46 protein-coding genes, 1 tRNA gene, 1 rRNA gene and 1 pseudogene (1 of these 49 running past the window's edge) are annotated in these 57,671 nt (G+C 64.9%); 37 read left to right on the forward strand and 12 right to left on the reverse strand.

Annotated features, from left to right (window positions below):
- Positions 1-2: 2 nt before the first annotated feature.
- Positions 3-121, forward strand: a 5S ribosomal RNA gene (gene rrf, locus ACSBQT_RS12235).
- A gap of 184 nt (positions 122-305) precedes the next feature.
- Positions 306-701, forward strand: coding sequence for a hypothetical protein (locus ACSBQT_RS12240; protein ID WP_410711604.1), 396 nt, complete (start codon positions 306-308; stop codon positions 699-701).
- Between the two features lie 207 nt (positions 702-908).
- On the opposite strand, the gene ACSBQT_RS12245 is transcribed toward ACSBQT_RS12240, so the two are convergent.
- The gene (locus ACSBQT_RS12245; protein ID WP_410711603.1) at positions 909-1,445 is read right to left on the reverse strand and encodes a hypothetical protein; all 537 of its coding nucleotides are present in this window, start codon (positions 1,443-1,445) and stop codon (positions 909-911) included.
- A gap of 123 nt (positions 1,446-1,568) precedes the next feature.
- Between ACSBQT_RS12245 and ACSBQT_RS12250 the strand changes: the two genes are divergently transcribed.
- Positions 1,569-1,775 carry a hypothetical protein gene (locus tag ACSBQT_RS12250; protein ID WP_410711602.1) on the forward strand — a complete coding sequence of 69 codons (207 nt, stop codon included), beginning with the start codon at positions 1,569-1,571 and terminating at the stop codon, positions 1,773-1,775.
- Between the two features lie 232 nt (positions 1,776-2,007).
- Positions 2,008-3,828: a BCCT family transporter gene (locus ACSBQT_RS12255; protein WP_410711601.1), complete on the forward strand. Its 1,821-nt coding sequence runs from the start codon at positions 2,008-2,010 to the stop codon at positions 3,826-3,828.
- Between the two features lie 138 nt (positions 3,829-3,966).
- On the opposite strand, the gene ACSBQT_RS12260 is transcribed toward ACSBQT_RS12255, so the two are convergent.
- Both ACSBQT_RS12260 and ACSBQT_RS12265 read right to left on the reverse strand, forming a co-directional pair.
- On the reverse strand, positions 3,967-5,529 hold the full coding sequence (locus tag ACSBQT_RS12260) for a GMC family oxidoreductase (protein ID WP_410711600.1): 1,563 nt from the start codon (positions 5,527-5,529) through the stop codon (positions 3,967-3,969).
- A 48-nt stretch (positions 5,530-5,577) separates the two neighbouring features.
- On the reverse strand, positions 5,578-7,056 hold the full coding sequence (locus tag ACSBQT_RS12265) for an aldehyde dehydrogenase family protein (protein WP_410711599.1): 1,479 nt from the start codon (positions 7,054-7,056) through the stop codon (positions 5,578-5,580).
- Between the two features lie 639 nt (positions 7,057-7,695).
- Here ACSBQT_RS12265 and ACSBQT_RS12270 point away from each other — a divergent pair.
- The 24 genes from ACSBQT_RS12270 (at position 7,696) to ACSBQT_RS12385 (ending at position 33,630) form a co-directional block, all read left to right on the forward strand.
- Positions 7,696-9,399 carry a hypothetical protein gene (locus ACSBQT_RS12270; protein WP_410711598.1) on the forward strand — a complete coding sequence of 568 codons (1,704 nt, stop codon included), beginning with the start codon at positions 7,696-7,698 and terminating at the stop codon, positions 9,397-9,399.
- On the forward strand, positions 9,396-10,373 hold the full coding sequence (locus ACSBQT_RS12275) for an HAD-IIA family hydrolase (RefSeq protein ID WP_410711597.1): 978 nt from the start codon (positions 9,396-9,398) through the stop codon (positions 10,371-10,373). Before ACSBQT_RS12270 ends, ACSBQT_RS12275 begins: the two co-directional genes overlap by 4 nt.
- The gene (locus ACSBQT_RS12280) at positions 10,370-10,600 is read left to right on the forward strand and encodes a hypothetical protein (RefSeq protein WP_410711596.1); all 231 of its coding nucleotides are present in this window, start codon (positions 10,370-10,372) and stop codon (positions 10,598-10,600) included. The genes ACSBQT_RS12275 and ACSBQT_RS12280 overlap by 4 nt, the downstream gene beginning before the upstream one ends.
- On the forward strand, positions 10,597-11,403 hold the full coding sequence (locus ACSBQT_RS12285) for a TlyA family RNA methyltransferase (RefSeq protein ID WP_410711595.1): 807 nt from the start codon (positions 10,597-10,599) through the stop codon (positions 11,401-11,403). Before ACSBQT_RS12280 ends, ACSBQT_RS12285 begins: the two co-directional genes overlap by 4 nt.
- Complete coding sequence (locus ACSBQT_RS12290) at positions 11,400-12,341, forward strand: NAD kinase (RefSeq protein WP_180345671.1); 942 nt, start codon at positions 11,400-11,402, stop codon at positions 12,339-12,341. The genes ACSBQT_RS12285 and ACSBQT_RS12290 overlap by 4 nt, the downstream gene beginning before the upstream one ends.
- Positions 12,342-14,045 (forward strand): DNA repair protein RecN, encoded by a 1,704-nt coding sequence (gene recN, locus ACSBQT_RS12295; protein WP_410711594.1) that lies wholly within the window; start codon positions 12,342-12,344, stop codon positions 14,043-14,045. It begins immediately after the preceding gene.
- Between the two features lie 15 nt (positions 14,046-14,060).
- Positions 14,061-15,299, forward strand: a complete 1,239-nt coding sequence (gene steA, locus ACSBQT_RS12300; RefSeq protein WP_410711593.1) for a putative cytokinetic ring protein SteA — start codon at positions 14,061-14,063, stop codon at positions 15,297-15,299.
- Positions 15,292-16,284 (forward strand): copper transporter, encoded by a 993-nt coding sequence (locus ACSBQT_RS12305; RefSeq protein ID WP_410711592.1) that lies wholly within the window; start codon positions 15,292-15,294, stop codon positions 16,282-16,284. Before steA ends, ACSBQT_RS12305 begins: the two co-directional genes overlap by 8 nt.
- Positions 16,281-17,150 (forward strand): hypothetical protein, encoded by an 870-nt coding sequence (locus ACSBQT_RS12310; protein WP_410711591.1) that lies wholly within the window; start codon positions 16,281-16,283, stop codon positions 17,148-17,150. The genes ACSBQT_RS12305 and ACSBQT_RS12310 overlap by 4 nt, the downstream gene beginning before the upstream one ends.
- Positions 17,147-18,961, forward strand: coding sequence for a murein biosynthesis integral membrane protein MurJ (gene murJ, locus ACSBQT_RS12315; protein ID WP_410711590.1), 1,815 nt, complete (start codon positions 17,147-17,149; stop codon positions 18,959-18,961). Before ACSBQT_RS12310 ends, murJ begins: the two co-directional genes overlap by 4 nt.
- Positions 18,958-20,106, forward strand: coding sequence for a glycosyltransferase family 4 protein (locus ACSBQT_RS12320; RefSeq protein ID WP_410711589.1), 1,149 nt, complete (start codon positions 18,958-18,960; stop codon positions 20,104-20,106). The genes murJ and ACSBQT_RS12320 overlap by 4 nt, the downstream gene beginning before the upstream one ends.
- A 33-nt stretch (positions 20,107-20,139) precedes the next feature.
- Entirely contained in the window at positions 20,140-21,276 is a 1,137-nt protein-coding gene (locus ACSBQT_RS12325; protein ID WP_410711588.1) for a group 1 glycosyl transferase, read from the forward strand.
- Between the two features lie 8 nt (positions 21,277-21,284).
- On the forward strand, positions 21,285-22,964 hold the full coding sequence (locus ACSBQT_RS12330; protein WP_410711587.1) for a CTP synthase: 1,680 nt from the start codon (positions 21,285-21,287) through the stop codon (positions 22,962-22,964).
- An 88-nt stretch (positions 22,965-23,052) separates the two neighbouring features.
- Positions 23,053-23,817, forward strand: coding sequence for an NUDIX domain-containing protein (locus tag ACSBQT_RS12335; RefSeq protein ID WP_410711586.1), 765 nt, complete (start codon positions 23,053-23,055; stop codon positions 23,815-23,817).
- 6 nt (positions 23,818-23,823) lie between these two features.
- Positions 23,824-24,774 carry a site-specific tyrosine recombinase XerD gene (gene xerD / locus ACSBQT_RS12340; RefSeq protein WP_410711585.1) on the forward strand — a complete coding sequence of 317 codons (951 nt, stop codon included), beginning with the start codon at positions 23,824-23,826 and terminating at the stop codon, positions 24,772-24,774.
- A gap of 38 nt (positions 24,775-24,812) precedes the next feature.
- Complete coding sequence (locus ACSBQT_RS12345) at positions 24,813-25,679, forward strand: ParA family protein (protein ID WP_139908278.1); 867 nt, start codon at positions 24,813-24,815, stop codon at positions 25,677-25,679.
- Positions 25,680-25,696: 17 nt separating this feature from the next.
- A complete protein-coding gene (locus tag ACSBQT_RS12350; RefSeq protein ID WP_410711584.1) occupies positions 25,697-26,746 on the forward strand; it encodes a segregation and condensation protein A in 1,050 nt (349 codons plus the stop codon).
- Positions 26,736-27,389: an SMC-Scp complex subunit ScpB gene (gene scpB / locus ACSBQT_RS12355; RefSeq protein ID WP_410711583.1), complete on the forward strand. Its 654-nt coding sequence runs from the start codon at positions 26,736-26,738 to the stop codon at positions 27,387-27,389. The genes ACSBQT_RS12350 and scpB overlap by 11 nt, the downstream gene beginning before the upstream one ends.
- 17 nt (positions 27,390-27,406) lie before the next feature.
- Positions 27,407-28,267, forward strand: a complete 861-nt coding sequence (locus ACSBQT_RS12360) for a pseudouridine synthase (protein WP_410711582.1) — start codon at positions 27,407-27,409, stop codon at positions 28,265-28,267.
- Positions 28,264-29,352, forward strand: coding sequence for a prephenate dehydrogenase (locus ACSBQT_RS12365; RefSeq protein ID WP_410711581.1), 1,089 nt, complete (start codon positions 28,264-28,266; stop codon positions 29,350-29,352). Before ACSBQT_RS12360 ends, ACSBQT_RS12365 begins: the two co-directional genes overlap by 4 nt.
- Positions 29,349-30,008, forward strand: a complete 660-nt coding sequence (gene cmk, locus ACSBQT_RS12370) for a (d)CMP kinase (RefSeq protein WP_410711580.1) — start codon at positions 29,349-29,351, stop codon at positions 30,006-30,008. Before ACSBQT_RS12365 ends, cmk begins: the two co-directional genes overlap by 4 nt.
- The gene (gene der / locus ACSBQT_RS12375; RefSeq protein WP_376906538.1) at positions 30,005-31,516 is read left to right on the forward strand and encodes a ribosome biogenesis GTPase Der; all 1,512 of its coding nucleotides are present in this window, start codon (positions 30,005-30,007) and stop codon (positions 31,514-31,516) included. Before cmk ends, der begins: the two co-directional genes overlap by 4 nt.
- Positions 31,517-32,857, forward strand: a complete 1,341-nt coding sequence (locus ACSBQT_RS12380; RefSeq protein ID WP_410711579.1) for an AI-2E family transporter — start codon at positions 31,517-31,519, stop codon at positions 32,855-32,857.
- Positions 32,858-33,003: 146 nt separating this feature from the next.
- Positions 33,004-33,630: an L-threonylcarbamoyladenylate synthase gene (locus tag ACSBQT_RS12385; RefSeq protein WP_101546252.1), complete on the forward strand. Its 627-nt coding sequence runs from the start codon at positions 33,004-33,006 to the stop codon at positions 33,628-33,630.
- Between the two features lie 196 nt (positions 33,631-33,826).
- Here the strand turns inward: ACSBQT_RS12385 and ACSBQT_RS12390 are convergent, their stop codons facing one another.
- The 5 genes from ACSBQT_RS12390 to ACSBQT_RS12410 form a co-directional block, all read right to left on the reverse strand.
- A complete protein-coding gene (locus ACSBQT_RS12390; RefSeq protein WP_410711578.1) occupies positions 33,827-34,531 on the reverse strand; it encodes an ABC transporter ATP-binding protein in 705 nt (234 codons plus the stop codon).
- On the reverse strand, positions 34,531-35,304 hold the full coding sequence (locus tag ACSBQT_RS12395) for an ABC transporter ATP-binding protein (protein ID WP_410711577.1): 774 nt from the start codon (positions 35,302-35,304) through the stop codon (positions 34,531-34,533). The genes ACSBQT_RS12390 and ACSBQT_RS12395 overlap by 1 nt, the downstream gene beginning before the upstream one ends.
- Positions 35,301-36,350: a branched-chain amino acid ABC transporter permease gene (locus tag ACSBQT_RS12400; RefSeq protein WP_410711576.1), complete on the reverse strand. Its 1,050-nt coding sequence runs from the start codon at positions 36,348-36,350 to the stop codon at positions 35,301-35,303. The genes ACSBQT_RS12395 and ACSBQT_RS12400 overlap by 4 nt, the downstream gene beginning before the upstream one ends.
- The gene (locus ACSBQT_RS12405; RefSeq protein ID WP_410711575.1) at positions 36,347-37,213 is read right to left on the reverse strand and encodes a branched-chain amino acid ABC transporter permease; all 867 of its coding nucleotides are present in this window, start codon (positions 37,211-37,213) and stop codon (positions 36,347-36,349) included. The genes ACSBQT_RS12400 and ACSBQT_RS12405 overlap by 4 nt, the downstream gene beginning before the upstream one ends.
- A gap of 84 nt (positions 37,214-37,297) precedes the next feature.
- Entirely contained in the window at positions 37,298-38,446 is a 1,149-nt protein-coding gene (locus tag ACSBQT_RS12410; RefSeq protein ID WP_410711574.1) for an ABC transporter substrate-binding protein, read from the reverse strand.
- Between the two features lie 512 nt (positions 38,447-38,958).
- On the opposite strand from ACSBQT_RS12410, the gene ACSBQT_RS12415 reads away from it, so the two are divergent.
- Both ACSBQT_RS12415 and ACSBQT_RS12420 read left to right on the forward strand, forming a co-directional pair.
- On the forward strand, positions 38,959-39,702 hold the full coding sequence (locus tag ACSBQT_RS12415; RefSeq protein ID WP_262774934.1) for an SDR family oxidoreductase: 744 nt from the start codon (positions 38,959-38,961) through the stop codon (positions 39,700-39,702).
- Positions 39,703-39,753: 51 nt separating this feature from the next.
- Positions 39,754-40,953, forward strand: a complete 1,200-nt coding sequence (locus ACSBQT_RS12420) for an acetyl-CoA C-acyltransferase (RefSeq protein ID WP_410711573.1) — start codon at positions 39,754-39,756, stop codon at positions 40,951-40,953.
- A gap of 191 nt (positions 40,954-41,144) precedes the next feature.
- Here ACSBQT_RS12420 and ACSBQT_RS12425 read toward each other — a convergent pair whose 3' ends face one another.
- Positions 41,145-44,123, reverse strand: coding sequence for an HNH endonuclease signature motif containing protein (locus tag ACSBQT_RS12425; protein ID WP_435001867.1), 2,979 nt, complete (start codon positions 44,121-44,123; stop codon positions 41,145-41,147).
- A gap of 350 nt (positions 44,124-44,473) precedes the next feature.
- On the opposite strand from ACSBQT_RS12425, the gene ACSBQT_RS12430 reads away from it, so the two are divergent.
- On the forward strand, positions 44,474-45,790 hold the full coding sequence (locus ACSBQT_RS12430) for an MATE family efflux transporter (RefSeq protein ID WP_410711571.1): 1,317 nt from the start codon (positions 44,474-44,476) through the stop codon (positions 45,788-45,790).
- Entirely contained in the window at positions 45,787-46,671 is an 885-nt protein-coding gene (locus ACSBQT_RS12435; protein ID WP_410711570.1) for a GNAT family N-acetyltransferase, read from the forward strand. Before ACSBQT_RS12430 ends, ACSBQT_RS12435 begins: the two co-directional genes overlap by 4 nt.
- 42 nt (positions 46,672-46,713) lie before the next feature.
- Here the strand turns inward: ACSBQT_RS12435 and ACSBQT_RS12440 are convergent, their stop codons facing one another.
- The gene (locus ACSBQT_RS12440; RefSeq protein WP_435001873.1) at positions 46,714-48,177 is read right to left on the reverse strand and encodes a M1 family metallopeptidase; all 1,464 of its coding nucleotides are present in this window, start codon (positions 48,175-48,177) and stop codon (positions 46,714-46,716) included.
- A pseudogene (locus ACSBQT_RS12445) lies at positions 48,170-52,128 on the reverse strand (Pls/PosA family non-ribosomal peptide synthetase). The gene ACSBQT_RS12440 and the pseudogene ACSBQT_RS12445 overlap by 8 nt, the downstream one beginning before the upstream one ends.
- A gap of 256 nt (positions 52,129-52,384) precedes the next feature.
- Between ACSBQT_RS12445 and ACSBQT_RS12450 the strand changes: the two are divergent.
- The 4 genes from ACSBQT_RS12450 (at position 52,385) to ACSBQT_RS12465 (ending at position 57,084) form a co-directional block, all read left to right on the forward strand.
- Positions 52,385-53,599 carry a metal-dependent hydrolase family protein gene (locus tag ACSBQT_RS12450; RefSeq protein ID WP_410711567.1) on the forward strand — a complete coding sequence of 405 codons (1,215 nt, stop codon included), beginning with the start codon at positions 52,385-52,387 and terminating at the stop codon, positions 53,597-53,599.
- Between the two features lie 152 nt (positions 53,600-53,751).
- Entirely contained in the window at positions 53,752-54,255 is a 504-nt protein-coding gene (locus ACSBQT_RS12455; protein WP_410711566.1) for a DedA family protein, read from the forward strand.
- A gap of 268 nt (positions 54,256-54,523) precedes the next feature.
- Positions 54,524-55,915 carry a sodium:proton antiporter gene (locus ACSBQT_RS12460; RefSeq protein WP_410711565.1) on the forward strand — a complete coding sequence of 464 codons (1,392 nt, stop codon included), beginning with the start codon at positions 54,524-54,526 and terminating at the stop codon, positions 55,913-55,915.
- Positions 55,912-57,084 carry an MFS transporter gene (locus tag ACSBQT_RS12465; protein ID WP_435001868.1) on the forward strand — a complete coding sequence of 391 codons (1,173 nt, stop codon included), beginning with the start codon at positions 55,912-55,914 and terminating at the stop codon, positions 57,082-57,084. The genes ACSBQT_RS12460 and ACSBQT_RS12465 overlap by 4 nt, the downstream gene beginning before the upstream one ends.
- A 188-nt stretch (positions 57,085-57,272) precedes the next feature.
- Here ACSBQT_RS12465 and ACSBQT_RS12470 read toward each other — a convergent pair.
- Positions 57,273-57,349 (reverse strand) — tRNA-Pro (locus ACSBQT_RS12470).
- A 230-nt stretch (positions 57,350-57,579) separates the two neighbouring features.
- Here ACSBQT_RS12470 and gcvH point away from each other — a divergent pair.
- Positions 57,580-57,671 carry the 5' end (the start) of a glycine cleavage system protein GcvH gene (gcvH, locus tag ACSBQT_RS12475; protein ID WP_101546267.1) on the forward strand. The gene runs 313 nt beyond the window's last position, so only the first 92 of its 405 coding nucleotides appear in the window; it begins with the start codon at positions 57,580-57,582; its stop codon lies beyond the right edge, outside the window.

Raw genomic sequence — 57,671 nt, forward strand, 5'->3', positions numbered from 1 at the left:
TTTGCGGTGGTGATAGTGGTGGGGAAACGCCCGGTTAACCGTTCCGATCCCGGTAGCTAAGCCCATTCGCGCTGATGGTACTGCAACTTGGTGGTTGTGGGAGAGTAAGTGACTGCCGCAATATTTTGTTGAGAGGCTCTGCTTCTGATCTTCGGGTCAGGGGCAGGGCCTCTTCTTTTATTCACATGTGGGTTGTTTGTTTTCGTGGGTGGGTGTGATGGGTGTGCTTGGTGCTACCTGACGGGGGCGCAGCAACCTGGCGCCAGGTAGCTGGGCCCCCGTCAGGTAGTAAATGGGAGGAAGGTATGGAGACGAAGACAATTGACGCTCTCAGAGCCGAGCTTGCTCGCGACGGCGAGGTTGCGATCGGGTTCAATCGGACGAAGCAGTTTCTGCGTAATCCTGCCGGTTTTCTCGGGCTGCGCCGTTCCTCCCCGCCCTCACCACAGGTGATCGTCAACAACTTCGGTCTGTGGGCCGCCGTGGACGGATTCCCCGAAGGCGGCGTGCCATGGGCCCGTATTCTCGAAGTCCACATCACCAAGGTGAACGTCAGCTCGTATATCGATGTGAGCATCAGAACTCCCGATACGCCTGACCGCCGGCGGACGCTGCGTCTGCCGCATATGCTCACGGTCGATCCGGAGGTTCTGGCCAAGTGGATCGTCATGGAACTGATGGAACGCGGCAACCCGATCTGACTTTCGTCCAGACAGTCCAATGACGTCTTTCAACCCGGTGTCGTCCTGAGGAGATCCCTTCCGGATGGTAGGCGACGCGTTCTCCCACCGAAGCTCAAATGCTTGTCCATATTTGTGTTGCATGTCACGATGAAGTTGTCCGCTGCGCCGGATGCAAGTGAATAGCGACATCCGAATAGACAGCAAGGGAGAGACCGCATGAACGCATCAACCATCATCTGGATCGTCGTCGCCATTGTCGTGGTTCTGATCATCGTCGGCATCATCATCGCAGTCAGCCGAAAGGCGACGGCGAAGAAGCGCGAACACCAGCGGCAAGAGGCCGCCCAGATTCGACAGGAAGCTGCCGAATCCGAACATGATGTTCGTGCTCGAGAGGCCGAAGTCGAGAAACAGAGGGCAGAGGCAAAGCGCGCAAAAGCCGAAGCCGATGCTCGAGCTGCTGAAGCTGATCGTCAGGCGGCACAGGCCGAGCAGCTGGATTCTCAGGCTGCGAAACGCGAAGAAGCTGTGAAAGCCGAACGGCTCGAGCACGACCGCAGGTTGAAACATGCCGACGAACTGGACCCGGATACACCTCGTGGTGCCGATGACGCTCGTCGTGCAGACAACTCGGGTCCGGCTGGGGCGGCTGGGGCTCATGGGATGTCGGCGAACCACCAGACTGAGCACCGTCCCGACGAAACCGCACCGCAGACCGGGCGGCGGCCTGACGAACCGGTACAGCGAACCGATGTACGCCATGAACCGCATGTACGGCCGGACGCACCTCGTCAGGACCATCATGGTTATCGTGATGACGCCTATGCCGAACAGCCTGCTCGGCAGGACGCGCCGCGTCCGGACCAGCCTGGCCCTCAGGAACCCGTGCGCCGCGATCCGTACGCGGAGCAGGACATCCGCGCGGACCAACAGCCGCCGGAAAACGGAGTCCGGCCCCACGCCGAGGAACCGCTGGCCGAGGAGTACGATCCTCGAGTCGGCCAACGCGGCACTCAAGACCCATACGCTCGCGGCGATCGGAGGGTGGATCCGCTCGATGACGGAGGGGACCCCGAAGCTCCGAGGCACTGACACATCGTCGGCTAGAGTCAGATGAGACGGTGCCCGAACCACCCACGGTTCGGGCACCGTCTCGTTGGTCTCGGACCTCCGGGCACTGCAAGCGATCGTGATTCGCATGGGAAGGCCGCCTCCGCGCGGGTTCTCGCTCGCGCGCAGCGAGACGTATTCGTGACAAGCGGTTGCGTTGAAATCGATTGATGCTTCTGTAGTGTGTACGGCAAGATCCTAAGGAAGGCACCCCATGCTCGATAAGCTGCACGACGCACTTCGACTCCGCACCAACCCGGCCATCTTCTTCTCCTCAGCGGCCGTGATCATCATCTTCGTCCTCGGGACGATCTTCTTCACCGATCAGCTCGACGCAGGCGTCTCGGTCGCCTCGGATTGGCTGCTGACGAACCTCGGCTGGTTCTACATCCTCGGCGTCACCGTCTTCGTCGCGTTCCTCATCTACATCGCCGCCTCCCGCTACGGGCGAGCGAAACTCGGCCCTGACGACGAACCGCCGGAGCATTCCAACGGCGCCTGGTTCGCCATGCTCTTCGCCGCCGGCATCGGCTCGATCCTCATGTTCTGGGGCGTTGCCGAACCCGTCAGCCACTTCGGCGATCCACCGCGGGCTTCCCTCGGCATCGAACCGGGCACGCCTGCTGCCGCGGTCGATGCCATGAACTTCACGTACTATCACTTCACCCTGCACACCTGGGCGATCTTCACCCTGCCCGCGCTGTGCTTCGCCTACTTCATCCACAAGAGGAACCTGCCGCCGCGCGTGAGCTCGATCTTCCAGCCCATCCTCGGTGAGAAGATCCACGGTCCCATCGGCAAGACAATCGATGTCGTCGCCATCATCGGCACCGTCTTCGGCATCGCCGTTTCGATCGGTCTGGGCACGCTGCAGATCAACGGCGGTCTCGCCCAGGTCATCGGCATCCCCGAGAACGCTCTGTGGCAGCTGATCATCATCGGCGTCGTCTGCGGACTCGCCACGATCTCGGTCTCGCTGGGCCTCGACAAAGGCATCAAGGTCCTGTCGAACCTCAACATCGTCGTGGCTGTGCTGCTGCTCGTCTTCATCGTCGTCTTCGGCCCGACGCTGTTCATGGCCAAGGGCGTTTTCGAATCTCTCGGCACCTACATCCAACAGCTGCCCGAACTCGCGCTGTGGAACGACACATTCGCCAACACCGGCTGGCAGAACACCTGGACGGTCTTCTACTGGGCGTGGACGATCACCTGGTCGCCGTTCGTCGGCATCTTCATCGCCCGCATCTCCCGCGGACGCACCATCCGCCAGTTCGTCATCGGCGTGCTCGCCATCCCCTCCGCCTTCTCGATCCTGTGGTTCGGCATCTTCGGCTACGCCTCATTCGACATCGAGCTCAACCAAGGCGGAGGACTGGTCGACCGAGTCGTCGATCAGGGAGACATCCCGGGAGCGCTGTTCGCGTTCCTCGACCACTACCCGCTGGCAGGGCCCGTGTCGGTGATCGCAATCGTCCTCGTGGTGATCTTCTTCGTCACCTCGGTGGACTCCGCGGCGCTCGTCGTCGACACGATGAACAACGGTCACGAAGACTTCAACCCGCTGCCGCAGCGCATCTTCTGGGCCCTTGCCGTCGCCGTCGTCACTGCGGCACTGCTCGTGTTCTCCGGCTCCGGCGGACTCGAAGCGCTGCAGTCGACGATCATCCTCGTCGGGCTGCCGTTCTTCATCATCGCCTACTTCCAGATCTACGCTCTCATGCGAGCCCTGCGCGAGGATGCGGGCGTTCTGCCGCGGGTGCGCATGCGCCGTTGGAAGAAGGTCCTGCCACCCGAGGAGGTCGAACGCCGACAGGGCGGAGACGAACAGTTCGGCCACGAATACGACGATGATGAGGAGGTCGTCACCGAACCCGAAGCAGTCGAACCGGCACCGAAGTTCCGTGACCCCTATGTCGAAATCCCTCGCGAGAAGAAGGGACGCCGTGAGGGGACGCTGGCCAGCCGCACGGGCAGCCGTGCGACCAGCCACGGTCAAGGTAAGGGCGGCGACGCCGACACCGACTGCGGCGGCTGACCGAGCTCGGGCATGACGAAGGGGGCGCTGCGATCGCAGCGCCCCCTTCGTTTCGGGTCTGGGCCGAAGTTCCCACTCAGGTCATCGAATCAGCGCTGGGCCGCCTCGGTGATCGGGGATTCAGACGATCGGGTCAGATCACTGCCCGTTCTTGATCATCTCCGCGCACTTCTCGCCCATCATCATCACGGTGATGTTCGGGTTGACCGTGGTGATTTCCGGCATCGCCGAGGCGTCGACGACGCGCAGACGATTGACGCCCTTGACTCGCAGCTGCGGATCCAGCGGCGACATCTCGTCATCGGCAGCTCCCATACGCACCGTGCCGACCGGGTGGTAGACGGTGTTGTGGGTGCGGGTGATGTAGTCGGCGATCTGCTCGTCGGTCTGGACGTCCTTGCCGGGGAACAGCTCCTCGCCGGCCCACTCGGACATGGCGTCCTGGGAGACGATCTCGCGGGCCTTCTTGATGCCGGCGACCATGACGCGCATGTCATGGCCCTCCGGGTCGGTGAAGTAGCGGGGATCGACCTTCGGCTTGTCACGGAAGTCCTTCGAGCGCAGGCGCACGGTGCCGCGCGACTTCGCATGAGTGACATTCGGGGTGAGGCAGAAGGAGTTCTCCGAGGTCTTGTAACCCTGACGCAGGGTGTGCATATCGAAGGGCACCGAGCCGTAGTGCATCATCAGGTCCGGACGATCGAGGCCCTCCTCGGTGGGGGAGAAGATGCCGATCTCCCACCACTGGGTGGAATCCTCGACCATCGGCTTCTTGGCCTCCCAGGAGATGACGCCCTCCGGGTGATCGCCCAGGTGCTCGCCGACTCCCGGCGAATCCACGCGAGCCTCAATGCCGACCTCGGCGAGGTGGGCCTTCGGACCGATGCCCGAGAGCATGAGCAGCTGCGGGGTGTTGATCGCGCCGGAGGAGACGATGACTTCCTTCTTCGCCTCGATCCGGTTGGTCTTGCCGAAGGCATTGTTGACTACGAGCACAGCCGTGCAGTTGTCGTCCTCGTCGAACTCGAGCTCCTTGGCCTGAGTATCGGTGAGGATCGTGAGGTTCTCACGATCGAGGATCGGGTGGAGGTAGGACACCGAGGAGGACGACCGGGTGCCGTCATCCTTGCGGTTGACCTGGAAGAAGTTCGCACCGTTGATGACGGTCTGACCCTCGTTGAACTGCACGCGAGGGATGCCGGCCTGCTCGCAGGCGTCGAGGAGCGCGACACCACAGGGATCGACCGGGGGCACGTTCATCAGACGGACCGGGCCGTCGTGGCCGTGGTGGTCGCCGGGCAGCTCATTGTTCTCGAGCTTCTTGTACAGGCCGAAGGTGTCCTTCGAACCCCATCCGGCTGCACCGTGCTTCTCTTCCCACTCATCGAGATCCTCGCGCGGAGCCCAGAAGGCGATGCACGAGTTGTGGGACGAGCAGCCGCCGAGCACCTTGGCGCGGGCGTGGCGCATGTGCGAGTTGCCGTTCTCCTGCTCTTCGATCGGGTAGTCCCAGTCGTAGCCGGATTCGAGGAGCTCCATCCAGCGGTTGAGCTCGAGGACGACGTCCTTGTCCGTGTCAGTGGGGCCGGCCTCGAGGAGTCCGACGGTGACTTCGGGGTCCTCGCTCAGCCGGGCCGCGACCGCTGCGCCGGCAGAGCCGCCGCCGACGACGACGTAATCAAAGCTATGAGTAGTTTTCACTGTTCATCTCTCCTTGTACTGAGGTATGCGTCTACAGGCTGCGGCGGATCACTTGGAGTGATCGGGGAACCAGCCGGTGACTGCCGGCTCGAGGTTCTGATAGATGTGCTTGGCTTCCTGGTACTCGGCCAGACCCGTGGGTCCGAGCTCGCGCCCGAAGCCGGACTGCTTGTAACCGCCCCATTCGGCCTGCGGCAGGTAGGGGTGGAAGTCGTTGATCCAGATGGTGCCGTGGCGCAGACGCTGAGCGACCAGCTGGGTCTTGCCCGCATCCTGGCTCCACACCGCTCCGGCCAGACCGTAGTAGGTGTCATTGGCGATCTCGACAGCCTCATCGACGGTGGAGAAGGTCTCGACGGTGACGACGGGACCGAAAGCCTCGTCGGAGACGACCGACATTCCGCGCTTGACCTGGTCGAGCACGGTCGGCAGGTAGTAGAACCCGTTCTCCAGGTCACCCTCGCCGAACTTGCCGCCGCAGCGCAGACGCGCACCCTCGGCGATGCCCTTCTCCACATAGGCGTGCACCTTATCGCGGTGTGCTGCGGAGATGAGGGGACCGGTCTCGGCGTTCTCGTCGAAGGGTCCGCCGAGTCGGATCTGCTCGGCACGCTCGACAAGGCGGTTGACGAACTCCTCGGCGATGGATTCCTCGACGATGAGTCGGGCACCGGCCGAGCACACCTGCCCGGAGTGGACGAAAGCGCCGTTGAGAGCATTGTCCAGAGCCGCATCGAAGTCGGCATCGGCGAAGATGACGTTCGGGTTCTTGCCGCCGAGTTCGAGGGCGATCTTCTTGATCGAGTCGGCGGCGTTGCGGAACAGCAGGCGACCGGTGACGAGGCCACCGGTAAACGAGACCATGTCGATGTCCTCGTGCGTCGACAGCGGGGCACCGGCATCGGCGCCCGCACCGAGGATGAGGTTGCCGACTCCGGCCGGCAGACCGAGCTCTTCGAGCACCTGCATGGTGAGGATCGCGGTGTGCGGGGTGAGCTCGGCAGGCTTGAGGATGAAGGTGTTGCCGGCGGCGATGGCCGGGGCGATCTTCCACGCGGCCTGCAGCAGCGGGTAGTTCCACGGGGTGATGAGCGCGCAGACGCCGACGGGCTCGTGCACGATCTTCGACGCCACGGTGTCGGTGCCGGCGTCGACGACGCGGCCGGCATCGTTTGCCGCGAGCTTGCCGAAGTAATCGAAGCAGTTCGCGATGTCGTCCATGTCGATCTGCGATTCGACGAAGCGCTTGCCGGTGTCGAGGGACTCGGCACGCGCGAATTCGTCCTTGCGCTCACGCAGAGCGGCGGCGAACTTCAGCAGCAGATCGCCGCGTTCGCTGGCGGGGACGGAGGACCAGACGCCGGAGTCGAAGGCACGGCGAGCGGCCTTGATCGCCAGCTCGGTATCTTCGGGGCTGGCTTCGTCCACCTCGGCGACGAAGCTGCCGTCGGCCGGGTTATGGATCTTTCGGGTTCCACCGTTGACGGCTGAAACCCACTGTCCGTCGATGAAGAGTGTGTTTGGCACGATTTCTCCTATTCCTAGCGGGTGAACGGTTGTGCGATCTGAAGGGCCGAACGCGCAGTCGCGGCAGTGGAGCCTGAGGTGTCGGGGAGTTTCCGAACTGCCGCGGAACTGCCGTTTGACCTGCGACTCGAACTGCTCCGGCGGCATTCATGCACATGCTTCCGGCAATCACAATAGGCGAAGTCAGGGGCCGAATGCGCAATCGAATGATGCTGGTCACACCGGCAAGTGATCTTGGTCATCACGTGGCGAGGGACGGCGGCTGCACTGGGGGACAGGCAGGCGCTAACCGCGCTGGGGGACGGGCAGGCAACTGGGCCGGAAATTCTGATCGTGGAATCGCGGAGACATCCGTCATCCGCACAATGAGTTTCCACGTCAGGTGTCATTCGTCCCCTGGTGTCGAGGCGGCGCGGACATCCGCTGCCGCCGAACCTCTTCGATTGCCGTCGGCCGTTCCACTGGATTCGCCTTGATTCTAACAGAGTGCTGAGGCGGTGACCTGGGCGTTGACCCATAGAACAGCGGGCACGGTGCTGAGGGGAATCGAGGTGCTGACGTGTCCCCGCCCACACGGCGACGAGGCGGTGAGTGGACTAGAATATAGCGGAACACCGAAAAGACTTCATAGGGAGAATCGTGGCCCAAGGGGATTCGCGAGACAGCCAGGACAACCGCCGCGCAGATGGCGGTCACCGCTCAGATCGCGACAACAATCGCAACCGTCGACCGGACAACCGGGACGGCCGCGGGCCACGCCAGTCCGACCGCAGGGGCGGCTACCAGGGCAATCGTCGCAACGATGATGATCGTCGGGGCGGCTTCAACCGAGATCGCCGTGATGGTGATGATCGCCGAGGTGGGTACCAAGGTAACCGTCGCAACGACGACGACCGTCGTGGCGGGTACCAAGGCAATCGTCGTAATGACGATGACCGTCGCGGTGGGTATCAGGGTAACCGTCGCAATGACGACGATCGCCGAGGTGGGTACCAAGGTAACCGTCGCAACGATGATGATCGTCGGGGCGGCTTCAACCGTGACCGTCGCGACGGTGACGACCGCCGAGGCGGCTATCAGGGCAATCGTCGGAACGATGATGATCGTCGGGGCGGCTTCAACCGGGACCGCCGTGATGGTGATGATCGTCGCGGTGGTTACCAGGGCAACCGCCGGAACGATGGCGACCGCCGAGGCGGCTTCAACCGTGATCGTCGTGACGATGACGACCGCCGAGGCGGCTACCGCGGAAACCGACGGGACGACAACCGCGGAGGCCGCGGCGGCTACGGTCGCAACGACAACGACCGCCGTGCATCCCGCAAGACCGACACCGGCGACTACGCACGCGAACAGCGTGCCCGCCGTCCGCGCATTCAGGAACCCGAGATTCCCGAGGGCGTCACCGGCCGTGAACTCGACAAAGAGATCTCGTCACAGCTGCGCTCCCTCGACAAAGAGAACGCCGACATGGTCGCCAAGCACCTCGTCGCCGCAGGCGGGCTGCTCGACCTCGACCCGGAACGCGCCCACGAACACGCCAAGGCCGCTATGGCCCGCGCCGGTCGTGTCGCCGTCGTCCGCGAAGCACTCGGCATCGCCGCGTACTACGTGGAGAACTATGACGAAGCCGTCCGCGAACTGCGCACCCATCGCCGCATCTCCGGTTCGAATGACAACATCGCGCTGATCGCCGACGCCGAACGCGGTCGCGGCAAGCCCGAGAAGGCCATCGAGCTGCTGAAGAACGCAGAAGAGCTCGACCTCGACAACGACACCCGCACCGAACTCGTCATCGTCGCGGCCGGCGCCAAGTCCGACCTCGACGACATCGCCGGTGCGCGCCGACTCATCGAAGCCGAGGACTTCACCCAGAAGCCCGGCGGCGGACTGGTCCGTCTCATGGCCGCCTACGCCGAGGTGCTGCGCATCGACGGCGAAACGGAACTCGCCGACAAGTACGAAGAGCTCTCCCGCCGGACCGCCAAGGCGACCGGCACCCTCTTCGGCGACGAAGAGCCCGACCTCAACGCCGGCGTCGAAATCGAAACGGTGGAAGAAGTCGAGGACGAGCCCGAAGCCGCCGAAGCCGAGGAGCCGCAGGTGGAATCCGACGCTGTTGACGCTTCCGCGGAGGGAGCAGAAGCTGGGGCCGACACCGAGGCTCCAGCCGCAGCGCCGAAGTCGAAGACACATGTCTCGGCAAAGGAACTGAAGTCGGTCAAGGTCTCCGACGATGAGATCGAAGCCGAACTCGACGAGATCCTCGCCGATGCAGAAGCCGACGCCGACACAGGCTCCGAGCCCGACGCAACAGCAGCCGAGGCCGACGGAGAGCAGTGACACTGACCGCCGAACAGCACAACTCAGCAGATGGGCGCCTGCCCGAATCATCGGGCACGCCCATCGACTGCGTCCTGTTCGACCTGGACGGAGTCGTCTACCACGGCACCCACGCCGTCGATGGCGCCGTCGACGGCATCAATTGGCTCCACTCCCAGTCGATCCCGGTCAACTACGTCACGAACAACGCCACTCGCACGGCCGCAGCCACCGCCGAGAAGATCACCGGAATGGGCGTCGACGCCTCTGCGGACGAAGTGACCACCTCGGCGCAGGTGCTCGCCGAACGCTTAGCCGAACGTTTCGGGCCGGGCGCCCGCGTCCACCTCCTCGGCACGACCGGACTGCGGGTCGCACTCGAAGAGGCGGGTCTCGAGATCACCGACTCACTCGACGCGTCACCCGTTGCCGTCGCTCAGGGACTCGACCCGGAGATCGACTACGCGAAGATCGTCCGCACCTGCGAAATCATCCGCTCGGGCGCCGAATGGTGGGCGAGCAACCCCGACTTCTCCCTCCTCACAGAAACCGGGAAAGTCCCCGGCAACGGTGCCTTCGTCGATCTCATCGCCCGACTCACCGACGCCGCCCCAGTCATCGTCGGCAAACCTGCACCGCACATGATGAACTTCGCAGCCGGCCGCCTCGGCGCGCACCGGCCCCTCATGGTCGGCGACCGCCTCAACACCGATATCGCAGGCGGCTGTGCCGCCGGCATCGACACCGCCCTCGTCCTCACCGGAATCCACGACATCCACGATGCCCTGCGTGCCGGCCCGGAGCGTCGACCGACGTTCATCCTGCCGAATCTGCGCGGACTCGAAGCGCTCATCACCGGCACCGACCGCGGCGAGTCCGCACGGATCGAAGCCGAACTCCGCCGAGTCTGGGCAGCCATCGATGCGGTGGACACCGACGCCGAGACGGTCCTGGCTGAAGGACGCCTGCCCCGCCGGATCGGAGGGGACGAATGAGCGAGACCCCGACACCCGGCCCAGGACCCGGAACGACTCCCGGCACGAACTCGACTTCGATACTCGGCCCTGCTTCTGCCCCGACGCCCGCCTCGGTGAGCGGGGACGTGCCGATCGAGACCTGGCGGTCCAGCCTCGCCGAGGCCAAAGAAGCACCGGCGGCCGAGCGGCACGAACTTCTCAACTCCCTGCTGGGCGACCTCGACGCGCAGGTGGGCTCCTTGTGAGCAGACTCGACCGGGCACTCGTCGATCGCGGGCTGCTGAACTCGCGCTCTCGCGCCGCCCGCGAAATCGCCGCCGGTCGCGTCAGCGTCAACGGCCGCACCGCGACCAAGGCCTCCCAAGACGTGAGAGCCACCGACGATGTCTCCGTCACCGAACCCGACCCCTGGGTCGCCCGCAGCGCCCACAAACTCCTCGGCGCGCTCGAGGCTTTCGACCTCACCGACCGACTCAATGATCTGACAGCCCTCGATGCAGGCGCCTCCACCGGAGGCTTCACCCAAGTCCTCCTCCATCACGGTGTCGCACACGTCTGGGCCGTCGACGTCGGCCACGATCAACTCGCGACTGTCCTCCGCGACGACCCGCGCGTCCACGTCCGCGAAGGACTCAACCTCCGCGAACTGACCGACTCCGACGTGCCGACCGTCGACCTCGTCGTCGCCGACGTCTCCTTCATCTCTCTGCGCCTGCTCATCGGACCGCTGCTGGCCGCGACCGCCGCGACGGGGGAACTCCTCCTCATGGTCAAACCCCAATTCGAACTGGCACGAGCATCGCTGGACAAACACGGCGTCGTCGCCAGCAGGGAGAAACGCCGCCGTGCCATCGACTCCGTCCTCGACGCCGTGAGACAACACGCCGGACGCGTCACCGACATCGCACCCTCACCGCTGCCGGGCCCCAGCGGGAACCGAGAGTACTTCCTGCGTGTTCGCCCAGGCCGAACACATCACCAGTCCGATAGGCTCGATCAAGCAGACATCCCCGCCCACCTGGACGAAATGATGAGAGGAGAGTCGTGACCAGACACATCATGGTGCTGCTGCACCCCCAACGTGATGAGTCGGCCGTGGCCGCCGTCAGCGTGTTCAAGGCCCTCCTCGACGACGGAGTCACCCCCGTCGTCCTCTCCGACGAGATCGTCGGCATCCGCGCCCGTCAGGCCGAGGCCGTCGACGACGAACCCATCCTCAACCACTGCGTCATCATCGACCCCTCCGAACTCGGTGAGTGGAAGAACGCCTGCGAACTCGTCATCGTCCTCGGCGGCGACGGCACGATCCTGCGCGCCGCCGAACGCTTCCACGGGTCCGGTGCCCCGCTCATGGGCATCAACTTGGGCCATGTCGGCTTCCTCGCCGAAAGTGAGAAGGAAGACCTCGCCGAGGCGGTCCACCGCGCCTCCCAACGTGACTATTCCGTCGAGGAGCGGCTCGCGCTCGACGTGTCCGTGTGGCACGAAGGCGAGAACATCTTCAATGCCTGGGCACTCAACGAGGTAACCATCGAGAAGACCTCGAAATCCCGGATGATCGACGTCGTCCTCGGCGTCGACGCCCGCCCCGTGTCCTCCTTCGGTTGCGACGGCGTCATCCTCGCCACCCCCACCGGCTCGACCGCGTACTCGTTCTCCGCCGGCGGACCCATCGTCTGGCCCGAAGTCGAAGCACTCATCCTCGTCCCGATCTCCGCCCACGCCCTGTTCTCCAAACCGCTCGTCGTCAACCCGACCTCCCGCCTCGGCGTGGAGATCTCCCAGATGAACCCCGAATTCTCAGCCGTGCTGTGGTGCGACGGCCGCCGCGCCCTCGAACTGCCGTCCGGGGCCCGCGTGGAAGCCACCCGCTCGAAGTCACCGATCCGACTCGCCCGCCTCCACACCGGCCCCTTCACCGACCGACTGGTCGCGAAGTTCCGCCTGCCCGTCTCCGGCTGGCGAGGACCGATCAAGGAGGCCTGAATGATCTCCGAACTGCGCATCTCCCACCTCGGCGTCATCGCCGAAGCCGCCGTCGAACTCGACACCGGCTTCACCGTCGTCACCGGTGAGACCGGTGCGGGAAAGACCATGTTCGTCTCCGCCCTGTCCCTGCTCATGGGCCGCAAGGTCGGCTCCGGAGTCGTGCGCAAAGGCGCAGAGAAAGCCGAAGTCGAAGGCATCTTCACCGATGTGGCCGAACCCGTGCGCGAACGCATCGAAGAGGCCGGCGGCAGCGCCGACGACGAAGCGATCATCTCCCGCACCGTCGCGCTCAAGGGCCGCGCCCGAGCCACGGCCGGCGGTCGCACCGTGCCGATCTCCGTGCTCACCGACATCTCCTCAGACCTCATCACCCTCCACGGCCAGTCCGAACAGCTGCGCCTCAAAGGCGCCGCCCAACAGCGTCACCTTCTCGACGCCGCCGGTGGCACTGCACTCGCCGAGGTGGCCGACCGTTACCGTGCCGCCTTCGAGAACTGGCGCGAGACCGAAGCCCGCGTCAGCCGCATCAAAGACTCCACCGCCGCCCGCCGCGAACGCATCCTGTGGCTGCGCGGCTGCCTGGAGACCATCGACAAGGTCCGCCCCGAACCCGGCGAAGACGAGACCCTGGCCGCACAGTCGGCGAAACTCGGCGCCGCCGCCGAGATCACCCGCGCCGTCGGCGCCGCCCACGACCTGCTGCTCGGTTCCGAGATCGACGATGCCGGCGCCGCCGTCGACCTCGTCCACCAGGCCATCAGCACGATCGCCGATGTCGAAGGCTCCGACAAAGAACTCGTCACCATCCGCGAAGCCCTCGGCGACGCCGTGCTGCGCCTGTCCGACTCCGCCGCGGAACTGTCCTCCTACCTCTCCGGATTCGACGAACTCGGCGAAACCTCGCTGGAAGAGACCGAAGCACGCCGCGCGGAACTCGGCACCCTGGCTCCCTACGGCCAAGACGTCGCCGAAGTCCTCGACTTCGAAACCCGCTCGGCCGCGGAGCTCGCCGAACTCGAAGCCGAGGACCGCGACCTCGACGGACTCGACGCCGAACTCGACGGGGCTCGCGAGACCATGGAGGCGGCCGCCTCGGCGCTCACCGAGATCCGCAAGGCCACCGCGGACGAATTCTCCGCAGCGGTCAGCGAAGAACTCACCGCCCTGTCGATGCCGAAAGCCACGGTCGCCTTCAAGATCTCTGAACGTGAACCCACCACCCACGGGGCCGACGACGTCCGGCTGACCTTCGCCGCCCACGAATCCTCGATCCCCGACGACATCGCGAAGATCGCCAGCGGCGGTGAGCTCTCCCGTGTCATGCTCGCCATCGAAGTCGTCAGAGCCGCCAGCGAATCCATCCCCACCTACGTCTTCGACGAAGTCGACGCCGGAGTCGGCGGCAAAGCGGCCGTGGAGATCGGCCGCCGGCTGGCCAAACTCGCCCGGAACGCCCAGGTCATCGTCGTCACCCACCTGCCGCAGGTCGCCGCCTGGGCCGACACCCATGTGACCATCGTCAAGGACGATGACGCCGAGACCGTGCGCTCGGGCGTGCAGGAACTGACCGACGAAGAACGCGTCGTCGAACTCTCCCGCATGTTGGCAGGCATGGACGACTCCGCCTCTGCGAAGGCCCACGCGGCCGAACTGCTCGACAACGCTCGGCAGGTCAAGGAGGCCGGCGTTGGCAGCAGATGAGAGAATGGGCGGACCATGAAAGTGCGCAGACACCGTGAGAACCTCACCGCACCGACCAGGTTCGGCCCCGCCCCTGCCCGCTTGGACCGACGCACGAAGAATCTGACGAAACGCCTCCAAGCAGGCGACATCGCCATCATCAAACACTCCGACATCGACCGCATCTCCGCCGAAGCCCTCGTCGCCTGCCGGCCGGCCGCGGTGATCAACGCCGACAAGTCGATCTCCGGCCGCTACCCGAACCTCGGCCCGAGCATCATCGTCGACGCCGGCATCCCCCTCATCGACGCCGCCGGAGCCGATATCTTCGACGCGGTCGACGAGAAAGCCGAGATCTCCATCGAGGGCGCCACCGTGTACGCAGGTGAAACCGAGGTGGCCACGGGAGTCCTGCAGACGTCGGAGACGATCTCCGCGGACATGCACGCCGCCGAAGCCGGAATGAACTCCGTGCTCGTGGACTTCATCGACAACACGATCGAATACATCCGCAAGGACTCCGACCTGCTCTCGGCCGAACTCGTCGTGCCGGAGGTGAAGACGAAGTTCACCGACCGGCATGTGCTCATCGTCGTCCGCGGGTACCACTACAAGGAGGACCTGGCGATGCTGGCCTCCTACATCCGCGAATACCGTCCGCTGCTCATCGGCGTCGACGGCGGAGCCGATGCCATCATCGAAGCCGGCTACCGACCGGACATGATCGTCGGGGACATGGACTCCGTGTCCGACACCGCCCTGACTTCGGGCGCCGAGATCGTCGTCCACGCCTACCGCGACGGCACCGCCCCGGGCACCGAGCGGGTCGAAGCCCTCGGAGTCGAATGCGTGGCCTTCGCGGCCTCGGGCACGAGCGAGGACATCGCCATGCTGCTCGCCGATGACAAGGGTGCCGAGCTCATCGTCGCCGTGGGCACCCACGACACCGTCATGGAGTTCCTCGACAAGGGCCGCAAGGGCATGGCCTCGACCTTCATCACCCGGCTGCGTGTGGGCTCGAAGCTCATCGACGCCAAGGGCGTGTCCCTGCTCTACCGGCAGCGCATCTCCAGCCTGCAGCTGGCCGTGCTCATCATCGCCGGACTCGTCGCTCTCGGTGTGGCGATGACCGCGACCTCGGCCGGACAGACCTTCCTCGGCCTTATCGGCGCCCAACTCGACGGCCTCTTCGGCTGGATCGGCTCCCTCTTCGGCGGCGACCCCGCAGCATCCACCGACTCCGCCGGACTCATCCAAGGACTGACCAGTGATTGATTTCCGCTACCACCTCGTCTCCCTCGTCTCGGTGTTCCTCGCCCTTGCCGTCGGCATCGTCCTCGGTGCGGGACCGCTGAAGGAACCGATCGGGGAGTCCCTGCAGAGCCAGGTCGACGCGCTGCGCTCGGACCGCGACAACCTGCGCTCCGACCTCGACGCCGCCAAGGGCAATATCGACAAGCAGAACGAATTCGTCACCGCCGCGGCCCCGGAACTCATCGACGGCACCCTCGACGGGCAGGAGGTGAGCATCATCGCCGCCCCCGAGGCTGACTCCGAACAGGTCGAAGAGGTCAGCAACCGGGTCAAGGAAGCCGACGGCACCATCGCCGGCGACGTGTCGTTCGTGCCGAACACGCTCAGCCTCGATGATTCCACCCAGTTCCTCAAGCGGCTGCGCACCGTCGTACCGAACCTGCCGAAGGACGACTCGACCGCGATCCGCGCCGCCCTCGTCATCGCCCTGACCGGTGACGCCTCGATGCTCGAAGACGAAGACGATCAGGCCGATGCGGAGAAGCAGGCGGCGAAGCTCTACGACGTCTTCGTCGAAGCCGACCGTCTGCGCACCGACACCGACCACAAGACCACTTCGCTGTTCATCGTCATCGACGATGAGAACTCGAAACTGGCCGAGGACACCGAGCCCAGCCCGAAGGCCACCGACGACAAGGGAACCCGGACCCTCGTCACCGACTTCATCACCGCACTCACCGCCGAAGCGAACTCGGTGGTTGTCGCCGGCGATGCCGGATCGGCGCAGAACGGACTCGTCAACGTGCTGCGGACGGAGAAGTCCCGCGCCAGCACCGTCGACGGGCTCGGCCTCGGCGCCGGTCCCGTCATCACCGTGCGAGCACTGGCCTCCGGAGAAGCCGGAAAGCACGGTCACTTCGGATTCGCCGAGGACGCCGAAGGCATCCTGCCGGGCAAGATCGAAGAGAAGTCGTCCGACGACACTTCGAAGGGAGACGAGAAATGATCCGCTCCATCGTCAGCACCGCCGTCGCCGGGCTCGCCGGCTTCGCCGCGACGAAAGCCGTGCTCAGATCACGGCTGCGCACCCACGATTCCGTGGTGCGCACCAACCACGCCGGACACGACGTCTCGCTCGCCGAAGGCCCTGCCGTCGCGGCGGGACTGGTGGCCGGCAGCCTACTCATCGAAGATACTCGGCAGCGGTCGGCGACCCTGTTGGCCACGGCCGCGGCGGGCAGCCTCGGTGCCGTCGATGACTTCTGCGAATCCGGATCCTCCAAAGGGCTGCGCGGTCATCTGTCGGCCCTGGCCCGCGGGGAGATCACGACCGGGGCCATCAAGGTCACCGGCATTCCGCTCGCCTCGATCGCGGCCGCCGCGATCCTGCGCAGCCGCACCCGCCCGTCCGGGCTCTTCGGCTCCACGCACTCAACTTCTGACCGACCCTGGTACGCGGCCACCGCGGATGTCATCGTCACCGGGGGAGTGATCGCGGGCTCTGCGAACCTGTTCAACCTCCTCGACCTGCGGCCCGGCCGGGCACTCAAGGCCGGAGCACTGACCCTGGCCTTCACCGACCACGATCGCCGCGTGTCCTGGGCACCGTCGGGAGCGATCGCCGGCGCCACGGCGGCTGCCTGGCCCGACGACCTCGCCGGTGATGCGATGCTCGGCGACACCGGAGCCAATGCTCTGGGAGCGGCGATCGGCGTGATCCTCGCCGAAACGGCCACACCGGCACAGCGAACCCTCATCCTCGCTGTGCTCGCCGGGCTCACCCTGGCCAGCGAGAAGGTCTCCTTCACCTCCGTCATCGAATCGACTCCGGGACTGCGGGAGATCGACTCGTTCGGCCGCGAGGATAAGTGAACAAGCTCGTTCGAGTCCTCGCCTCCACGGCGCTGCTCGTATCGATCATCACCCTGCTGACCCGACTGGTCGGCTTCTTGCGCTGGCTGGTGTTCTCGGCAAACGTGGGCGCCGGCACCGTCGGCACCGCCTACCAGAGTGCCAACCAGGTCCCGAACATCCTCTTCGAGGTCGTCGCCGGAGGTGCCCTGGCCGGCGCGGTCATCCCGCTGCTTGCAGTGCCGCTGGCCAGATCGGACCGGGAGACCGCCGGACGCATCGCCTCCGGCCTGCTGACCTGGGCGGTAAGCGTCACCTTGCCCCTGTCGATCCTGCTGGCCGTGTTCGCCCCGCAGATCGCGAGGATCCTCGTCGACACGAAGACGAGCGCCGCGGGAGTGCAGGCGACCGTGGAGCTGCTGCTCATGTTCTCCCCGCAGCTCGTCCTCTACGGAATCGGCGCCGTGCTCACCGGAGTGCTGCAGGCCCACCGGAAGTTCCTGTGGCCGGCGTTCGCCCCGCTTCTGTCCAGCCTCATCGTCATCGGCAGCTATATCGCCTACAACGCCGTCGGCGGCAGCGACGATACCTGGCAGACCCACCTCGGCTGGCTCGGCTGGGGCACCACCGTCGGCGTCGCAGCCCTCGCGCTGCCGCTCGCCCTGCCGATGGCCACGACCGGGCTGAAGCTGCGTCCGACCTTCTCCTTCCCACCCGGAGTCGCCCACCGTGCGCTGCGCCTGGCCGGAGCCGGAATGTCGGCCCTGCTCGCCCAGCAGGCCGCCGTGCTCGCAACCCTGAGCCTGGCCAACCATGTCGGTGGGGACGGCACGCTCGTCCTCTTCAGCTACATCAATGCCGTCTACCTGCTGCCCTACGCGGTGCTCGCCGTGACCGTGGCGACGGTGGTCTTCCCGACCCTGTCGACCTGGGTGGGACGATCCACCGACCCCGAGGCGACCGAGCACAGACGTGCGGAAGCCGGGGTGCGGATGCGGTCGGTGACCTCGACGACGACGGCGCTCATCATCGCCATCGGCGGACTCGGTGCCGTCATCCTGCTCTCGGCCGCGGGCCCCCTGCAGACCTTCTTCATCGCCATCGACGCCGAAAGCGAATCCGCCGCACCCTTCGACTCCATGGCCACGGCGATCATGGTCATGGCCTTGGCCGTGCCCGGGTGGTCCTTCGTGGCGTGGGGCACCCGTGTCTTCTACGCGGTGGAACGCTCCCGCTATTCGGCTGCCGCCACGACGACGGGATGGATCCTCGTCATCGTCGGCATGGTCGGAGCCATCCTCGTCACCGGCTCGAACGGCAATCCCGGACTGACCCTCGTCTGCATCTGCAGCGGATATGTGCTGGGCATGACCGTCGCCGGAGTGTTCCTGCTCGTGAACATGCGCCGCGTCCTCGGCCCCACCGGACTCGCTCTCGTCGGACGTCGGTCGCTGCTCGCGCTCGGGTCCGCCGTCGTCGCAGGCACCGCCGGGGTCGTGACCTCGCAGTGGTTCGGGGGACTCCTCGACAACTCGGCAAGCTCCGCGGTCATCGCCGGAATCGTCGCAGCCCTCCTCGGCTGCATCGTCTTCGGAATCATCGTGCTCGTCGTCGACCGCGGGTTCCTCGGCGAGGTCCGCGGCCTGCTGGCCGACCGAAACCGGGCCGTCGTCAATGACGAGACGACCGTGCATGCCGTCGAAGCGAATTCGGCTGCATCAAGCACCGACAGCAGACCCGGCACGCACAATGGAGACCACGGACCCAGCGACACCGACAGAACCAGCGACACCGACAGGTTCAGCGACACCGACAGGGAGGAAGACTCATGAGAATTGTCTTCACCATCGGCACCTCGACCGGGGGAGTCGGCACCCACGTGCACGCACTCGCCCGTGACCTCGCCGCCGCCGGACATGAGATCGGCGTCATCGGACCGGCCGCCACCGACGAACACTTCGGCTTCTCGCTGCTGCCCGGAGTCCGGTTCGGCGTCCTCGAACTCGGCACCGGAATCGGCGTTTCCGACGCCGCTCTTGTCCGCAGACAGCGCACACTGCTGCGCAGCTTCGCCCCGCAGATTGTCCATGCCCACGGCTTCCGCGCCGGGCTCATCACCCTGTTGACCCTGCGCACGCTGAAGACCCGACCGAAGTTCGTCCTCAGCCTCCACAACCAGGCCAGCGGACAGGGACTGCGCGGACGGGTCGAAACCCGAGTCGAGACGATGCTCGCCCGCGGGGCCGACCTCGTCCTCGGCGCGAGCACCGACCTCGTCGACCGCGCCCGCGAACTCGGTGCACAGACCGCCCGGTTCCTCCCCGCCGCCGCCCCCGAGGTGACCCAAGTGTCCACCGAGGCGGCCGCCGCCACGCGTGCGGCACTGGCCGAGGAATTCGACTTCGATCCCGGGGCACTCATCGTGCTTGCCGTCGGTCGCGTCGCCGAACAGAAGAACTACCCGATGCTCGTGCGCGCACTCGCCCGCCTCGGCGAGGAGAACCGGCAGGGCAAGATCGTCGCCCTCATCGCCGGTGCCGCCGACGAGGAGGTGCTCGCCGGTGTCCGCGCACAGTACGACGCCGTCGCAGCCGCCTCGGCGGTTCCGGCCCTGCATTTCCTCGGACCCCGCGATGACATCGCGGAACTCGCGGCGGCTGCGGACATCTACGCACTCACCAGCGTGTGGGAGGCTCGGGCGCTCGTGCTCCAGGAGGCGCTCATCTCCGGCAAGGCGATCGTGGCCACCGCCACCGGCGGCAGCGCCGAACTCGTCGGCGACGCGGGGATGCTGATCGACCTCGACGACGATGCCGCCTTCGCCGCAGCCGTGGCCGAACTCGCCGTCGATCCGGCCCGCCGCGCCGAACTCGGTGCCAGGGCCCGGGCACGCGGAGCGGAGCTTCCCGATGAGAGGGAAGTTGCCGGAGAACTCGCAGGTCTTTACACGGAACTCGTGCCTGCCCAGGTAGGCTAGAACCAGCGTCGAACGAAAGAAGAGGATGAGGAAATGAGCGAATCCGGCGAGGTCAACCCACTGAGCGCAGACACGAGGATTCTGCACGTGCTCGCCGATACCACCGGTCCCGTCGTCGAAGTGGCGAAGCTCGCCGTGCTCGGTCACCTCCGGGCCGGTTACAAGGTCGCCGTCGCCGCGCACCGGTCACTGCTGGGCACCTTCGGAGTCCCTGAGGAACTGGCCGGCGAATTCCGCGAGATCGAACTCGCAGCACGCAGACGCTTCTCGATGGCCGACCCCAACACCGCCTTCACTCTTCACAAGTACTACCAGCACGTGGACATCGTCCACGCGCACGGACTGCATGCGGCGACGCTCGCCGGACTGGCCTTCACCGGTCTGCCCGCCCGCCTGCACCCGAAGGTCGTCGCCACCATCGAATCCTTCGACTCCGCGAACGTCATCGAGAAGACCGGAGCCGAGATCGTCGGCCGCACGGCCACCGCGGTGCTCGGCACGACCGAACCCGTCGTCGACTACTACGGCGGCCGCGTCCCGGTCGTCGAACGCGCTGAACTCGTTCACCCGGACATCGACGTCGATCTCACCGTGCGCACCCCGCGCGCCGAGGTCCGTCGCGAACTCGGCCTGTCCGAAGGCACCTGGATGGTCGCCAGCCCCATCGCGCTGCGTGACCACACTGCCCTGGCGACGGTCCTCGACGCCGCCGACCAGATCAACCAGCGTCGCCGTGACCGCAAGGTCGTCTTCGTCCTCACCGGCACAGGCAAGGACCGTTCGACGATCTCCCGCGAATTCGCCGACCGCGGCGTCCTCGTGGCACCGGCCGGAGACCTCGTCGATGTCGCGGCCGCCTCGGACGTCGTCATCGCCAGCGAGACGATGACGGGACTGTCCCACGAAGACCTCATGCAGCTGTCGAAGCCCGCGGTCTTCATCGGCAGCGAACGCCGCGCCGGCATCTGGGGAGAGGCCGCGAAGGCCGTTCCCGCCGACGACACGGAAGCGCTGCTGCGTGAGATCAATCATCTTCTCGACGACCCGGCCGGACGCGGAACCTCCGCTGTGGCAGCAAAGAAGCGGGTCATCGACGTGAGCAACGGTGCGGCGATCTCCGAGACGCTGCTCGATCTGTACGCCGAGGTCGACGCCGTCTCGGATTCGTGAGCCGGACTTTGATAGAATCAAATTCCGTGGTGAATCGAACTGGCCCAGGCGGCACACATACGGCAAAGCACATCTTCGTCACGGGAGGCGTCGCCTCCTCGTTGGGCAAGGGTCTGACGGCATCGAGCCTCGGCCATCTGCTCACTCAGCGCGGCCTCACCGTGGCCATGCAGAAGCTGGATCCCTACCTCAACGTGGATCCCGGCACGATGAACCCCTTCCAGCACGGTGAAGTCTTCGTCACCGAAGACGGTGCCGAGACCGACCTCGACATCGGTCATTACGAGCGCTTCCTCGACAACGACCTCGACGGTGCCGCGAATGTGACCACCGGACAGATCTACTCCTCGGTGATCGCGAAGGAGCGCCGTGGCGCGTACCTCGGCGACACCGTCCAGGTCATCCCGCACATCACCGATGAGATCAAGGCACGCATGCGTGCCCAGGCCGAACGCCCCGAGGCGGACCGCCCCGATGTCATCATCACCGAGATCGGCGGCACCGTCGGCGATATCGAATCCCAGCCCTTCCTCGAGGCGGCCCGTCAGGTCCGTCACGACATCGGCCGGGACAACGTGTTCTTCATCCACGTCTCCCTCGTGCCCTACCTCGGGCCCTCCGGAGAGCTGAAGACGAAGCCGACTCAGCACTCGGTGGCGACCCTGCGCTCCATCGGCATCCAGCCCGATGCGATCGTGCTGCGCTCCGACCGCGAGCTGCCGGATTCGATCCGTGCGAAGATCGCCGGTGCCTGCGACGTCGAGACCGAAGCGGTCGTGTCCTGCGTCGACGCCCCGAGCATCTACGACATCCCGAAGGTCCTCCACGACGGCGGCCTCGACGTGTTCGTCATCCGCAACCTCAACCTGCCCTTCCGCGACGTCGACTGGACGAAGTGGGACCGGGTACTCGAACGCGTGCACAACCCGTCCCGGGAAGTCACCATCGGCATCGTCGGCAAGTACATCGACCTGCCCGACGCCTACCTCTCCGTCACCGAGGCGCTGCGCCACGGCGGCTTCGCCAACGACGCGAAGGTCACAATCAAGTGGATCCAGTCCGATGACTGCTCCACCGAAGCCGGCGCCGCGTCGGCACTGTCCGGCCTCGACGCGATCTGCGTGCCCGGCGGCTTCGGCATCCGCGGCATCGAAGGCAAGCTCGGCGCACTCGAATACACCCGCACCAACGGCATTCCGACCCTCGGTCTGTGCCTGGGTCTGCAGTGCATGGTCATCGAGTACGCACGCAATGTCGCCGGCATCGAGGCGGCTTCGTCGTCCGAGTTCGACCCCGAGACCACGGTTCCGGTCATCGCGACCATGGCCGAGCAGCTTTCGATCGTCGAGGGCGAAGGCGACCTCGGCGGCACTATGCGCCTGGGCACCTACGAGGCCAAGCTCACCGAAGGCAGCGTCGTGGCCGGCGTCTACGGCGACACGACGATCAGTGAGCGTCACCGTCACCGCTACGAGGTCAACAACACCTACCGGGATCAGCTCGCCGAGGCGGGGCTCGAGTTCTCCGGGACCTCACCGAACGGTGAGCTCGTCGAATTCGTCGAGCTTCCGCACGATAAGCACCCGTTCTACGTCTCCACTCAGGCGCATCCCGAGCTGAAGTCGCGTCCGACCTCACCGCATCCGCTGTTCGCGGGTCTGGTCGCCGCCGCGCTCGAGCGTCAGTGACCGTTGTCCATCTTCACAACGAATGCCGTCGGCCAGAGCGCCGGCGGCATTCGCCGTTCCACCACCGTCGAGTTTCGAGAGGCAGCCGATGAGCACTCAGCACGATGAGATCCTGCAGGACGATCCGGTGATCCCGCCGATCACCCACTCCGAGGTCGTCTACGAAGGCGCGGTGTGGGACATCCGCAAGGAGACCTTCGACCTGCCCGAGGCGCCCGGACTCGTCCGCGACCTCATGGCGCACACCGGTGCCGTCGGCGTCGCCGTCGTCGATGACCAGCAGCGGATCCTGCTGGCCCAGCAGTACCGGCACCCAGTCCGGGCCAGGCTGTGGGAAGTCCCGGCCGGTCTGCTCGACGTGCCCGGCGAGGACCCGCTCGAGGCGGCGAAGCGGGAACTCGTCGAGGAGGCCGACCTCACGGCCGACCACTGGGACGTCCTCAGCGACTCCTGCCTGACACCGGGCGGCAGCTCGGAGACGATGCGTCTCTACCTGGCCCGCGGGCTGTCCTCCGTTCCCGAAGCCGACCGTCACGAACGCGGCGAAGAAGAGGCGGGCTTCCGTTACGCCTGGGTCGGCATCGACGACGCACTCGAAGCCGTGACCGATGGACGGATCACCAACGCGATCGCCCAGCTCGCGATCTTCCAGGTCGACCGGGTGCTGCGCGCCGAAGCGGCGGGAGCACCGGTGGAGTTCCGTCCCGTCGATGCGCCGAGGCGACTCGTCGACGGCCGTCCCGAATTCGGTCGTGGTGCCACCGTCGAGACGACTGGTTCGGCGTCGGCGGAGACGACCGGTTCCGCTGGTGAGGATGGCCTGTTCACGCAGGTCGGCACGGGCGAGGACTGATAACCCGTGGCCCGGCACGGTGCTGAACTGCTGCCAGAGAATCTGCCTGACGATCTGCGTCGCGGTTTTGCGTCCTATCTGTCCTCCCTGCGTTTCGAACGGGGACTGTCGATGAACTCGATCGATGCCTATGCTCGTGACCTCGCCCGGTACGGAACCTGGCTGACCGAGGACGGGGTGAGCCGCCTCGGCGAGGTCGATCGACAGAAGGTGGAGAGCTATGCGCTCCACCTGCTCGATTCGGGATTGGCACCGCGGAGTCGTGCCCGCGCACTCGTCGCGGTGCGACGATTCCACACCTTCGCCCTCGGGGAGAACCTCGCGCCCTCGGACCCGGCCTCCGAGGTCAGCCCACCGCAGGAAGGACTGCGCCTGCCCAAAGCCTTGGCCCTCGACGAGATCGAAGCGATGATCGCGACCACCGACGGTGACGAACCCGTGCAGATCAGGGCCGCGGCCCTGCTCGAACTCCTCTACGCCACGGGAGCGCGCATCTCCGAGGCCGTGGGAGTCGACCTCGACGATCTCGACCTCGACTCCGGACTCGTCCGGCTCTACGGCAAGGGCGGGAAGGAGAGGATCGTGCCCTTCGGATCCCACGCCTCCCGAGCCCTGGGAGCGTGGGTGTCACGGGTGCGCCCGTCGATGGCGGCGAAAGCGAGATCCTCGGCTCCGGCCGGGGCGCTGTTTCTCAATGCACGCGGAACCCGGCTCTCCCGAGTCTCGGCGTGGCAGATCGTCAAGGACGCCGGAGAGGCTGCGAAGATCGACGCCGAGGTGTCTCCGCATACGTTCCGGCACTCGTTCGCCACGCATCTGCTCGAGGGCGGTGCGGACATCCGCGTCGTCCAGGAGCTGCTCGGCCATGCCTCGGTGACGACGACGCAGATCTATACGAAAGTCTCAGAGGAGACACTGCGGGAAGTGTACGCGACCTCGCACCCCCGGGCGCGGTAGGGTTGGACGTAGAGCAACGAAAGGTGGCCATCCGAGAGATGAATACGCAAGAGGCGTTGGAGATCCCCCAGCAGCGGACCGCAGACGAGCCCCAGGACTTCCCGGAGCCGGCACCCCTGGCTTCGCACGGACCCGCCCGCATCATCGCGATGGTCAACCAGAAGGGCGGGGTCGGCAAGACGACCTCGTCGATCAACCTCGGTGCGGCTCTGGCCGCCTACGGCCGCAAGATGCTGCTCGTCGACTTCGACCCGCAGGGCGCACTGTCGGTCGGACTGGGACTCAATCCCTATGAGCTCGACATCAGCATCTACAACCTGCTGATGAACCCGCGACTGGACCCGCACGAGGTCATCGTCGAAACGGAATTCGACAACATCGACATCCTGCCGGCCAATATCGACCTCTCCGCCGCCGAAGTCCAGCTCGTCGGCGAGGTCGCCCGCGAGCAGGTGCTCGCCCGAGCCCTGTCGAAGGTCGCCGACGAATACGATGTCATCCTCATCGACTGCCAGCCCTCGCTGGGACTGCTCACCGTCAATGCTCTGACCGCCGCCCATGGTGTCGTCATCCCGCTGGAGACCGAGTTCTTCGCCCTGCGCGGTGTCGCCCTGCTCGTCGAGACCATCGAGAAGGTCCAGGACCGGCTCAACCCCTCGCTCGAGGTCGACGGAATCCTCGCCACGATGTTCGACTCGCGGACCCTCCACTCGAAGGAAGTCATGTCGCGAGTCACCGAAGCCTTCGGTGACAAGGTCTTCGAGACCGTCATCAACCGCACCGTGAAGTTCCCCGACGCCTCCGTGGCCGCCGAACCGATCACGAGCTTCGCCCCGAAGCACGCCGGCTCCGAAGCCTACCGCCGACTCGCCCGGGAGCTCATCGCCCGCGGAGGCGCACCCTGAGCGACTCCGTAACAGATGTGGAGGAAGCGGCGTCTGCCTCGAGTGGTGGCGTCGCCTCGGAGGACGCACCCGCGAATGCCGACGTCGTCGTCGGCGATGGCGCTGATTCCGTCACTGACAATGTGCCCGGCGATGACACGGCGCCCGGCGATGACATGGCCTCCGAGAATGACTCTGCGCAGGGTTTCCAGGTGCGGTTGGACAACTTCACCGGCCCTTTCGACCTGCTGCTCGGACTGATCTCGAAGCGCCGCCTCGACGTCACGGAGATCGCGCTGGCCGAGGTGACAGATGAGTTCATCGCCTACACCACTGAGCTGAAGGATCAGGCGAATCTCGCCGAGATCTCCCAGTTCCTCCTCGTCGCCGCGACCCTGCTCGACCTCAAGACGGCACGCCTGCTGCCTCACGAAGACGGTGAAGAGGTGCTCGACCTCGAGCTGCTCGAGGCCCGCGATCTCCTCTTCGCCCGGCTGCTGCAGTACAAGGCGTACAAGTCCGTATCCGGGTACCTGGCCGAAGCGATGGCAGCCGGGTCGATCCGGGCCCCACGCGATGTCGACCTCGAACCGGAGTTCCAGGATGTGCTGCCGCCGCTGGAGCTGAACATCGGTCCCGGTGAGCTTGCCGGAATCTTCGCCACCGTGCTCCAACGCGACCACACCCCGCCGAGTGTGGCCGTCGACCACATCCACCTGCCGCTGGTGAGCGTCTCCGAACAGCGCGGGCACATCCTGTCCCTGCTGCGCGCCGGAGACGTCGACTTCCAGGATCTGCTCGAGTCAGCCGAGAACACCCTGGTCGTCGTGGCGAGGTTCCTCGCTCTGCTCGAACTGTTCAAGGTCGGCCTCTGCGACTTCGACCAGCCCGAACCTCTGGGACGGCTGCTCATCCACCGCACCGAGATGAACGAAGACGGAGTCGACCTGCGCACCGAAGGCGACTGGAGCGGAGACGAAGTGGCCGCAGACAGTGCGGGCGAACTCACTGCAGAGACAGGCGACGACGAAGCGGGCGACGAAGACGCAGATGACGACGACGATGGGGGAGCACAGAATGATCGATGACGAGATCCTCGCCGGCATCGAAGCCGTACTCATGATCACCGATTCGGCCGTCACTGCCGAAGACCTCGCAAGTTCCCTCGGCCTCGATGCGGACACCGTCGAAGAAGCAATCCAGACGCTCAAGGCCGACTACGACGGGGATGAGCACCACCGGCAGCGCGGGTTCGAGATCCGCCATGTCGCCGGCGGCTTCCGCATCTTCTCCCGCGGCGACTACCACGAGGTCGTCAAGGACTTCCTCACGGCCGGGCAGAGTGCGAAGCTCTCCCAAGCCGCGCTCGAGACTCTGGCAGTCATCGCCTACCGGCAGCCGATCTCCCGGCCCCGCATCGCAGCCATCCGCGGAGTCAGCGTCGACGGCGTCATCCGCACCCTGCTGCTGCGCGGACTCATCGTCGAAGCCGGCAAGGAGGCGTCCACCTCGGCGCTGCTCTATGCCACCACGCGTACGTTCCTCGACACGATGGGCATGAACGCGATCGACGACCTGCCCGATATCGCCCCCTACCTGCCCGAAGACGCCGACGTCGCCGAACTCGGCGCCGAGGACACCGAGGTGCTCGCCGAGATCGGCGGCGCCCTTGATGACGATCTCGACGAAGACTCCGATTCGGCCGCCGAGATGTCACGAGTCGCTGATTGATTTGAGAGAATGGAAGTATGAGTCCCTACCGTGATCACCGCGCCCCCGGCGGGCGCCAGAACCGACCCAGCCGAAAACAGCGCGCAGCGACGGCGAATCAGGCCTCCAGCAAGGGCGGTTCGGGAGCCGGTCAGACATCAGACGCCCACGTCAGCGGGGGTGTGCGGCTGCAGAAGGTGCTCGCCGAGGCGGGTCTGGGCTCACGCCGTGCCTGTGAGCAGCTCATCGCCGACGGCCGTGTCGAGGTCGACGGGTCCATCATCACCGAACTGGGCACCCGGATCGACCCCGAAACACAGTCCGTGTACGTGGACACAGTGAGAATTTCGACACAGACCAAGAAGGTCTACCTCGTGCTCAACAAGCCCGCGGGAGTCGTGTCGACCATGAGCGACCCCGAGGGCCGCCCCTGCCTGGCCGACTATGTGCGCAGCAACACCGAGCGCCTCTTCCACGTCGGCCGTCTCGACACCGAGACCGAGGGCATCATCCTGCTCACCAATGACGGGGAGCTGAGCAACCGCCTGGCCCATCCGCGCTACGAGATCCCGAAGACCTACCTCGCGAAGGTCAAGGGGCAGCTGGCGAAGGATGCCGGTGCCATCCTCAAGGCCGGAATCGACCTCGAGGACGGCTTCGTCAAGGTCGATGATTTCAAGCTCGTCGATTCGACTCCGGGGAAGTCCGTCGTCGAACTCACCCTCCATTCCGGCCGCAACCGCATCGTGCGCCGCCTGCTCGCCGAGATCGGCCACCCGGTGGAGCGACTCGTGCGGCTGAAGTTCGGTCCGATCGTCCTCGACGAGCAGAAGCAGGGCAAGATCCGCCCGCTGCGCTCCGATGAGGTCGGCGCACTGTTCGAGGCCGTCGGTCTGTGAGAGTCCACATCATCGGCACCGGCCTGCTCGGTGCCAGCCTGGGGTTGGCGCTGAGCGCAAAAGGCCATCAGGTGACCCTCGAAGACACCTCGCCGACCGCGCAGCAGCTAGCCGCGGACCTCGGTGCCGGTCAGGTCGGTTCACCCGACCACCCGGACATCGTCGTCGTGGCCACTCCGCCCGATGTCGCCGCACGGGTCATCGCCTCGGCGCTCGAGGACTACCCGAACGCCACGGTCACCGACGTCGCCAGCGTGAAGACCCGCCTCCTCGAGGCGGTGCGAGATTTGGTCACGGGACCTCAGCTCGATCGCTATATCGGATGCCATCCCATGGCCGGACGCGAGAAGTCCGGAGCGATCGCCGCCCAGTCGGACCTGTTCACAGCCCGCCCCTGGGTGATCTGCTCGGATGAGGACACCCCGGCCGACCGCCTCGGCGAGGTCATCGCCATGGCCGAGGACACGGGCGCCTCGGTGCTCCACCTTGATCCGCGCATCCATGATGCCGCGGTTGCCAAGGTCTCGCATGTGCCGCAGATCGTGTCCTCCCTCGTCGCCTCCCAGCTGCGGCACGCGCCGCTCGAGGAGATCTCGCTGGCCGGGCAGGGACTGCGTGATGTCACCCGTATCGCCGCTTCGGACCCGGGTCTGTGGACGCAGATCTTGACCGGGAACGCCGAAGAGGTCCGTTCGGTCCTCGTCGATCTGCGCACCGAGCTCGACGAGGTCATCGGTGCACTCGAACTCGGACCCGGGTCGACGGGGCTGCTCGCCAAGGCGATCGCCTTGGGAAACGAGGGGCACGACCGGATTCCCGGCAAGCACGGGCAGCCGCCGACCACCTATGCTGTTGTCACGATCCTGGTTCCGGATACGCCCGGAATGCTGGCCCGGTTGTTCAAGGACATCGGCGACCTCGGCGTCAATGTCGAGGACTTCCGGATGGATCACGCCTCCGGTCGGAAACTGGGCATGGTCGACGTGTCCGTGGTCCCGGCCATCCAGCAGGAGCTGGAGATCGGATTGCTGTCGAAGGGATGGCAGATCCCCGAATCCGCCATCGAGAAAGAAGGAACTGCATGAGCGTCGTAGCCATTGACGGACCGTCCGGAGTGGGCAAGTCGAGCACCGCCAAGGAGGTGGCGCGTCGACTGGGCTGCCAGTACCTGGACACCGGTGCGATGTACCGGGCGATGGCGTGGCTGTGCCTCAACCGCGGAGTCACCGACCCCGTCGACGTGCTCGAACAGGTGCGCGGAGCGGATCTGGAGATTTCGCTCAGCCCCGACGAATTCTTCGTCTCCGTCGACGACATCGACGTCACCGAGGACATCCGCGGTGAGGACGTCTCGGCGAACGTGCAGACGGTCTCCGGTGTCATCGACGCCCGCGAGGAGCTCATCGAGATGCAGCGGGCCTATATCGCCGCCGCACCCGAGGGCATCGTCGTCGAGGGCCGGGACATCACGACCGTGGTGGCCCCCGATGCCGATGTGCGCATCCTCATGACCGCCCGCGATGAGGTCCGCGTGGCCCGCCGGGCCAAGGAAGTGCACGGCAATGCCGACGCCGAGGCGATCGCCGCCACCCAAGACCTCGTCACGGGCCGTGACGCCAAGGACTCCGCCACGACGAGCTTCCTAGAGGCCGCCGACGGAGTGTTCACACTCGATACCAGCGACATCGACTTCGACCAGGTGGTCGAGACGGTGCTGCAGCTGGTGAAGGACTCACAATGAGCGAATCCGAATTCCACGAGACACCCGACGAAGACCTCGTCGATCGTGTCGAGAGCATCAGCGACGAGGAGGCCGAGCAGCGCGCGACCGCGCTCGAGGCCGGACTCGAAAGCTACGAGCTCGAAGACGAGGACCGTGCGCTGCTGCGCGCCTACGGCTTCGACGAAGACGACGATGAAACGCTCGGTGCCGCACCTGTGCTGGCCGTCGTCGGCCGTCCCAACGTCGGCAAGTCGACGCTGGTCAACCGCATCCTCGGCCGCCGCGAAGCCGTCGTCGAGGACGTTCCGGGAGTCACCCGTGACCGCGTGAGCTACCGGGCGGAGTGGAACACGAAGGAATTCACCCTCGTCGACACCGGCGGTTGGGACCAGGATTCGAAGGGCATGGCCTCGCGGATCGCGATCCAGTCCGAGGTCGCCGTGGACATGGCCGATGCCGTGCTCCTCGTCGTCGATGCCACGACCGGCCCGACCTCGACCGATGAGATGGTCGTGAAGATGCTGCGCCGGAAGAAGAAGCCGGTCCTCCTCGCTGCAAACAAGGTCGACGACGAGCGCGGCGAGCTCATGGCCGCCGAACTCTGGGGCCTGGGCCTCGGCCAGCCGTGGACCGTCTCGGCTCTGCACGGTCGGGGAGTCGCCGACCTGCTCGACGAAGTGCTCACGATCCTGCCGGAGGTCTCGGCCGTCGACACCCGTGTCGAAGAAGGCGGACCGCGTCGGGTGGCCCTCGTCGGTCGCCCGAACGTCGGCAAGTCGTCCCTGCTCAACCAGCTCATCGGCTCCGACCGGGTGCTCGTCGACAATGTCGCAGGCACCACTCGTGATCCTGTCGATGAGCTCATCGAGCTCGGTGGGAAGCAGTGGCGCTTCGTCGACACTGCCGGTATCCGCCGTCGTGCCCATCAGGCCAGCGGCGCCGACTTCTATGCAGCGCTGCGCACGCAGACCGCACTCGAACGCGCCGAGGTGGCTCTCGTCCTCATGGAGGTTCAGGATCCGCTGAGCGAGCAGGACGTCCGCATCGTCACGACCGCCGTCGAGGCGGGACGTGCCGTGGTGCTGGCGTTCAACAAGTGGGATCTGCTCGACGACGAACGTCGTTTCTATCTGGAGCGGGAGATCGAACGGGATCTCGGCCATGTGGCATGGGCACCGCGCGTGAACATCTCGGCGAAGACCGGACGTCATGCGGAGAAGCTCGTGCCGGCGATGGAGACCGCTCTCGAAGGCTGGGACACTCGCATTCCGACGGGACGACTCAACGCGTTCCTCGGCGAGCTCGTCGCAGCCAACCCGCACCCGGTGCGCGGAGGTAAGCAGCCGCGCATTCTCTTCGGCACTCAGGCGCAGTCGCGTCCGCCGAAGTTCGTGCTCTTCACCACCGGCTTCCTCGACCCCGGTTACCGCCGGTTCATCATCCGCCGCCTGCGCGAGACCTTCGGATTCAAGGGCACCCCTATCGAGGTGTCGATGCGCATCCGCGAGAAGCGTCGGGGACGCTGAATGAACGAGGACGAGCAGGCGAAGGCGTCGGGCGCCGCTGACGGTGCGGCCGGATCAGCCGGCGATGCCGCGCGCCCGGCCGAGCCTGCGCCGTCCTCACGATCGGCGGGGGACCGGACCGGTTCGGCCGCCTCGGTGACGGTGGGATCCACTTCTTCCGATGCAACGGCGGGCACGGCTTCTGGAACTGTGGCGGGCACGGCGGCCGATGAAGCAGCTGGTGCCGACTCCGGCGCAGCGGGCGAGGCGCGGCCCTGGCACACGCGGCCACCGGCGCGAGCGCTGATGATCGCGGTGACGCTGGCAGGGCTGGCGTACGCGCTGATGTTCTTCCGCGGACTCCAGGACATCGTGGCTCCGGTGTTCCTCGCGCTCAACTTCTACATCGTCGTCTACCCGGTGCAGCGGGCGCTCACCCGGATCAAGGTGCCGCGGGCGATCGGGGCGTGCATCTCGGTCGTGCTCGTGCTGTGCATGATCTTCGCGTTCTTCGGCCTCACGGCATGGTCTGTCGCCGAGCTCGTCATCCTCATCCCCAGCTACAGCAACGAACTCGTGGCCACCTACCAGAGCACTCTGGCGCTGCTGTCGGACATCGGGGTGACCTCCTCGGTGATCCAACAGCAGCTCTCGGCTTTTGACGTCCGCTCCGTCCTCGACGCCGTCTACCCGCTGCTGACGAACCTGTCGTCGGTTGCGGGCCTGCTGACCACGGTGATCATGGCGGTGTTCTTCGTGGCGATGGACTCGATGGGCATCGACAAGCGGATGGCGATGCTGCTCGATGTGAAGCCCTCGCTGTCGGCGTCGATCGGCGACTTCGCCAGTGGCGTCCGCCGCTACTGGGTGGTGGCCACGGTCTTCGGCCTCATCGTCGCATTCCTCGATGTCATCGCCTTGGCGATCATCGACGTCCCGCTCATCTGGGTGTGGGGAGTGCTCGCATTCCTGACGAACTACATCCCGAACATCGGCTTCGTCATCGGCCTGATCCCACCGGCTCTGCTGGCGCTGGTCGACAGCGGCTGGCAGTCGGCCCTGTGGGTGGTCATCGCCTACAGCGTGCTCAACTTCGTCATCCAGGCGATCATCCAGCCGAAGTTCACGGGTGAGTCGGTGGGTGTGACCCCGCTGATCTCGTTCCTGTCCCTGCTGTTCTGGGTGTGGGTCCTCGGTTGGCTCGGCGCTCTGCTGGCGCTGCCGGCGACTCTGCTGATCAAGGCTCTGCTGGTCGACGCGGATCCGAGGGCCAGGTGGGTCAATATCCTGCTCGCCTCCGATCCGCGCACTGGTCGAGCCGAACTGGTCAAAGGCCTGAAGAAACCAGTGACCTCGGCCTGACGAGGCCCGCGGGCCTGGGCAGAACGCCTGACGTTTCGCCTGGGCATGCACGTCGTTTCGGTCGGATGAGGCCTGCGATCCTGTGCTGTGGGGTCGGTCGTCCGTCAACCCCTCGCACTGTGCCGGCAGAGTGGTTAGCATGAAGTATGGCGACACTACTGAATATCCATCCGGAGAACCCACAGGACCGACTGATCGAGAAGGCCGCTGAGTCACTCAGGAACGGTGGCCTGATCGCCTATCCCACGGATTCCTGTTATGCCCTCGGCTGCGCTTTGGACAACAAGGAAGGCATCGAGCGGATCACCCGCATCCGGCACCTCGGTTCGAAGCACCACTTCACGCTGATGTGCCATGACTTCGCTCAGCTGGGTCAGTTCGTCATCGTCGACAATTCCGATTTCCGAGCCATCAAATCGATGACGCCGGGGCCGTACACATTCATCATGAAGGCAACGAAGGAAGTCCCGCGCCGGATGATGCACCCGAAGAAGCATTCGGTCGGCGCTCGGATTCCGCAGAACGTCACGGCACTCGCCCTCGTCGAGGCGATGGGGGAGCCGATCCTGTCCTCGACGCTGCTGCTGCCCGGCGATGAGGATCCGCTGACCCACGCCGAGGATGTCATGGACCAGCTCGGCAATGACCTCGACATCGTCATCGAGTCCGGTGTCCCCGGAGTCGTGCCGACCTCGGTCATCGACTTCACCGGCCGATACCCCGAGGTAGCTCGCGTCGGAGCCGGGGACGTCTCCCGGTTCCAAGACGAATGAGACAGCTGGAACGTTGGTCGCTTTGACCGGGTCGGGCTGAGGGCACCGACCGTGCCTGCCGGGCTGAAAATGCGTGACCGATATCCAGAACGACAGGACAGATCAACTCAATGAAATCTCGCCGAGGTGGCCAAGCCGCCTCGGCGAGATTCTTGTTCTGCGCTGCCTCCCTGAACGAATGGGTGGCGTTCACTTGTCAGAGACCGAGGTAGGCCGCCTGCACTTCGGGGTTGTCGAGCAGCCGGGAAGCATCATCAGCGAGGACGATCCGCCCCTCCGCAAGGACGTATCCTCTGTGGGCGATCGCCAGTGATGCCTTCGCGTTCTGCTCGCTGAGCAGGACGCCGATGCCGTTTCGATTGATCTGAGCGACTGACTCGAGGACCTGCTCGACGACGATGGGAGCCAGGCCCATCGACGGCTCATCCAGGATCAGCAGGCTCGGGTCTGACATCAGTGCTCGTCCGATTGCGACCATCTGCTGCTGACCGCCGGACAGGGAGCCTGCCGGCTGCTTCGCCTTCTCATTGAGGATCGGAAACATATCGAGTACCTCAGCGTAGACCTCTTCCGTCCGCGATCTGTTCCGGTGCGGATAAGAACCCAGACGCAGATTCTTCTCCACCGACATCTTGCCGAACAGATGGCGACCTTCGGGGCAGTGCGCGATACCGGCCTTGACGATGGCATTCGGGCGAGCTCGATGAAGCTGACGTCCCTCATAGGTGATCGACCCGGCACGAACACGCATGAGTCCGCTGATGGTTTTGAAGAGCGTCGTCTTGCCGGATCCGTTCGCACCGAGGACCACGGTGAGCTCTCCTGGGTTCGCCGTGATGCTCACCCCATGGAGCACATCGGTGGCATCGTACCCGGTGCTGACATTGTCGAGAGTGAGCATCAGTTCTCCTCCTGTGCTGTCGAACCGAGATAGGCGCGGATGACATCCGGATTCGATTGGATCTCCGCAGGTGCGCCGAGGGCCAGCTTCTGCCCGTGGTCGAGAACGAGGATCGTGTCCGCGAGGTCCATGATCATCGTCATCTTGTGTTCGACGAGGAGGACGGAGACGCCTCGCTGTGGCAACGACCGAATGAGATTGCCGAAATCGACAGTCTCCTCTTCGGGGATGCCGCCGGCGGGTTCGTCGAGCAGCAGCAGCTCGGGCTCTGTGGCCAGTGCCATGGCCACTGCGGTGCGCTTCTGCACCTCCTGAGGAACGTTGGACGCGAGATCGTGCCGATATTCCGCGACGCCGCAGAACTCAAGAGATTCCATCGCCTTGTCTTCGTTGATGCGTGATTCACGACGGTGGCGAGGCGTGTGGAAGACCGCGTCGAAGACGTTGGATTTCGAACGGACGATTCGACCAGCCAAGACGTTTTCCAACAGAGTGCTGTCATCGAACAGGTTCGTTGTCTGGAATGTGCGGGCAATGCCGCCGGCCACAGTCCGGTGTGGAGACGAATGTGTGATGTCCTCACCTTTGAAGCTGATGGTCCCGGCTGTGGGCCGATAGAAACCATGGACAAGGTTGAACAGCGTTGACTTGCCTGCTCCATTGGGACCGATCACTGCGGTGATCTGACCTGCCTCGACGTCCAGACTGACGTCCTTGACCGCATCGAGCCCGCCGAAGCGCTTACCGAGACCGCGAATTTCGAGCAGAGTCATTTCTTCTCCTCGGAGTGGGGGCCGACTGAGGCAGCTGATTCCGGCGATGTGGGCTCGTCGTGTTCCGAGCGGCGGGCTTCTGCGCTCCTGCGCCGTCGATTGCGTTTATCGACGAACCCGCCGAGGTATCCGACGATTCCCCGCGGCGCGAAGATCACGAGGGCGACGATGATGGGACCCAGCACGATGAATCGATAGGCCTGGAAGTCTTGGAAGAGTTCGAACAGGAATGTCACGATCATGCTTCCGAGCAGCGGACCCGCGACAGTGCCCATGCCTCCGACGAGAATGAACATGAGGAATTCGAAGGTCTTGTCGATCGATGCCGCATGGGGGCCGATGAATCCGACCACAGTTGCGTAGAGTCCGCCGCCGATTCCTCCGAGGACAGCCGAGGCGGCGAATGCGAGCTGTTTGCTGAATCCGACGCGCACACCTATCGCATCCGCCAGATCTTCGCTCGTCCTGATGCTCAGCAGTGTGCGGCCCACACTCGAGCGCCGAATCGCGTACGTCGTGTAGATGCACACGAGCAGGATGGCGAAGACGAGGTAGAACATCGCAACCGGAGATTCGAAGTCGATGAGTCCTCCGCCTTCGGGGAATTTCACGTTGTTGACGCCGGAATGTGCGTGGGTGACGGACTCCCAACGGCTGATGACGAGGAAGATGATGAAGCCGATGGCCATTGTGAAGATGGCGAAGTACTCATCCTTCGTCCGCAGGGCGATCAGCCCGCAGAGGTAGCCGATGACCGCAGTTCCGATGACGGTTGCGACGAATGCGGTCCAGAAGCTCCAATCGTAGTCGGTGGTGAGCAGCCCGACTCCGTAGGCGCCGATGCCGAAGAACCCGCCTTGGGCGAGGTTCAGCTGTCCGGTGAAGCCGAGGATGATGTTGAGGCCGTAGACAGCGATCGCCGCGCACATGCCGACGGTGATCACTCGCATCGCGTAGTTCTCCTGCGCAAACGCCAGGGGCGTCAGGCCGAGCAGGACGATGACGGCGATGGTGCCGATGATCCGAGGATTCTTCATTGAGCTCATCGCTGCACCGCCTTCGTGAACAGTCCATTCGGTTTGATGGCCAGCACAGCGACGAGAACGACGAATGCCACGGCTTCTCCGACGGCTGAGGAGATGTAGGTCGCCGTCATCGTTTCTGCGATGGCGAGTGCGAATCCGCCGACGATGGCGCCGGGAAGCGAACCCAGACCACCGAGGATGATGATGGCGAACACTTTGAGGTTGAGCGCATCGCCCATCGTCGGAGACAGGAGATTGATCGGTGCGACGAGGCCCGCCGCGATCGTGGCCAGCAGGGCGGACAGCCCCAGCGTCAGCATCGATACCATCGACGGGTTGATGCCGACCAGCGATGCACCGACGCGGTCCTGTTCGATCGCTTCGATCGTCTGGCCGTGGATGGACCGCTTGATGAACAGCGCCAACAGCGCCAAGACGATTACCGCAGTGACGATGATGACGATCCGCTGAGCAGAGATCTCGGCACCGAGGATGCGCAGTTCGCCGGTGATAAGTGTGTCCATACGTCGGAAGTCAGCACCCCAGATCGCTTGAGCCAGTGCTTGGAAGAAGAACATCGCACCGACGGCCGCGATCATGTGGTGGGTATGCGGGGAGTTGCGCAAGGGGTGGAATACGAGGCGTTCGAGCCCAACACCGACGAGGAAGAGCATGATCGCCGCGATGCCGATCGCGGCGATATAGGGAACGCCGACGGTCGTGAGGAAGAAATAGGTGATGTAGGCGCCGAGCATATACAGCGCACCGTGAGCCAGGTTGGGAATGCGCAGCACTCCGAACACCAATGTCAGACCGATCGCAGCGAGGCAGTAGACGCCGCCCAGCGCGAGGCCGTTGAAGAGCTGTTGGATGAAGAGGGTCATGATTTTCGGGTCCTCTGCAGGCATGAGTTCGGCCGGGTGAGGCGCACTCGTGCGCCTCACCTTCAATACAGCCGCTGACGGAAGTTACTTTTCGTCGGATACCTGTTCGATCGGCACCTTGGTGTATTTGCCGTCCTCATTGAGGAAGGTTGCCTCCAGATCGGGATTGAGGAGGTGTCCCTGTTCCGTGATCTCGTTCGGGAAGCCATTGACCTTGTACTTGTCGTCGACCTCTGGCAGCGCTTCACCGATGGCTTCGCGAATCTTCTCAGGGTCGTCGGTTGTCCCAGCGGTTTCCATCGCCTTCGCGATGATCGCAATTCCCTGGTAGTTCAGCGCCGTTTCACTGGTCGGAACCTTCTTCTCTCCGGCCTTCTCAGCAAATTTCTTCAGGAAGTCCTTGGTACCGGGATCCTCATATTCGGAGACCGGCAGGACGCCGACCGAATTCTTGAGATTGTCGAGCTTCGTCACCGTGGCCATTTCATCCAATTTCGCCTGGTCCATGACGAGGAAGCTGCCCTTGAAGCCCTGCTTTCGAGCTTCCTCCATGATCAGCGCCGTCGGTTGGGAAGGTCCGCCGACGAAGATGGCGTCGGGCTTCTCTGACAGGGCTTTCGAGACGGGGCCCGCAAAGTCGGACACGGTGGCGTAGTCGACGCTGTTGTCGCCGCCGATCTTCCCACCGGCCTCACTCCACGCATCCTTGATCGACTTGGTCCACTGTTGTCCGTACTCACTCTGAGTTCCCAGCAGAGCGAGCTTCTTGCCTCCGTGCTCCATGGCAGTTTCGGAGAATTCCTCGGCATAGGACTCGAAGTTCGGAGGAATCATCATCGTCAGAGGGTTGTCGGCCTGCACGATGGCCGGGTCAGAGGTGTAGGCGGAGATGAGGAAGTTCGACCTGCCGCTGTTGATCTGCTGAATCGCCTTGATGGCTCCGGCGTTCGGGGAGACGACGACCGGCGCCTTGTCCTGATCTGCTAATCGTTGAGCATTGCTGGCGGCAGTGGATGGTGCGTATTTGTCGTCGAGGGACTTCAACTCCAGAGTCACGGGATTGCCGTCGACCTCTACGCCGTCTGCATTGAGATCGTCGATGGCCATTTCGAGACCGATCTTCACGTTCTCACCGTATGCGGCGCCACCTCCGCTGAGCGGCCCGGTATAGCCGATGACGACCGTGTCGCCCTCACCTGATCCACCACCGCCTCCACAGGCTGTGGCAGTCAAGGCGATTGCACCCATAACTGCGGCTGCCGAAAGTCTGCGGCGGCGACTTCGCGAGACAGAGTTCATCTTTTCTCCTTTGAAAAGCTCCTGGAACGGGTTCGCTCCACACGGTGTCCGAGACGTCGTCAATGACAGTTCTCAGAGTCGTCGTCAATCCGAAATGGACTTCGACTGATGTGAACAATTCCAAATCATCCTGGTGAAGTCAATGGTTTTGCGCTAGATTTTTGAACGTTCGTTAATCTGCCGGGTCGAGCCGGAGAGGAGAACAAAAGGCGAGGTCGGGGTGCTTGCGAGCCGAGCCTCGCAGAACCGCGTCGAGGTTCTGAGGCGCTGGACTCGGCTATCTGTCTGAAAGGTGAGCAAACAATCGTTCAGTGGCGGAATTGGTCTACAGTGGCCTTAGCTGTATGGGAGAGCTGTGTCACATCGGTTCCGGTGCAGACGCGAACCGCAGTCGACCACTCGGTTCCCCACGGCAATGACGCAACATCAACTTTAGGAGCTTGTTCATGACTCGTACAGCAATCGTCACCGGTGGAGGCCGCGGCATCGGAGCCGCCATCGCCAAGCGACTCGGAGCCGACGGACTCAAGGTCGCCGTTCTTGATATGGGCCCCACCGATGAGACCGTTGCCGCCATCAAGGAAGCCGGCGGCGAAGCGCTCGGCCTCGAAGCCGATGTCTCCGACGAGGACTCGGTCAACGCTGCGGTCAAGCAGGTCGCTGAGACCCTCGGCGCGCCGACCGTTCTGGTCAACAATGCAGGCATCCTGCGTGACAACCTTCTGTTCAAGATGACGCACGAAGAGTTCAACAAGGTCCTCTCCGTCCACCTCGGGGGAGCGTTCCTCATGGCGCGGGCCGTCCAGTCCTACATGGTCGAAGAGAAGTTCGGCCGCATCATCTCGATGTCCTCCACCTCGGCTCAGGGCAACCGCGGACAGACGAACTATTCCGCCGCCAAGGCCGGTATCCAGGGAATCACGAAGACCTGGGCGATCGAGCTCGGCAAGTTCGGCATCACCGCGAACGCCATCGCTCCCGGCTTCATCGAAACCGACATGACCAAGGCCACCGCCGAGCGCGTAGGTATGGGCTTCGAGGAGTTCGTCGAAGCCTCGGTCCAGCAGATTCCGGTGGCACGATCGGGCAAGCCCGAGGACATCGCCCACACCGCATCGTTCCTCGCCTCCGAGGGTGCCGGGTTCGTCTCCGGTCAGGTCATCTACGTCGCCGGCGGTCCGAAGGACTGATCGCCACCGTCCTCACGACGAGTTCACGAACATCTTCGAAAGGTGAGTCCCATGAGAGAAGCAGTCATTGTGTCGACGGCGCGCACGCCGATCGGCAAGGCCTACCGTGGTGCGTTCAACGACACCCAAGCTCAGGAGTTGGCCGGCCACGCGATCAAGCATGCTGTCGAGCGTGCCGGTCTGGAAGGCGGTGAGGTCGAGGATGTCGTCTTCGGTGCCGCCCTCCAGCAGGGTAGCCAAGGTACGAATGTCGCTCGTCAGGCGGCGCTGCGAGCCGGCCTGCCTGTGACGGTTCCGGGAATGTCGATCGACAGGCAGTGTGCGTCCGGGCTGATGGGCATTGCGACCGCGGCGAAGCAGGTCCTCTTCGACGGCCAGGAGATCGCCGTCGGCGGTGGCGTGGAGTCGGTGTCGCTGGTCCAGAACGACAAGATGAATATGTTCCGGGCCAAGGATCCGTGGCTTGAAGAACGCATTCCGGGCATCTACTACCCGATGCTGGCCACCGCCGAGGTCGTCGCCGAACGCTACGGTGTCAGCCGTGAGGCTCAGGACGAGTACTCCCTGTCCTCGCAGCAGCGTACGGCCGCCGCTCAGGAAGCCGGCAGGTTCGATGACGAGATCGTGCCCCTGCCGACGACGAAGGTCGTCGTCGACAAGGAGACGAAGGAGACCTCGCGTCAGGATGTGCTGCTCGAAGCCGACGAGGGAAACCGCCCGTCGACGACTCTGGAGAGCCTGGCCGGACTCAACCCCGTGCTCGAGCCCGGTGTGGCGTCGAAGGTTCCGAGCATCACCGCCGGCAATGCTTCGCAGCTCTCCGACGGAGCATCCGCTTCGGTGGTCATGTCGAGCGATGAGGCCAGCCGACGCGGACTCGAACCGCTGGGCATCTATCGCGGCATGGCTGTGGCCGGTTGCGAGCCGGACGAGATGGGCATCGGTCCCGTCTTTGCCATTCCGAAGCTGCTGAAGAACCATGGTCTGTCGATCGACGATATCGGCTTGTGGGAACTCAACGAAGCCTTCGCCGTCCAGGCACTGTACTGCCGTGACCGCCTTGGCATCGACCCGGAGAAGTACAACGTCGACGGCGGTGGCATCTCCGTCGGACATCCTTATGGGATGACCGGCGCTCGTCTCGTCGGACACGCACTCATCGAAGGACGTCGCCGCGGAGTGAAGTACGCCGTCGTCACGATGTGCATCGGCGGCGGGCAGGGCGCTGCCGCACTGTTCGAAGTCTGCTGAGGGTTTCAGCCAGCCGTTCAGCCGGAACAGTGAAACTATGCCGCTGAGCTGAGAAGGCCGACGGTACTCGGATCGATTCTGATCCGAGTACCGTCGGCCTTCGTTGTGTCTGACAAACACGTGAGGTGAATCTTCGTCACTGTGAGACCCGGGTGAAGCGGTGCTCCTCGCCTCGCCGGATGAATGCCGCCTCAGAACGGCGGAGCTTCGCCCGAGTCCCAGAACCAGTCGCGCAGCTCGGAGTTGTCCTCGTCTGCTTGCCCGGCGCCGGATGCTTGATCGGGGGTGCACGTCGCAGGCTTCAGTGTGAATGTGTAGAGATCCCCGGCAACGAGTTCTCTCCAGCCGGGGGTTCCAGGGGTGGCAGCGGGTTCAGGGCATTCCCTCGCTTGCTTCCGGCCGCCGGGAACAGGGTGGTCCGCATCTGCTCTACCGCCGTGAGCACCAGATGGCTCAGCGTGAGCACTAGGCGGCTCCGCGTCAGATCCACGGTCAACGTCAGGTTCACGCTCGATGTCAGAATCGCGTTCGGGCGCCGGGACGTACTCGTGGGCAAGCAGATCCTCTGTGCTCGACCGCTCCGGTGTGACTGCTCGGACCTGTCGAGACAGGCCGCTGCCGAATCGTTCGAGGAACAGCCGCGCATGCTCGACGCTGATGGGGTTGTCCGGGGAGATGACCTCTGCGGTGACACCCTGCCGGAACACGTACTCGAGGTGGCCGGGCTCAGTCATCCGCACGTCGAAATTGCCGTTGGTCTTCTGCAGGTGGTGGGCCTTGCACAGGCAATGGAGATTTCCGAAGCGGGTGAGACCACCTTGGGTCGGGTCGGAGTGATTGAACGGATCAATATGGTCGACCTCTGTCACTTCAGCGGGCTGTGTGCACCCGGGGAATGTGCACGTCACGAACTGGGCGACGAGAGTTTTGCGCACACTGTTGGGAATCGCGTAGGAGGTTGCCTTCGCATCGAGCGGTGTTCCGGTCGCGGGGTCGGTCAGCAGCCTAGTCCAGGTGGTGGAGTAACCCGCGACCCGTCGTGCCATATCCGCAGGTATCGGTGAACCGTCTGGAAGCATGCCCGCCAGATCACACACCTCTTCTGAGGTCAGCGGTGCGTCGGGAGATGTCGACGCAGAATCAGACGGGGGATCTGTGAGCGGTGAAATTGGGTCGGTTGGCTCTGGTATCGGTGGTGTAGTGGGCGATGACTGCTGATCTGGGGGATCGACGGTTGGCAGCGGCGAACCCGATGGATCGACGGTCGGTGGTGGCGATCCATTGCCGTCCGGCTGGAACTGACTGAGCAGAGTCAGCATAGGAACCGTGATGAAGGTGCTGGCCTGATTCGCCAACCAATACTCGCTGGTCGGCATGTCGAGCAGGAATTCGAAGCTGATGCGGCGCTCGCCGGTATCGAGGATGGGATTGTCGAAAGCGTCGACACTATTCGCGGTTGCGGCAGCGGTGCCCTCGGCCGTGGGGCGACCTCCGCTGGCACGCGAACCGACGAGAGCCGAGAGCCCGTCTGCCTTGACGCGATCCGTGGTGTTGTTGCTGCTGAGGATGGCCTCGAGCAGCTGTGATTCGAAGACGCGGTCGGCCGGTGTGGTGCGTGCGGGTGCCTGGTAGAAGGGATCATCGTGCAGCGGGCGTGCTGCGCGGTCGGAATCACCGTGCGACACGGGCGTCTGGCGGCTGGATCCATCTGTCTCGGCGATACGTGAACCGGTCGGTCCTTCGTCACCGTTCGTGTCCATATCGTCGAAGACCCGCTCGATGTAATCGAGCAGCGACTCGCCCTCGTGCATCGGCACTCCATCCGGTCCAGCGAAGAGTCCGTCGAGGGAGAAGTCGGAGCTCGTCGACGAGCCGTCTGCCTCGTTCGTGCTGATGATGCGCAGTTTCAGCTGAGGACGGGTGCGCGTGAGGATGTCGAACATCAGAGCGGAGACCGAACGCTCCTCATCAAAGCAGTCGCCTGCCTTGAGCTGGTTCGAGAACGCACTTGTATTGTTCTTGTGCACTGCACGAGCGAATGCATCGAGCCTCCTGAAACAAGCTTGAAGCTCCGGGGCGGGACCGGTCAGCGTGAGGTAGGCAGTTCCGTCGTCACCGGTGCAGAAGTCAACTCGGCGACGCAGCGAAACACTCTTCAACGTATCCTCACTCGGTTGAAGCACTGCAATGTGCAGGGCGAGCGAGCGCTTGAAAGTTTCGATCGTGATGTCGGCGCGCCTGTGCGCGAGGTAGTCGTCCATCGCAGGCAAGTGCTTGAAGTGCAGGTCGCGGCATGCACGAGTCACACAGTCGACATGTTCGATCGTGAAGTCTCCAGCCAGGCAGCGCTTGAGGAACCGCGGAAGACCATGCGCCAGCGTCATCGACGAGGTCATGTGTTGAAGCGACTTGCTCGTGGTCGTGCCGAGGAGACTTGAGTACACGCCTGCCTCGGTCGGCTCGATGCTGCCGCGCAGCCATGTGAAGAAAGTCAGTTCCGGGTCAAAACCGGGAAAGTCAGGCAGCAGTGCGGGGTCGGACAAGAGCTCTTCGGCCAACTTCCGGACTCGGCGGAGGCGGCGACCGGCGGCGCGGTCCTTCTTCGGACCGGCGCTGACGCCGATTTTCGTTCCAGATTCCGCTTCGACCTGAGCCGCAGCCTGGGCCCATGCCAGATTCTCTCTGTTGGTCCAGGTCCTGCGAGTGGAGAAGAGATCCTCGGAGGGAATGTCGACGGCGCAGATCTTCTGGTCGATGGCTTCGTCGCTGATGCCTTGGCGCGTGACGGGACTGCTGTCGGCTGCTTCGGTCTGAGCCTTCCTCTCGTGGCGAGCGGCAATTGTGCTGCGTGATTCTGGAGAGGAGTAACGGGTCGACGTTTCCGTGAACGACGCGAACTCGTAGACCGCGTCGAGCTGACCGTCCTTGAGCCCGAGAGCGTAGGCGACGTCCTGCGCCACGACATGACTGGTGGCGATCAGGGAATTGACCTGCGCGAGGCTGCTCCGCGTATAGGCATCCAGCAGGTCGACGAGTTCGTAATCCTCGGCGACCTCCACGCGAAGTCCGTGAGCGCGGCGGAACTGGGACAGAGTTCGGCCGTCCGCCTCCGCAGGGGGAGCGGCGGGCAGGCCGAATACCCGTCCGTCGCTGTCTCCGATGTTCTTCATCGGCCTCTCACCTCTCCACGCCTCTGTGGAAGTCAGTCGTCAGGGAAGTCGCCTGTCTCAATTATATGGTCTATCGCCATGAATGGATGTCACAATCCGATTACAAATAGAACAAAAAAACTATTAGGATTGTGAAAAACTAATTCGCTCTCAAAGTAATCAAGACTGATCTGTTTGTCCCCTGACTCTACAGTTCGGCACTGACATGACATTTCGATCGGGCTTGAACCCACAACTGCTGTGCAGTGATCCATCGCGACGGACTCACCGCACCGCCGGTTCGCGACAGGCTCACGGCACAACTGGTTCCTGACGGACTCACCGCACAACAGGTTCGCTAGAATCGGGGCGTGGCAGCGATCGACAAAGACATTCTCCGTTTGGCTCTTCCCGCACTCGGAGCCCTGATCGCCGAACCCATTTTCCTGCTCACGGACACGGCCATGGTCGGCCACCTCGGTGCCGGTGCTCTGGGATCGCTGGCGATCGCCTCGACGATCCTGCAGACGGTGCTCGGTCTGATGATATTCCTTGCCTATGCCACCACACCGCGGGTGGCGAAACGGATGGGATCGGGGGACCGACCGGGCGCAATCACGGCCGGATTCGACGGAATCTGGCTGGCACTGGGAACCTCCGTCCTGCTCATCATCATCGGACTGCCCCTGCTGAATACGGCGATCGAGGCCTTCGACCCGGATCCGACCATCACCGCTGGCGCACACTCCTATCTGGCGATCTCGTGGTGGGGTCTGCCGTTCATGCTCATGGTCATCGCGGCCACCGGACTGCTGCGCGGTCTACAGGACACGAAGACCCCGCTGATCGTCGCGGCCGCCGGCTGCATCGTCAATATCGGCCTCAACGCCCTCTTCATCTACGGCCTCGACATGGGAGTCGCGGGATCGGCGATGGGCACGGTCATCGCGCAGGCCGGAATGTGCGCGGTCTACCTCACCATCTCCATCCGCGCGGCGCGTCGCCTCCACGCCAGCATCCGCCCTGACTGGACAGGTGTGTTCACCTCCGCGAAGACCTCCGGATGGCTGTTGGTGCGCAACGCCTCGCTGCGCGCGGCCCTCATCCTCCTCGTCCTCCTGGCCACGGCGATGGGCACGACGGACCTCGCCGCGATCCAGGTCGCTCAGAGCATCTTCTTCGCTCTCGCCCTCGCCCTCGATTCCTTGGCCATCGCCGGCCAGGCGATGATCGGCCTCGAACTGGGGGCGAAGAACACCGAGGCGGTCGCCGCGATCAACCGCCGCCTGTGCCTGTGGGGGATCGTCTTCGGCATCGTGGTCGGCGTCGTCCTGTTCGCGGGCTCCGGAATCATCCCCCGCGCCTTCGCCTCCGACCCGGCGGTGGTCTCGGCCCTGGCCGCACTCCTGCCGGTCCTCGCCCTGAGCATGCCGATCGCCGGGTACGTGTTCGTTCTCGACGGAGTGCTCATGGGAGCTGAGGACGCGAAGTATCTGGCTCTGGCACAATTGGTCGCTGTGATCGGATACGCGATTCTGCTCATCCCGATCATCAACATCTGGCCGGGAGCACCCGGGCTCTGGGCCGGCTTCTGCATCGGATTCGTCGGTTTCCGCGCCCTGACACTGGGCTGGCGAGTACGCAACCGGGCGTGGATCGAACGCGCCGTCGAGAAAGGAATCTCATGAACGCTGCACACACTGACGCTCATGATTCTCAGAACACCTCCGCTGATTCGCAGGACACCTCCGCCGATTCGCAAAACCCTTCAGCTGATTCTCAGAACACTTCCGCCGAGGCGGCCGCCGCCTCCCTGCGCGGACGGATCCGTCCGCTCCCGGCCGAGACCGATGACGAGACTTTCCTGCCGTTCCTCGACCTGTGCTTCAACTGGTCGATGGACAGGCCCCGAATCGAACTCGAGGACCTCCGATACCGCAGCGATGCCGTCTTCTACTACCGCGGCTGGGGACGCGAGGGAGATATCGCCGTCGCCGTGCACGCCGAAGCCGATGCGCAGTCACCGATCGTTGGGCTCGCCTGGGTGCGACTGGCGAATATCGACGACGTTGTCGGGAAAGCCGACGAACGGGTGGGCGAAGACTTCGCCGCCGCCCTGGATAAGACCGGCAACGAGGTCGTCCGCAGCGAAGTTGTGCCCGAGGACGCGGCAGATGAAGCCGAGCACGATTCACGGACTGTGAAAAGCGCCGATAACTCCGAGTCAGCCGGAGAAAGCCCCGCAGCTGGTGATGCAGACGAGGGCACCGCATCGAGCACGGCCGCCGATCTGACGCCGACGGATGACCAGATGCCTTTCACCGGATATGGCTGGGTGGCGGCCGACATCCCTGAACTCTCGATGGCGGTGCTGCCCGACCACCAAGGCCAGGGAATCGGCGGCGCCCTTCTCGACACGGTCTGTGCTCTGGCGCGGATGAGCGGCTTCCCCGCGGTCAGTCTGTCCGTCGAAGACGGCAATGGGGCGGCGAAACTCTACGCCGACCACGGATTCGTGTCCGTCGGACGTAACGGTGACTCGGACGTGCTCGTCCGCAAGCTCGGCTGAAGTGGCAGTGCGGCCGGACCCGGCTGAGGCGCAGCCAGGCCCTTACTGAAGCTCCGGCAGCTTCGGGAGTTCGAGCTCCTCGAGCCAAGGACGGACCACCTCGGCGATGTCACGGTCTGCCGCCTCCGAGACGCACTGGATGAACTCCTCGGTGCTCACCGACGAATGACGGTACCGCTTCGTCCACTCGCCGACGGCGGTGAAGAAATCTGCATCGCCGAGTTCGAGGCGCAGGGCATGCAGACACAGGGCGCCGCGCTTGTACACGCGGTCGTCGAACATGTCCGGCCCTCCCGGATCACCGAGCAAGATGTCCTGCGGCTGAGAGGACAGCTCGTCCCACCACTGCCGCGCACGTTCATCGGCACTCGCACGCCCGGACTCCTCCGACCACAGCCACTCCGCGTAGCAGGCGAAGCCCTCGTTGAGCCAGATGTCCTTCCACCGCGACGGCGTGAGCGAGTTTCCGAACCACTGGTGCGCCATCTCGTGGGCGACGAGACGTTCGGCCTCCCACTCGGGTCCCAGATGATTGGGCCCGAGCACGGACAGCGGCTGCGACTCGAGCGGGATCTCGAGCACGTCATCGGTCACGACCACGTCGTAGACGTCGAACGGGTACGGGCCGAAGCGTTCGATGAACAGATTCATCATTCCGTGCTGGACGCCGAGGCGCTCGACCGCCACATCCCAATGATCGTCGGCATAGACGCCGAGGGGAACGGGGGACTCGGTCCGGCTGTGCGTGGTGCGCTGGCCCGATGAATCGTGAACAGACACGTCCTTGCCGGCAGCGCCGGCGACTCCTCGGACGGCGCTCGAGAGGGCATCTCTGGCCGATCCGGCGACGGCATCCTTCGCAGCGCCCCGCATCGCAGCACCGAACCCCGAGGTTCCGGAACTCAACGGGATCTGCCCGTACTTGTAGCGACCGATCTGCACCGTCGCCAAGTAGGTCGCCAGGGGGGTCGTCGACTCATACGTCCAGCGGGTCCGCCCGGCCTTGCGGGTCTTCTTCGTCAGCGACCCATTGGACACCACCGTGTACTCGGACTCGACGAGCACCGAGATCCGGTACTGGGATTTGTTCGAAGGATGGTCGTTGCACGGGAACCAGGTCGAGGCACCGACGGGCTGGCCGGCCACGAGCACACCGTCTTCGAGCTCCTCCCAGCCGACATCGCCCCAGGTGCCGATCGCAGGTTCCGGATTGCCCGTATAGCTGATGTCGATGACCACCGGCTGGTCACTCTTCAGCGCCGGGGTGGTCAGCCGCAGCTTCTTCCCTTGTGCGGAGAAGCGGACCTTCTTGCCGTTGACGCTGGCCTTCGTCACCCGCAGGCCCGTGAGATCGAGGACGATCGACGAGGTGTCCGTGAGCACGCGGCCCTTGAGCACCGCCCTGGCCGAGAGACGGTTCGGACCGATCCGGTAGTCGAGGTCGAGATCGTAGTGGTCGATGTGAAGATCCGCGTTGCCGACGCCTTGCGTATAGGAGTCAAGCATGCGATCGGCTCGATCGGTCTTCGTCTCGGCCTTCTTCTTGGAGTGAGGGAAGTTCTGGGGCATCCACCCAGGGTATGACAGGATTGCCGCTGAAGTAGGCATGGGCCGGCACGAACTCGCCGCGCATGACCAGCGACGTCGCTCCCACCGTGGCGTTCTCGCCCAGGGTGGAGGCTGGGAGGATGACGCTGTTGGGCCCCAAAGTGGCACCGGGATCGAGCTGAACGGTATCGAGGCTCATCACCCGATCATGGAACAGGTGAGTCTGGACCACACAGCCGCGGTTGACCGTCGAGTTGTCCCCGAGATCGACGAGGTCGGCCTCCGGCAGCCAGTAGGACTCGCACCACACGCCGTGACCGATCTTCGCACCCATCGCCCGCAGGTACCACACGATCGCAGGAGTGCCCACGGCATTCCGGGCGAACCAGGGGGCCGCCACGAGCTCGACGAAGCAGTCGGCGACCTCGTTGCGCCAGATGAATGACGACCACAGAGGATGCTCCCCGGGCCGGATCGGACCGGCGAGGATCCATTTCGCGGCCACGGCCAGTCCCGCCGCCACCGCACCGGCAGCCATCATGACGATCCCCGAGGTGAGCAGGGCCAGCAGCACGGAGGCGAGGAACGTCGTCGACTGAGCGGCCACCCCGCCCGGCAGATCGTGGAAGAACCAGATGGTGAGCACGACAGCGGTGATGAGCACACCGCCGGCGATGATCGATGAGATCCGCAGGGTCTCCCAGAAAGCACGGGCGGCCTTCACCCCGAAGGTCGGGGCATAGGTGAGCGACTCGTCGGATTCCACGGCGGCACGGCGCAGCTGCACCGGGGGAGAACCGAGCCACGACGATCCCTTCTTCGCCTTCGCCGGCGCCGCAGAGAGCACCGCCACGAGGGAGTTCTTCGGTACCCTGCGGCCTGGGGAGGCGATTCCCGAGTTGCCGAGGAAGGCACGTTTGCCGACCTTCGCGCGACCGGCTCGCATCCAGCCGTGGCCGACCTCGTAGCTGGCAACCATCGTGTCATCGGCAAGGAAGGCACCGGCCGCGATCGTCGTCATCTTCGGTACGAAGACGACCGTCGAGATCTCAGTGCCCGGCCCCACCTTCGCACCGAGGAGGCGCAGCCACCATGGGGTGAGCATCGACGCGTAGAGCGGGAACAGCAGGTCCCGCGCCATGTCGAGCAGCCGCTCCGTCGCCCACACCCGGTAGCCGCGGGCCGAGCGGACGGGGAACTCTCCCTCTTCCATGCCGATCGCCAGGATCCGCACCGCGATGAGGATGAACAGTGCAGTGGTGAAGAACCACAGACAGGCCACCACCGGTGACCACGCCACCAGCAGCCAGGGCGACTCGACGACCCCGATCCCGGAGACCCCGAGCATCAGGGCGACGCCCGGCACCACAGCGAGATACGGCAGCAGCGCATTGATCTGGGAGCCCACAGCATAGAACAGGAACGGCAGACGCCGCCTGGGCGGGGGAGCAGGCCAGGACTTCTTCGCCTTCCCGACGCGAACGGCCGGCGATCCCGAGTAGATCTGGTTCTTCCGCACCCGACCGGTCACCGCGGATCCGGCTTCGACAAGGGCGCCGACCCCCACCTCGGCGCCGGGCATGAGCGTCGACCGGGCACCGATCGTGGCATTGCGACTGATGTCGATGCGTCCGATGCGCAGCAGATCGCCGTCGACCCACCAGCCCTTGAGATCGACCTCGGGTTCGACCGCCGCACCCTCGCCGAGGGTGAGGAAACCGGTCACCGGCGGCACCGAATGCAGATCCGCATCGGGCCCGATGCGGTTGCCAGCAGCTTCGCATACCAGGTTACCCAGGGTGCGCTCGCCACCGAGACCGCCGCAGCGAGATCGGCGATGTGCTCGGCCAGCCACAGCCTTTTGTGCACCCAGCCCGAGCGCGGATAGTCCCCGGGCCGGATCCCGATCATGAGCAGACGCGCTGCTCCCGCCGAGATGAGCATCCGTCCCCAGGCGGTGACGAAGACGAGGAAGAGGACGGCGACGACCGGCCACGGAGTCAGCGGCAGATCCGCGCCGAGTCCGACACCGATATTGGCTGCCAGCATCGCCAGCACCACCCACCGGATCCCGCCGAGGATGTGCACCGGGATCCCGAGCAGAACCTGGAAGGCCTGCATCCCCCGGGAGGTCCGTGTGATCGAGCGCTTGGGTCCCGTCGGTCCGATGCCGGACCCTTCTTCGCCGAGGCAGAGTCTGGACAGGGCGCCGAAGCGCGGATGGGCGTAGATATCGCCGACGGTGACGCTGGGATGGCGGGTGCGCAGTCGGGACACGAGCTGCGCCGCACCGAGGGAACCGCCGCCGGCGGTGAAGAAGTCCGTATCGCTGCCGGGTCGGGCACCGAGGACCGCGGCCCACTGCTCGGCGACCCACTCCGTGTCCTCATCGAAGACCTCATCGGATCCGTCCGCCTCGGCGCCGTCATCGAGCGGCCAGGGCAGAGCATTGCGGTCGACCTTGCCCGAGGTCTTCGTAGGCAGGTCCTCGACGAGAGCCAGACGGGGAACGAGCGCGGCCGGCAGCTCGTCACGCAGTCGGGCCTCCCAGGCGGGAAGGTCGGCCTCGCCCGAACCGGCACCGGGGGCCAGGTAGCCGATGAGGACGTCCGTGCCGGCGGCGGTCTTCTTCACCGCAGCGGCAGCGCCTTCGACACCGGGCAGGGCCTGCAGTGCAGCATCGATCTCGCCGAGCTCGATGCGCCTGCCCCCGAGCTTGATCTGCTCGTCGGCGCGACCGACGAAGATCAGTCCTGCCGGATCATTGATGACGAGGTCTCCAGATCGGTACGCCCGCTCCCAGCCGAGACTCGGCATGGGAGCGAACTTCTCGGCGTCCTTCGCCGGATCGAGATAGCGGGCCAGTCCGACTCCGCCGATGATGAGCTCACCGGTCTCACCTTCGGCGACGGGCGTGCCCTCGGCATCGACGACGGCCAGGTCCCAGCCCTTGAGCGGCAGGCCGATGGGCACCGGCTCGGATCCGTCGAGCATGGCGGCACACGCGACGACGGTCGCCTCGGTGGGGCCGTAGGTGTTCCACACCTCGCGGTCATCGTCGCTGAGCCGGCGCCCGAGCTCCGGCGGACACGCCTCGCCGCCGAAGATGAGGAGGCGGACATTGTCGAGGCTCTCCGCCGGCCACAGCGCGGCCAGGGTCGGCACGGTCGAAACGACGGTGATCTGCCGCGACGACAGCCACGGACCCAGATCCATCCCGGACTTCACCAGCGCACGCGGGGCCGGGACCAGGCATGCTCCGTTCCGCCATGCCAACCACATCTCCTCGCAGCTGGCGTCGAAGGCCACGGACAGTCCCGCCAGAACGCGGTCGCCGGGACCCAATGGCTCCTCGACGCAGAAGAGGGCCGCCTCGGCGTCGACGAAGGCCGCGGCCGAACGGTGGGTGACGGCAACGCCCTTCGGGGTGCCCGTCGACCCGGAGGTGAAGATCACCCAGCAGTCGTCATCGGGAGTGGGGGACCGCAGCTCGGAACGGTCGAGGGGTCCGCGGTCGGTGCGGGATTCGATGTGTGGTCCGGCGGTGATCACTCCGGTCACGGCCGCCTCGGTGAACACAGTGCGCGCCCGCTCATCCGGATCGTCGACGTCGACGGGAACGTAGGCCGCGCCGAGCATGAGCGTGGCGAGGATCGCCAGGTACAGATCCACCGACCCCGAAGGGACACGGACGCCGACCTTGTCACCGGGGCCGATCCCGGTCTCGGCCATCTCCAGTGCGAGATCGCGAATCGCGGTGATGAGCTCCGAATAGCTGAGCACCCGGGTGCCGTCGTCGAGGGCCGGCTGATCGGGATGCGCGGCGGCCGACTCGAGGAGGACGTCGATGAGGGTGCGGTCCTCACGGGGCCGTACAGGGGACGGGAACTGCGGTGCGTATTCTCTCACGTGTCTTCCGGGTCGTTCGGGAGATGATCGGCGCCGGGCCGACCGGTACCGCCGGTGACCATAACCCAGGAAGGTGTCGCGGACGTGAACACGGGTCGGGGCGCGAACAGTGCGCGTTCCGGTTCCGATATCTGATCTTAAGTCACTGTTCTCCGTGTCACCGCCCTGATCGTCACGGAGAGGTCGTCCGTGATAGATGTGAGGGGACGGCCGTCCACGGTCGACCAGCTGATTTTCAACGATGAGGAGCACGCCCATGGTCACAGTTCTCACCCACGCCACGGTCTTTGACGGAACCCGCTTCCTGCCCGGCACCCGGGACGTCGTCATCGACGGCGGACGGATCGCCTCGGTGGCGGAAGGAGGGCAGGGTTCGCACAACGCCGGAGACGACCACATCGACTGCACGGGGAAGACGATCATCCCCGGAGTCATCGACTGCCACGTCCACCTCACGAGCAGCGGCGCGGCAGCCACCTCGAACTTCCACGACCCGTTCTCGCTCCAGTTCTATAACTCCGTGAAGAACATGGAAGCCACCGTCAAGGGCGGAGTCACGACCGTGCGCGACGCCGGCGGCACCGACCTCGGTGCGAAGGTGGCGGTGGAGACCGGAGTGGTGCGCGGGCCGCGGCTGACCATCGCCGTCAACATCATGTCCCAGACTGGAGGGCACGGAGACTTCCACCTCGTCTCCGGGGCGGAGTCTCCCTTCCTGGCCCCGCACCCGGGACGGCCGTCGGGAGTTGCCGACGGACTCGAAGAGGTGCAGAAGAAGACCCGTGAGCTGCTGCGAGCCGGGGCCGACCACATCAAGATCTGCTCGACCGGGGGAGTGCTCTCCCCGCGCGACGATCCGCGCCACTCCCAGTTCACCGAAGCCGAGATCGCCGTCATCGTCGCCGAGGCGGCCGCCCAAGGTGCGCATGTGATGTCCCATGCGCAGGGCGCACCGGGAATCAAGAACGCCGTCCGCGCCGGGGTGCGTTCGATCGAACACGGCATCTATCTCGACGACGAAGCCATCGACCTCATGCTCGAACACAGCACCTACCTCGTCCCGACCCTGCAGGCCCCGCAGGCCGTCATCAAAGCCTCCAATGCCGGTGCCGGACTGCCCGCCTCCGTCGTGGACAAGGCCCGGCGCGTCGTCGACGCCCACCAGGAGTCGATCGGCCGGGCCCACGAAGCAGGAGTCCCGATCGCGCTGGGCACCGATGCCGGAGTCGGCCCGCACGGGGAGAACCTCGAAGAGATCAGCCTGCTGGCCGAGGTGGGACTGTCCACGACAGAGGCGCTCGCCGCCGGAACCTCGGTGGCGGCCCGCCTGCTCGGTGACGATCGGGTCGGCCGAATCAGCGAGGGCGGACTGGCCGACCTCGTCGTCGTGGACGGCGACCTGCGCACCGCCGACGTCCGCGGAATCGAGAACCGGGTCGACGCGGTCTACCTCGACGGTGAGATCGTCTGAACGGTTCACCGCCTAGGTGGGTGAGATCGGTCTCGACCGGCCGCGCTGTGAGGGAAACCTAACCTAACGGGGCTATGATGGGAGCGACCGATCCGTGAAGCCGCAGCGCGGCCGCGCAGCCGAATGCCCAGAGAGAGGAGTGCGCCCCGACGATGAACCCGCTCGACTGGTCGTTTCCGATCGCAGTGACATGGCTGATCATGTTCGGCATCATCGTCGTCCGCGCCGGCGGCACCTTCCTCCTCGGCCGCTTCGCCCGCAAGGGGATCCGCAAGTTCCACCGGGTCGAGAAGATCATGGCCGGACCCAAGTACCGGCGGGCCGAAGACACCATCGACCGCTTCGGGGCGCCCGTCGTGGCCCTGAGCTTCCTCACCGTCGGACTGCAGACAGTGGTCAATCTGGCTGCCGGAACCACGGGGATGCGCTACCGCCGCTACGTCCCGGCGCTCGCCGTCGGCGGATCGCTGTGGGCGCTCATCTACTCGACCGTCGGGTTCCTCGGCTTCAAAGCAGTGGCCAAGGCCTACCAAGCCGAACCGGGACTGACCGTCGGGCTCGGCCTCGTCTTCGTCGTCGCGATCGGCGGTCTGCTCATCGGACTGCGCAAGGATCGCACTCCCGCCGAGGAGTCGACCTCCGCCTCGGCGAACTGACCGGCACCCCTGCTGACTGACCGGCACCCCTGCCAACTGACGGGCCGCCTCGGCGAACGTGCGTCCGCCCCTCTGTTCTCACCGCGCCCGTGAGTCAAGGCGCGTCCATTCGGCATAGCAGGTTCGGGGAGAGGACAATGTCCGCGTGGGAGACAATGTCCGTGTGGCAGACCGCGGACAGAGGGCCTTCGCAGGTTCAGTAGAGTGGGACAGCGGCAGAGTCGATTGGGCGAGGACGCTCGTCGACGGTGAGTAGAGGAGTCCCCGGATGGTTGTGGCTTGGTGGAGCATCATTCCGTTCGTTCTGCTGCTCGGATGCATCGCAGTGCTCCCGCTCATCCCGGCCACGGAGAAGATCTGGGATCGCAACCTCGTCAAACTCATCGTCGCGCTCATCCTCGGTGTGCCGATCGCGCTCTGGTTCCTGCTCAGTGGAGAGTCGACGACCGTCATCCACGCGCTGCTCGAGTATTTCCAATTCATCGTGCTCATCGGCAGTCTCTTCGTCGCCTCGGGCGGAATCTTCCTCGTCGGCGACATCAAGGCGACACCGCGGAACAACACGATATTCCTCGCCGTCGGCGGTGTGCTCGCCTCGTTCATCGGCACCACCGGTGCGGCGATGCTGCTCATCCGCCCGATCCTCAATACGAACCAGGACCGCAAACACCGCACACATACGGTCATCTATACGATCTTCATCGTTGCGAACTGCGGTGGTCTGCTCACACCGCTGGGCGACCCGCCGCTGTTCCTCGGCATGCTGCGCGGCGTGCCCTTCGAGTGGACGTTCGGGCTCTGGCCGTACTGGCTGTTCGTCAACGCTCTGCTGCTGATCAGCTACTTCGCCCTCGATAAGAAGATGTATGCGAAGGAACCGGCCGAGGCGCTGGCCAGGGACGCCGAGTATGCGACGAAGCTCGGCCTGCGCGGCGCCAGCGGTCTGCTGTTCCTGGCGATCATCATCGTGGCCGTCGCGTTCATCCCCTCGGTCGACATGCACGCGATCGAAACAGGACATGCGAGCGCCTCGGACTTCGTGCCGTGGCGTGAGCTCGTCATGCTCGGCTCCGCGGTGGCGTCGTTCCTCATCGGTGACCGCGGTGCCCGGTTCAACCTCAACAAGTTCACCTGGACGCCGATCCTCGAAGTCGGGTCGCTCTTCATCGGCATCTTCCTCACGATGATGCCGGCCCTGCAGTACCTGGGGCAGATCGCCCACAAGATCCCGCTGGGCGAGATCTCCCTGTTCATCTTCACCGGCGGCCTCTCCTCCGTCCTCGACAATGCTCCGACCTATGTCACCTTCTTCGAGATGGCGGCCCAAGTGCCGGGCGAACCGAAGGTGGCGGGAGTGCCCGAGACGCTGCTCATCGCGGTCTCGCTCGGCGCCGTCATGGGTGGAGCCATCACGTATATCGGCAACGGACCGAACTTCATGGTCAAGTCCGTCGCAGATTCGGCGAACGTGGCGATGCCGAGCTTCGGCGGCTACGTGTGGTGGTCGCTGCGCCGTCTGGCGCCGATCCTCGCCTCGATGGTGCTCATCTTCATGACCGGTTCACTGTGGTGGATTCTGCTCGGAGTCCTGGCCGCGTTCGTGATCCTCGGGCAGGCCGGGCGTGACCTGCGCGCGGCGAAAGCCGTGAAGGCAGAATGAGGGCCGCGGCCGGGGTCGGCCTCTACTTCACCGGCAACGGCGCGGTCTTCGCCGCCCTCCTGCCGTGGTATCCGCTGCTCGTCGACCGCCTCGGATTGAGTTCTTGGCAGTTCGGCCTCGTCGTCGCCTGCTTCGCCGTCGGATCGCTGCTGTCCTCGGCTCTGCCTGCCGCTCTCATCGCCCGATTCGGAGCCCACCGCGTCGTCATCGGCGGGACGGTGATGCTCGGTGTGGCCGCCTCGGCGACGGCGTGGTCGGTCAACGGCGTGATGATGGCGATCTGCCTGCTCCTGTTGGGATGCTGCGATGCGATCGTCGATGTCGCGCAGAACGTCGTCGGCATCTCCGTCCAGGAGCGGGCCGGACGCACGATCCTGTCGTCGATGCATGCGCTGTGGAGCCTCGGCGGTCTGCTCAGCGGAGCTGCCGCAACTGCGGCCGCCAGCTCCGGTGCCGACATGCGAATATGGCTGGGACTCATCGGCGTCGCAGCCGTGGTCATCACGATCGTGGGGCGCCGGCTGATCGGGGACTATGCCTCGCCGAGGCGGGTCGCCGATTCCGACGCCGCACCTGAAGGCCGTGGCGGAGACGGAGCCGTGGGGCGATCGAAACGGATGGTCCTCTGGGCTGCGCTGCCCTTGGCGATCGTCGCGATCTGCGGGGCCGCGGTCGAAGACATTGCGAACAACTGGGCGGGGCTGGCCGCGGTCGAATTCGCAGGAGTTCCGGCCGCCTCGGCGGGGATCGCCTTCAGCGTCGTCATCGGCAGCCAATGCCTCGGACGATTCAGCGGGGACGTGCTCGTGACGAGGTTCGGGGCCGGTCGGATCGCCCGCCTCGGAGGCGGACTCATCGCCGTCGGCGGAGTCGGCGTCATCGCAGCCCAGGAACCCGTTCTGCTGCTCGTTGCGATGGGAGCACTCGGATTCGGCTCAGCGACGCTCGTGCCCGGCGCACTGGGAGCGGCAGGTCGTCTGCCCGGGGTCGGCCGTGCCGGGGGAGTGACGCTGGTGAACTGGCTGATGCGGGTGGGATACCTCGGGACGAGTCCGCTGGTCGGGGTCGTCGCCACGGGAGCGGGACTGCGGTGGGGACTCGGCATCCTCGTGTTCGTCGGACTCCTGACGGTGGTCTTTGCAAACCGCTTGGACGTGCGTCGGGCTTGACGGATGTGGGCGAGATGTTCCCTGGCTCGGACGGGGGATGTTCTCTGGCCTGAATTGAGTCCCCCGGCCTGACTTGAATTAGCGACGCCGCAACGCGGGTCTTATAGCTGCGGGGAACGAAAAATGTGCCGCTCCTTCGTCTCAGCGAAGTGGCGACACATTCTATAGAAAGCGGGTGATGACCCCGGTGGTCGGGCTAGCGGGATTTGAACCCACGACCTCTTCACCCCCAGTGAAGCGCGCTACCAAGCTGCGCCATAGCCCGTTACCGTACTCCCTCGTGGGCAACGAGAACCAGCTTATACCGATCAGTGGCCAACTGCCAAAACCGCGTTCCGTGACCTTCGAAAAACAGGTATCATCCCAGGTAGATACCGAAGAAGCGGGACGTGCAGATGCCTGTCAGGGTGCCTCAGGAACATTTCCGTTTCGTGATTGTTATGAAAGTGGCCCAGGCGGCTATGCTTGGTACACCGACAAACTAGAGGAGTCGACATGGCAGATCTGGATTATCCAGTGTCTTTGCGGTACTCGCGCGACCACGAGTGGGTTGCGACCACGGAAGACAACGCAGTAGTCCGTGTGGG

The organism is Brevibacterium sp. H602 (genome assembly GCF_051172395.1).
GTDB lineage: Bacteria > Actinomycetota > Actinomycetes > Actinomycetales > Brevibacteriaceae > Brevibacterium.

Bases quoted from the DNA above. Each gene is read 5' to 3' on its own strand.
- scpB (WP_410711583.1), top strand. From the start codon at position 26,736: ATGATCGATGACGAGATCCTCGCCGGCATCGAAGCCGTACTCATGATC.
- ACSBQT_RS12345 (WP_139908278.1), top strand. From the start codon at position 24,813: ATGAATACGCAAGAGGCGTTGGAGATCCCCCAGCAGCGGACCGCAGAC.
- ACSBQT_RS12395 (WP_410711577.1), bottom strand. From the start codon at position 35,304: ATGACTCTGCTCGAAATTCGCGGTCTCGGTAAGCGCTTCGGCGGGCTC.
- ACSBQT_RS12280 (WP_410711596.1), top strand. From the start codon at position 10,370: ATGAGCGAGACCCCGACACCCGGCCCAGGACCCGGAACGACTCCCGGC.
- ACSBQT_RS12385 (WP_101546252.1), top strand. From the start codon at position 33,004: ATGGCGACACTACTGAATATCCATCCGGAGAACCCACAGGACCGACTG.
- ACSBQT_RS12240 (WP_410711604.1), top strand. From the start codon at position 306: ATGGAGACGAAGACAATTGACGCTCTCAGAGCCGAGCTTGCTCGCGAC.
- ACSBQT_RS12380 (WP_410711579.1), top strand. From the start codon at position 31,517: ATGAACGAGGACGAGCAGGCGAAGGCGTCGGGCGCCGCTGACGGTGCG.
- ACSBQT_RS12405 (WP_410711575.1), bottom strand. From the start codon at position 37,213: ATGACCCTCTTCATCCAACAGCTCTTCAACGGCCTCGCGCTGGGCGGC.
- ACSBQT_RS12440 (WP_435001873.1), bottom strand. From the start codon at position 48,177: ATGCTTGACTCCTATACGCAAGGCGTCGGCAACGCGGATCTTCACATC.
- ACSBQT_RS12415 (WP_262774934.1), top strand. From the start codon at position 38,959: ATGACTCGTACAGCAATCGTCACCGGTGGAGGCCGCGGCATCGGAGCC.
- ACSBQT_RS12460 (WP_410711565.1), top strand. From the start codon at position 54,524: ATGGTTGTGGCTTGGTGGAGCATCATTCCGTTCGTTCTGCTGCTCGGA.
- ACSBQT_RS12465 (WP_435001868.1), top strand. From the start codon at position 55,912: ATGAGGGCCGCGGCCGGGGTCGGCCTCTACTTCACCGGCAACGGCGCG.
- der (WP_376906538.1), top strand. From the start codon at position 30,005: ATGAGCGAATCCGAATTCCACGAGACACCCGACGAAGACCTCGTCGAT.
- ACSBQT_RS12245 (WP_410711603.1), bottom strand. From the start codon at position 1,445: ATGGCGTACATCGGTTCGCTGTACCGGTTCGTCAGGCCGCCGCCCGGT.
- ACSBQT_RS12400 (WP_410711576.1), bottom strand. From the start codon at position 36,350: ATGAGCTCAATGAAGAATCCTCGGATCATCGGCACCATCGCCGTCATC.
- ACSBQT_RS12325 (WP_410711588.1), top strand. From the start codon at position 20,140: ATGAGCGAATCCGGCGAGGTCAACCCACTGAGCGCAGACACGAGGATT.
- recN (WP_410711594.1), top strand. From the start codon at position 12,342: ATGATCTCCGAACTGCGCATCTCCCACCTCGGCGTCATCGCCGAAGCC.
- ACSBQT_RS12455 (WP_410711566.1), top strand. From the start codon at position 53,752: ATGAACCCGCTCGACTGGTCGTTTCCGATCGCAGTGACATGGCTGATC.
- ACSBQT_RS12420 (WP_410711573.1), top strand. From the start codon at position 39,754: ATGAGAGAAGCAGTCATTGTGTCGACGGCGCGCACGCCGATCGGCAAG.
- ACSBQT_RS12335 (WP_410711586.1), top strand. From the start codon at position 23,053: ATGAGCACTCAGCACGATGAGATCCTGCAGGACGATCCGGTGATCCCG.
- ACSBQT_RS12390 (WP_410711578.1), bottom strand. From the start codon at position 34,531: ATGCTCACTCTCGACAATGTCAGCACCGGGTACGATGCCACCGATGTG.
- ACSBQT_RS12310 (WP_410711591.1), top strand. From the start codon at position 16,281: ATGATCCGCTCCATCGTCAGCACCGCCGTCGCCGGGCTCGCCGGCTTC.
- ACSBQT_RS12320 (WP_410711589.1), top strand. From the start codon at position 18,958: ATGAGAATTGTCTTCACCATCGGCACCTCGACCGGGGGAGTCGGCACC.
- ACSBQT_RS12255 (WP_410711601.1), top strand. From the start codon at position 2,008: ATGCTCGATAAGCTGCACGACGCACTTCGACTCCGCACCAACCCGGCC.
- ACSBQT_RS12435 (WP_410711570.1), top strand. From the start codon at position 45,787: ATGAACGCTGCACACACTGACGCTCATGATTCTCAGAACACCTCCGCT.
- cmk (WP_410711580.1), top strand. From the start codon at position 29,349: ATGAGCGTCGTAGCCATTGACGGACCGTCCGGAGTGGGCAAGTCGAGC.
- ACSBQT_RS12425 (WP_435001867.1), bottom strand. From the start codon at position 44,123: ATGAAGAACATCGGAGACAGCGACGGACGGGTATTCGGCCTGCCCGCC.
- ACSBQT_RS12450 (WP_410711567.1), top strand. From the start codon at position 52,385: ATGGTCACAGTTCTCACCCACGCCACGGTCTTTGACGGAACCCGCTTC.
- steA (WP_410711593.1), top strand. From the start codon at position 14,061: ATGAAAGTGCGCAGACACCGTGAGAACCTCACCGCACCGACCAGGTTC.
- ACSBQT_RS12360 (WP_410711582.1), top strand. From the start codon at position 27,407: ATGAGTCCCTACCGTGATCACCGCGCCCCCGGCGGGCGCCAGAACCGA.